59 protein-coding genes and 1 tRNA gene (2 of these 60 running past the window's edge) are annotated in these 55580 nt (G+C 57.5%); 41 read left to right on the top strand and 19 right to left on the bottom strand.

All coding sequences use genetic code 11. The features are described 5' to 3' along the window. From flgN to flgA, 3 genes are all read right to left on the bottom strand, one after another. Window positions 1-428: the 5' portion of a flagellar export chaperone FlgN gene (gene flgN / locus ACZ3HG_RS13695; protein WP_465333045.1), read on the bottom strand. 4 nt of this gene lie to the left of the window's left edge; the window shows 428 of its 432 coding nt (coding positions 1-428); its start codon is at window positions 426-428; its stop codon lies beyond the left edge, outside the window. Continuing rightward, window positions 425-688 carry a flagellar biosynthesis anti-sigma factor FlgM gene (gene flgM, locus ACZ3HG_RS13690; protein ID WP_465333044.1) on the bottom strand — a complete coding sequence of 88 codons (264 nt, stop codon included), beginning with the start codon at window positions 686-688 and terminating at the stop codon, window positions 425-427. Before flgM ends, flgN begins: the two co-directional genes overlap by 4 nt. Before the next feature lie 135 nt (window positions 689-823). Continuing rightward, a complete protein-coding gene (flgA, locus tag ACZ3HG_RS13685; protein WP_465333043.1) occupies window positions 824-1576 on the bottom strand; it encodes a flagellar basal body P-ring formation chaperone FlgA in 753 nt (250 codons plus the stop codon). Window positions 1577-1661: 85 nt separating this feature from the next. Between flgA and ACZ3HG_RS13680 the strand changes: the two genes are divergently transcribed. The 23 genes from ACZ3HG_RS13680 to ACZ3HG_RS13570 all read left to right on the top strand — a co-directional run bounded on the left by ACZ3HG_RS13680 (window position 1662) and on the right by ACZ3HG_RS13570 (window position 19889). After that, window positions 1662-2012 (top strand): flagellar basal body protein, encoded by a 351-nt coding sequence (locus tag ACZ3HG_RS13680; RefSeq protein ID WP_465333042.1) that lies wholly within the window; start codon window positions 1662-1664, stop codon window positions 2010-2012. A gap of 2 nt (window positions 2013-2014) precedes the next feature. Continuing rightward, window positions 2015-2440, top strand: a complete 426-nt coding sequence (flgC, locus tag ACZ3HG_RS13675) for a flagellar basal body rod protein FlgC (protein ID WP_465333041.1) — start codon at window positions 2015-2017, stop codon at window positions 2438-2440. Beyond that, on the top strand, window positions 2440-3114 hold the full coding sequence (flgD, locus tag ACZ3HG_RS13670) for a flagellar hook assembly protein FlgD (RefSeq protein WP_465333040.1): 675 nt from the start codon (window positions 2440-2442) through the stop codon (window positions 3112-3114). Before flgC ends, flgD begins: the two co-directional genes overlap by 1 nt. Window positions 3115-3125: 11 nt before the next feature. Beyond that, entirely contained in the window at window positions 3126-4319 is a 1194-nt protein-coding gene (gene flgE / locus ACZ3HG_RS13665) for a flagellar hook protein FlgE (RefSeq protein ID WP_465333039.1), read from the top strand. A 2-nt stretch (window positions 4320-4321) separates the two neighbouring features. Next, window positions 4322-5053 carry a flagellar basal body rod protein FlgF gene (locus tag ACZ3HG_RS13660; protein WP_465333038.1) on the top strand — a complete coding sequence of 244 codons (732 nt, stop codon included), beginning with the start codon at window positions 4322-4324 and terminating at the stop codon, window positions 5051-5053. Between the two features lie 21 nt (window positions 5054-5074). Beyond that, window positions 5075-5860: a flagellar basal-body rod protein FlgG gene (flgG, locus tag ACZ3HG_RS13655; RefSeq protein ID WP_465333037.1), complete on the top strand. Its 786-nt coding sequence runs from the start codon at window positions 5075-5077 to the stop codon at window positions 5858-5860. Between the two features lie 73 nt (window positions 5861-5933). Further along, window positions 5934-6599 carry a flagellar basal body L-ring protein FlgH gene (gene flgH, locus ACZ3HG_RS13650; protein ID WP_465333036.1) on the top strand — a complete coding sequence of 222 codons (666 nt, stop codon included), beginning with the start codon at window positions 5934-5936 and terminating at the stop codon, window positions 6597-6599. Window positions 6600-6658: 59 nt separating this feature from the next. Further along, entirely contained in the window at window positions 6659-7714 is a 1056-nt protein-coding gene (locus ACZ3HG_RS13645; protein ID WP_465333231.1) for a flagellar basal body P-ring protein FlgI, read from the top strand. Continuing rightward, a complete protein-coding gene (locus tag ACZ3HG_RS13640; protein WP_465333035.1) occupies window positions 7714-8019 on the top strand; it encodes a rod-binding protein in 306 nt (101 codons plus the stop codon). Before ACZ3HG_RS13645 ends, ACZ3HG_RS13640 begins: the two co-directional genes overlap by 1 nt. A 2-nt stretch (window positions 8020-8021) precedes the next feature. Next, window positions 8022-9392 (top strand): flagellar hook-associated protein FlgK, encoded by a 1371-nt coding sequence (gene flgK, locus ACZ3HG_RS13635; protein ID WP_465333034.1) that lies wholly within the window; start codon window positions 8022-8024, stop codon window positions 9390-9392. A gap of 17 nt (window positions 9393-9409) precedes the next feature. Continuing rightward, the gene (locus ACZ3HG_RS13630; protein WP_465333033.1) at window positions 9410-10318 is read left to right on the top strand and encodes a flagellin N-terminal helical domain-containing protein; all 909 of its coding nucleotides are present in this window, start codon (window positions 9410-9412) and stop codon (window positions 10316-10318) included. Window positions 10319-10327: 9 nt separating this feature from the next. Beyond that, a complete protein-coding gene (locus ACZ3HG_RS13625; protein ID WP_465333032.1) occupies window positions 10328-11359 on the top strand; it encodes a hypothetical protein in 1032 nt (343 codons plus the stop codon). Window positions 11360-11524: 165 nt separating this feature from the next. Further along, entirely contained in the window at window positions 11525-12379 is an 855-nt protein-coding gene (locus ACZ3HG_RS13620; protein ID WP_465333031.1) for a flagellin N-terminal helical domain-containing protein, read from the top strand. A gap of 221 nt (window positions 12380-12600) precedes the next feature. Then, window positions 12601-13920, top strand: coding sequence for a flagellar filament capping protein FliD (gene fliD / locus ACZ3HG_RS13615; protein WP_465333030.1), 1320 nt, complete (start codon window positions 12601-12603; stop codon window positions 13918-13920). A 16-nt stretch (window positions 13921-13936) separates the two neighbouring features. Next, window positions 13937-14320: a flagellar export chaperone FliS gene (fliS, locus tag ACZ3HG_RS13610; RefSeq protein ID WP_465333029.1), complete on the top strand. Its 384-nt coding sequence runs from the start codon at window positions 13937-13939 to the stop codon at window positions 14318-14320. Further along, entirely contained in the window at window positions 14317-14622 is a 306-nt protein-coding gene (locus ACZ3HG_RS13605; protein ID WP_465333028.1) for a hypothetical protein, read from the top strand. Before fliS ends, ACZ3HG_RS13605 begins: the two co-directional genes overlap by 4 nt. Further along, complete coding sequence (locus tag ACZ3HG_RS13600; protein ID WP_465333027.1) at window positions 14619-15683, top strand: flagellar hook-length control protein FliK; 1065 nt, start codon at window positions 14619-14621, stop codon at window positions 15681-15683. The genes ACZ3HG_RS13605 and ACZ3HG_RS13600 overlap by 4 nt, the downstream gene beginning before the upstream one ends. A 2-nt stretch (window positions 15684-15685) precedes the next feature. Then, window positions 15686-16159 (top strand): flagellar basal body-associated FliL family protein, encoded by a 474-nt coding sequence (locus tag ACZ3HG_RS13595; protein WP_465333026.1) that lies wholly within the window; start codon window positions 15686-15688, stop codon window positions 16157-16159. A gap of 9 nt (window positions 16160-16168) precedes the next feature. Next, window positions 16169-16864: a FliA/WhiG family RNA polymerase sigma factor gene (locus ACZ3HG_RS13590; RefSeq protein WP_465333025.1), complete on the top strand. Its 696-nt coding sequence runs from the start codon at window positions 16169-16171 to the stop codon at window positions 16862-16864. Window positions 16865-16875: 11 nt separating this feature from the next. After that, on the top strand, window positions 16876-17742 hold the full coding sequence (gene motA / locus ACZ3HG_RS13585; RefSeq protein ID WP_465333024.1) for a flagellar motor stator protein MotA: 867 nt from the start codon (window positions 16876-16878) through the stop codon (window positions 17740-17742). Then, complete coding sequence (gene lafU / locus ACZ3HG_RS13580) at window positions 17739-18641, top strand: putative lateral flagellar export/assembly protein LafU (protein WP_465333023.1); 903 nt, start codon at window positions 17739-17741, stop codon at window positions 18639-18641. Before motA ends, lafU begins: the two co-directional genes overlap by 4 nt. Before the next feature lie 148 nt (window positions 18642-18789). Further along, window positions 18790-19509, top strand: coding sequence for a YoaK family protein (locus ACZ3HG_RS13575; protein WP_191933560.1), 720 nt, complete (start codon window positions 18790-18792; stop codon window positions 19507-19509). 83 nt (window positions 19510-19592) lie between these two features. After that, on the top strand, window positions 19593-19889 hold the full coding sequence (locus tag ACZ3HG_RS13570) for a hypothetical protein (RefSeq protein ID WP_191933559.1): 297 nt from the start codon (window positions 19593-19595) through the stop codon (window positions 19887-19889). Between the two features lie 42 nt (window positions 19890-19931). Here the strand turns inward: ACZ3HG_RS13570 and ACZ3HG_RS13565 are convergent, their stop codons facing one another. From ACZ3HG_RS13565 to ACZ3HG_RS13545, 5 genes are all read right to left on the bottom strand, one after another. Continuing rightward, the gene (locus ACZ3HG_RS13565) at window positions 19932-21842 is read right to left on the bottom strand and encodes a flagellin N-terminal helical domain-containing protein (protein WP_465333022.1); all 1911 of its coding nucleotides are present in this window, start codon (window positions 21840-21842) and stop codon (window positions 19932-19934) included. 107 nt (window positions 21843-21949) lie between these two features. Then, window positions 21950-22023: transfer RNA gene (locus ACZ3HG_RS13560), tRNA-Gly, on the bottom strand. Between the two features lie 69 nt (window positions 22024-22092). Further along, window positions 22093-22899, bottom strand: a complete 807-nt coding sequence (locus ACZ3HG_RS13555) for a hypothetical protein (protein ID WP_465333021.1) — start codon at window positions 22897-22899, stop codon at window positions 22093-22095. Further along, on the bottom strand, window positions 22862-24367 hold the full coding sequence (gene dgt / locus ACZ3HG_RS13550) for a dGTP triphosphohydrolase (RefSeq protein ID WP_465333020.1): 1506 nt from the start codon (window positions 24365-24367) through the stop codon (window positions 22862-22864). The genes ACZ3HG_RS13555 and dgt overlap by 38 nt, the downstream gene beginning before the upstream one ends. Window positions 24368-24757: 390 nt before the next feature. Beyond that, complete coding sequence (locus ACZ3HG_RS13545; RefSeq protein WP_191936360.1) at window positions 24758-25780, bottom strand: sensor domain-containing diguanylate cyclase; 1023 nt, start codon at window positions 25778-25780, stop codon at window positions 24758-24760. Window positions 25781-26097: 317 nt separating this feature from the next. On the opposite strand from ACZ3HG_RS13545, the gene ACZ3HG_RS13540 reads away from it, so the two are divergent. Further along, window positions 26098-26421, top strand: a complete 324-nt coding sequence (locus ACZ3HG_RS13540; protein WP_342354644.1) for a cupin domain-containing protein — start codon at window positions 26098-26100, stop codon at window positions 26419-26421. Here the strand turns inward: ACZ3HG_RS13540 and ACZ3HG_RS13535 are convergent. The 7 genes from ACZ3HG_RS13535 to ACZ3HG_RS13505 all read right to left on the bottom strand — a co-directional run bounded on the left by ACZ3HG_RS13535 (window position 26407) and on the right by ACZ3HG_RS13505 (window position 32976). Beyond that, complete coding sequence (locus ACZ3HG_RS13535) at window positions 26407-27081, bottom strand: SDR family oxidoreductase (protein ID WP_465333229.1); 675 nt, start codon at window positions 27079-27081, stop codon at window positions 26407-26409. The genes ACZ3HG_RS13540 and ACZ3HG_RS13535 overlap by 15 nt on opposite strands. 132 nt (window positions 27082-27213) lie before the next feature. Then, window positions 27214-27714, bottom strand: a complete 501-nt coding sequence (locus ACZ3HG_RS13530; protein WP_191933554.1) for a protein disulfide oxidoreductase — start codon at window positions 27712-27714, stop codon at window positions 27214-27216. Then, window positions 27711-28430 (bottom strand): DsbA family protein, encoded by a 720-nt coding sequence (locus ACZ3HG_RS13525; protein ID WP_191936362.1) that lies wholly within the window; start codon window positions 28428-28430, stop codon window positions 27711-27713. Before ACZ3HG_RS13525 ends, ACZ3HG_RS13530 begins: the two co-directional genes overlap by 4 nt. Next, complete coding sequence (locus ACZ3HG_RS13520; protein ID WP_465333019.1) at window positions 28427-30457, bottom strand: protein-disulfide reductase DsbD family protein; 2031 nt, start codon at window positions 30455-30457, stop codon at window positions 28427-28429. Before ACZ3HG_RS13520 ends, ACZ3HG_RS13525 begins: the two co-directional genes overlap by 4 nt. Window positions 30458-30504: 47 nt before the next feature. After that, complete coding sequence (locus ACZ3HG_RS13515; RefSeq protein WP_191933551.1) at window positions 30505-30864, bottom strand: copper resistance protein; 360 nt, start codon at window positions 30862-30864, stop codon at window positions 30505-30507. A gap of 89 nt (window positions 30865-30953) precedes the next feature. Then, entirely contained in the window at window positions 30954-32342 is a 1389-nt protein-coding gene (locus ACZ3HG_RS13510; protein ID WP_191936364.1) for an amidohydrolase family protein, read from the bottom strand. Then, window positions 32335-32976, bottom strand: a complete 642-nt coding sequence (locus ACZ3HG_RS13505) for an ankyrin repeat domain-containing protein (RefSeq protein ID WP_191933549.1) — start codon at window positions 32974-32976, stop codon at window positions 32335-32337. The genes ACZ3HG_RS13510 and ACZ3HG_RS13505 overlap by 8 nt, the downstream gene beginning before the upstream one ends. 144 nt (window positions 32977-33120) lie before the next feature. Here ACZ3HG_RS13505 and ACZ3HG_RS13500 point away from each other — a divergent pair, with 144 nt between their 5' ends. The 3 genes from ACZ3HG_RS13500 to ACZ3HG_RS13490 all read left to right on the top strand — a co-directional run bounded on the left by ACZ3HG_RS13500 (window position 33121) and on the right by ACZ3HG_RS13490 (window position 35006). Continuing rightward, on the top strand, window positions 33121-34062 hold the full coding sequence (locus tag ACZ3HG_RS13500) for a LysR substrate-binding domain-containing protein (protein WP_465333018.1): 942 nt from the start codon (window positions 33121-33123) through the stop codon (window positions 34060-34062). Window positions 34063-34067: 5 nt separating this feature from the next. Continuing rightward, on the top strand, window positions 34068-34280 hold the full coding sequence (gene ymcF / locus ACZ3HG_RS13495) for a cold shock small protein YmcF (protein WP_423244822.1): 213 nt from the start codon (window positions 34068-34070) through the stop codon (window positions 34278-34280). Between the two features lie 87 nt (window positions 34281-34367). After that, complete coding sequence (locus ACZ3HG_RS13490) at window positions 34368-35006, top strand: SMI1/KNR4 family protein (RefSeq protein WP_191933547.1); 639 nt, start codon at window positions 34368-34370, stop codon at window positions 35004-35006. 2 nt (window positions 35007-35008) lie between these two features. Here the strand turns inward: ACZ3HG_RS13490 and ACZ3HG_RS13485 are convergent, their stop codons facing one another. Continuing rightward, window positions 35009-35107, bottom strand: a complete 99-nt coding sequence (locus ACZ3HG_RS13485; protein WP_137268681.1) for a YoaK family small membrane protein — start codon at window positions 35105-35107, stop codon at window positions 35009-35011. Window positions 35108-35272: 165 nt separating this feature from the next. Between ACZ3HG_RS13485 and ACZ3HG_RS13480 the strand changes: the two genes are divergently transcribed. The 4 genes from ACZ3HG_RS13480 to ACZ3HG_RS13465 all read left to right on the top strand — a co-directional run bounded on the left by ACZ3HG_RS13480 (window position 35273) and on the right by ACZ3HG_RS13465 (window position 40516). Next, window positions 35273-36298 carry a LacI family DNA-binding transcriptional regulator gene (locus tag ACZ3HG_RS13480; RefSeq protein WP_465333017.1) on the top strand — a complete coding sequence of 342 codons (1026 nt, stop codon included), beginning with the start codon at window positions 35273-35275 and terminating at the stop codon, window positions 36296-36298. Window positions 36299-36652: 354 nt separating this feature from the next. Then, entirely contained in the window at window positions 36653-37378 is a 726-nt protein-coding gene (locus ACZ3HG_RS13475; RefSeq protein WP_062745205.1) for a gluconate 2-dehydrogenase subunit 3 family protein, read from the top strand. A 104-nt stretch (window positions 37379-37482) separates the two neighbouring features. After that, complete coding sequence (locus ACZ3HG_RS13470) at window positions 37483-39252, top strand: GMC family oxidoreductase (RefSeq protein ID WP_191933544.1); 1770 nt, start codon at window positions 37483-37485, stop codon at window positions 39250-39252. Window positions 39253-39256: 4 nt separating this feature from the next. Continuing rightward, a complete protein-coding gene (locus ACZ3HG_RS13465; protein WP_425459653.1) occupies window positions 39257-40516 on the top strand; it encodes a c-type cytochrome in 1260 nt (419 codons plus the stop codon). A 137-nt stretch (window positions 40517-40653) separates the two neighbouring features. Here ACZ3HG_RS13465 and ACZ3HG_RS13460 read toward each other — a convergent pair whose 3' ends face one another. After that, window positions 40654-40833: a DUF2158 domain-containing protein gene (locus ACZ3HG_RS13460; RefSeq protein ID WP_191936368.1), complete on the bottom strand. Its 180-nt coding sequence runs from the start codon at window positions 40831-40833 to the stop codon at window positions 40654-40656. A 129-nt stretch (window positions 40834-40962) separates the two neighbouring features. Here ACZ3HG_RS13460 and ACZ3HG_RS13455 point away from each other — a divergent pair, with 129 nt between their 5' ends. From ACZ3HG_RS13455 to ACZ3HG_RS13420, 8 genes are all read left to right on the top strand, one after another. After that, window positions 40963-41394, top strand: coding sequence for an OsmC family protein (locus ACZ3HG_RS13455; protein WP_062745214.1), 432 nt, complete (start codon window positions 40963-40965; stop codon window positions 41392-41394). A gap of 167 nt (window positions 41395-41561) precedes the next feature. Then, entirely contained in the window at window positions 41562-41978 is a 417-nt protein-coding gene (locus tag ACZ3HG_RS13450; RefSeq protein ID WP_465333016.1) for an RcnB family protein, read from the top strand. A 205-nt stretch (window positions 41979-42183) separates the two neighbouring features. Continuing rightward, a complete protein-coding gene (locus ACZ3HG_RS13445; protein ID WP_191933542.1) occupies window positions 42184-43086 on the top strand; it encodes a homocysteine S-methyltransferase family protein in 903 nt (300 codons plus the stop codon). Window positions 43087-43146: 60 nt separating this feature from the next. Next, complete coding sequence (locus ACZ3HG_RS13440) at window positions 43147-44691, top strand: ABC transporter substrate-binding protein (protein WP_191933541.1); 1545 nt, start codon at window positions 43147-43149, stop codon at window positions 44689-44691. A gap of 6 nt (window positions 44692-44697) precedes the next feature. Continuing rightward, window positions 44698-45687: an ABC transporter permease gene (locus ACZ3HG_RS13435; protein WP_062745227.1), complete on the top strand. Its 990-nt coding sequence runs from the start codon at window positions 44698-44700 to the stop codon at window positions 45685-45687. A gap of 70 nt (window positions 45688-45757) precedes the next feature. Further along, window positions 45758-46567, top strand: a complete 810-nt coding sequence (locus tag ACZ3HG_RS13430) for an ABC transporter permease (protein ID WP_465333015.1) — start codon at window positions 45758-45760, stop codon at window positions 46565-46567. A 4-nt stretch (window positions 46568-46571) separates the two neighbouring features. Beyond that, a complete protein-coding gene (locus tag ACZ3HG_RS13425) occupies window positions 46572-48158 on the top strand; it encodes an ABC transporter ATP-binding protein (protein WP_465333014.1) in 1587 nt (528 codons plus the stop codon). Window positions 48159-48283: 125 nt separating this feature from the next. Further along, window positions 48284-49939, top strand: coding sequence for a methyl-accepting chemotaxis protein (locus ACZ3HG_RS13420; protein WP_465333013.1), 1656 nt, complete (start codon window positions 48284-48286; stop codon window positions 49937-49939). 145 nt (window positions 49940-50084) lie between these two features. Here ACZ3HG_RS13420 and ACZ3HG_RS13415 read toward each other — a convergent pair whose 3' ends face one another. Beyond that, window positions 50085-51227: an iron-containing alcohol dehydrogenase gene (locus tag ACZ3HG_RS13415; RefSeq protein ID WP_465333012.1), complete on the bottom strand. Its 1143-nt coding sequence runs from the start codon at window positions 51225-51227 to the stop codon at window positions 50085-50087. 19 nt (window positions 51228-51246) lie between these two features. After that, a complete protein-coding gene (locus tag ACZ3HG_RS13410; protein WP_244633656.1) occupies window positions 51247-51630 on the bottom strand; it encodes a hypothetical protein in 384 nt (127 codons plus the stop codon). Window positions 51631-52095: 465 nt separating this feature from the next. Here ACZ3HG_RS13410 and pqqU point away from each other — a divergent pair, with 465 nt between their 5' ends. After that, window positions 52096-54243, top strand: a complete 2148-nt coding sequence (pqqU, locus tag ACZ3HG_RS13405; RefSeq protein ID WP_465333011.1) for a TonB-dependent receptor PqqU — start codon at window positions 52096-52098, stop codon at window positions 54241-54243. Between the two features lie 140 nt (window positions 54244-54383). After that, window positions 54384-55580, top strand: the 5' portion of a protein-coding gene (locus ACZ3HG_RS13400) for a glucose/quinate/shikimate family membrane-bound PQQ-dependent dehydrogenase (protein WP_465333010.1). It continues 1185 nt past the right edge of the window; 1197 of the gene's 2382 nt are visible here — the first part of the coding sequence; the start codon lies at window positions 54384-54386; its stop codon lies off the right edge, out of view.

Raw genomic sequence — 55580 nt, 5'->3', positions numbered from 1 at the left:
CGGGAATAGAGGAAGTCTTGCGGATGTTGATGCAGCACGGAAGCCAGGATCTCCTGCTGACCGTTCAGCAGCAGACCATTACGCTGGTTAAGCTGCTGGCAGAGCCGGGCCTGATGTTCCAGCTGCCGCCATCCGGCGGTGGCCCGCTGGCAAAGGGCCACGGGCAGGCGGGAAAATAGCGCCTGCATGCCGCTGCCGTCCGGCATCAGGGTGAAGCCGGTCAGTGTCTCAGCCCGGCGGCGCGCGCTGGCGTGTAACAGCGAATACACCGACATCAGCTCATGGCCAATATCACGGCTGCGTTCTGTCTGGCAGGCCAGCAGGGCCTCACGCTGCTGTTTGAGCAGTAAAGTCAGCTGCTGATAGTGTCCGGCATCCTGTTGCAGGTCGCGCAGCAGGATTTTAACGCGTTCGGTCGGGCTACTCATCGGCGGTAGTAATCCATCATTGACCGGGACAGCGATCCTGCATCCAGATCCAGGGTTCCCTGACGGATAGCCGCTTTCAGCTCTGCAACGCGCTGGCTGTCCACGTCAGCCAGCGCGCGCAGCGTTTGCTGTGCCTGACTGACCGGCCCCAGCGGCGTGGAAGCGGGGGCCTGAGGGGTGTTCACGTTCGCTGCGGCAGAGGCTTTAAAGGCGGTCTGCATGGCACTGCCCGCGGCGGTGAGAGAAGAGGTAATTTTCATCGCGTGTTAATAACCTGAATAGTATTTTGAACGTCGTCTGACAGGATAAAGCGACGCACCCGGCAAAAACTTAAGCCCGGGAGGAAAAATATTTCCTCCTCAAGCGGGGCGAATGCCGGGGGGCTGGCTCACGGCTTACGGCAGGGATCCCTGCAGCATGTGAACCAGACCCTGCCCGGCGACAACGGCGCTGACAACGCGCTGGCTGCTCAGGTTTTTGACTTTAATGACGTCTCCCCTGCGGCCCTTTCTCATCGCCTCTCCCAGCATTCTGGCCTGCACACCATCCTGTTCTGCCAGCATCACCACCCGCTGATGGCGCTCCACCATCACCGGCTGCTCCAGCAGTGAGGGAGAGAGCGGTTGCAGATCGCGAATACTCTTTTTTACCGTCAGCCCGATCGCGTCATCCGGATCCGCCAGGATGCCGTCACGCAGCCCTGTGATATTTCGCTTCCTGATGGCCACATCGCTGGCGGTCAGCACTTTCCCCCGCGCCAGACGATGCTTCGCCACCAGCACGGGCAGATAGATTTCGGGCTTAACGGTGACGTTAACTTCCCAGCCGTTGGCATCTTCACAGCGAATATCATAGCGCAACCGGGATAAGTCTGGCTTTTCATGGACCGGCATAGCCACCGTCAGCGGGCGGGAGCAGCGAGTGAAGCGGCTGGCCTCCGTGGGGATAAATACATTTATTTTTGACTGATATCCCTGCCATTTATTCAGGGTGGCGGTACGGGTGATATCTGCCCCGGCGCTGGCCACCGCCTGCTGATAAATCTGCCTTCGTGCGTTTTGTCCATCGGCGGCGGCGGAAACAGCCGGAAGTGCCCAGAGCGGCAGGCAGAGGAAAAAAACTTTCCCTGCGGTCAATGTCTTTTTCATAAAAACCTCTTTAAATCAATGAATTATAAATTTGGCACGTCTTTTGCTATAGACGTGTGAATCATTGTTTAACTGAGGTTTTCACGTGGGAATAAGTTTTGATAAATCACTGGGCATACATCCTGCCGCGCTACAGCTTCGACTCTCCCGGGCTGAACTGTTGTCGGCAAATCTGGCCAATGTTGATACCCCAAACTTTCAGGCTAAAGATATTGATTTTGCCGGTGAGATGCAACGTTATCAGAGTAAAAATTCGCTTAACGGACTCCCGCTGGTGAAATATCGCGTTCCAGGTCAGCCTTCTGCGGATGGTAATACCGTGGCACTGGAGGTGGAACAGGCCGAATTTGCGAAAAACCAGCTGGATTATCAGACCAGTTTGCAATTTTTAAACTCGAAATTATTGGGCCTTAAGCAGGCCATTGAAGGGAAATAGCCATGTCATTTAACGACATCTACCGGGTGTCAGGTTCGGCCATGACAGCGCAGACCGTGCGCCTGAACACGATTGCCAGCAATCTGGCCAATGCGGAATCCCCCGCCGCCAGTGCGGAGGCGACGTACAAAGCGCGGCGCCCGGTCTTCGCCGCCATTTATCAGCGCAGCCCTCTGACGGACAGACCGGCCCTGGCCGGGGCGCGCGTACAGGTGCTGGACGTAGTGGAAACCGGTTCAGCCATCCGGCGCTATGAGCCGGGTAATCCGCTGGCCAATGCCCGGGGGGAGGTGTTCTATCCGGATATCAATACGGTCGAGGAAATGGCCGACATGATGTCAGCATCCCGCAATTTTGAAACCAACGTTGAGGTGTTAAACAGCGTGAAAAGCATGCAGCAAAGCCTGCTGAGGCTGGGGGAAGCCTGATGAGCGTCAGCAATGTAGCAAGAGAGTATCACAGCGACGACCTGACCGCCCCGAACGCGCCTGCGGGCAATGGCGGTAACGATCTGAACACCATGTTTATGAAACTGCTGGTAGCCCAGATCCAGAATCAGGATCCGTTAAACCCGACCGACGGCACGGAGTATGTCGGCCAGCTGGCGCAGATGACCCAGGTTCAGTCGATGCAGAACATGACGGGCATGATGCAGAACGCAGCCACGCTGGTCGACAACATACAGGTGCTGGCCGTCGGCAATCTGGTCGGCCAGAAAATAATGGTGCGCAGCGACAGGGTGAATCTGGATGAACAGCCGATTGAAGGCCGCCTGACGCTGGATCACCCCTCAGCGAACGTTACCGTGCATATCAAAGATGCCGCCGGTAGTGAAACGACACTGGCGCTGGGCGCGCAGGAAAAAGGGCTGGTGGACTTTACGCTGGATCCCGCGTCGCTCGGCCTGGCCAAAGGCGAGTACAGCCTTTCGGTTGTCACCGATGAGGGTGGCAGCACCGGACCCATTGAGATCGCCGGGATCGTCAACAGCGTGCGTATCGGCCCGGACGGCTCGCCGCTGCTTACCCTTCCCGGCCTCGGGGAAGTGCCCTTCTTTACTATCAGTCAGTTTGGCGGACAGTCCGCCGCGTCACCAGCGTAAGGATTTTATTGATGAGTTTTAATATTGCGACCTCCGGGTTGAATGCGATTACCCAGCAGATGAATGCAATCAGCAACAATATCGCCAACAGTGGTACCACCGGTTACAAATCCATGCGCGCTGAGTTTTCCGCCCTGTATGCCGGCAGTGCACCGCTGGGAGTCGGCGTCAGCAGCCTGTCGCAAAGCATCTCGACCGGCGGGGGCATTTCCGGCACCGGGCGGAACCTGGATCTGGCGATCAATGGCAATGGTTTCTTTGTGGTGCGCGATACCAATGGCAGTACCAGCTACACCCGTGCGGGCTATTTTGGTACTGATAATGACGGTTATCTGGTCAACAACCTCGGCAGTAAGCTGCAGGGATATCCGGTTAACGCGGAAGGAAAATTACAGAGCGGCACGGTAGGGGATCTGCAAATTAATGCCAGCGGCCTGCCGGCAAAAAGCTCCACGACGCTGGACTTTGTAGCCAATCTGGATGCCCGTGCGGAGGCTAAACCCGCCACCCCCGGCTTCGACCCGGATAACAACGATACCTTTAACAACAGCTATACCTCCCAGCTGTATGACTCTCTGGGGCGCGAACATACCCTGACCCAGTATTTTGTTAAAAACGCGGATAACCAGTGGACTGCGCACTATGTGGTGGACGGCGACAGGGCGAACGCCACCTCCTCTCCACTTGAGTTTGATACTAACGGCTTGTTGACCCAACCAACGGGACCGGTCAGCGTCACGGCTGCCGTTGCCGGGGCGGAAGATCTGAATATTCAACTCAGCTACAGCGGCACCAGCCAGTATGGTTCTGATTTCTCCGTCAGTAAAAATAAGGCCGACGGCTATAAGTCCGGTGAAAAAACGGGTCAGCAGATTGATGATGACGGCATGGTGTATGCCACCTTCAGCAACGGTCAGCGCCTGTTACAGGGGCAGATGGTGCTGGCTAACTTCACCAACCCGGACGGGCTGGCGGCCACCGATGGTACCACCTGGCAGCAGACCAATGGCTCAGGGGCTCCGCTGCTGGGGGCTCCGAAATCAGGCATGTACGGCACGATAAAATCCGCTGCGCTGGAGTCATCCAACGTTGACCTGACGGCGGAGCTGGTCGGGCTGATGTCGGCACAGCGTAATTATCAGGCCAACACCAAGGTCATCTCGACCAACGATCAGATGATGAACGCACTGTTCCAGGCGCTGTAAGCATGGACCGGCTTATTTATACCGCAGTCAGCGGCGCTAACCGCAGCCTGAATCAGCAGATGATCCACGCCAATAATCTGGCGAACGCCAGTACCGAAGGCTTTCGCGCCGATCTGGAGCGGGCCAGCAGCCAGCAGGTGGCGGGCTATGGCTATCACAGCCGCTACCAGGTGAACAGCCAGAACGGCGGCATCAATATGGCCAGCGCTGCGCTGCAGGAGACCGGCCGGGCGCTGGATATTGGTATTCGCGGAGAGGGGCTGATCGCCCTGCGCGAAGGGCGGCGAGAGGTCTACACCCGTAACGGCCATATCGACGTTGATGAGAGGGGCAATCTGACAATCAGCGGCAGACCCCTGCTGGGCGAAGCGGGGCCGATCCAGCTGCCCCCTTACTCAGAGGTGGCCATCGGTGAGGACGGTACCATCACGGTGATCCCGGAAAGTGGCGATCTGAACGCGGCAATGGATGTGGATCGCATCAGGCTGGTCGACGTTGCTGCAAACCGCCTGCGTAAAAATGACGATGGACTGCTGGTCAGTACCCGCCTGACGGAACCGCGCAGCGAAAGCGTCCGGCTCGCCAGCGAGCATCTGGAAACCAGCAATGTCTCTGCAATCAATGAAATGGTGGCAACGGTGTCTCTCAGCCGCCAGTTTGAAGCGCAGATAAAAATGATGAAAGCGGCTGAAACACTGGCACAGGCGGGCAACCGGCTGATCCGTGGCAGCTAAGACAGAAAGGAAAGGACAACGATGAATCCCGCATTATGGGTTAGTAAAACCGGGCTGGCGGCACAGGACGCCAAAATGGGAGCCATTTCTAACAATCTGGCCAATGTTAACACCACCGGTTTTAAGCGTGACCGCGTGGTATTTGAAGATCTGTTCTACCAGACCCAGCGTGCGCCCGGCGTGGCGCTGGATCAGAACAACAACACGCCCGGCGGTATTCAGTTCGGTAGCGGAGTCAGGATCCTCGGCACGGAGAAATCCTTTACCACCGGTTCGGTTCAGGTCACCTCCAAAGAGCTGGATGTGGCGATCACCGGACAGGGTTTTTTCCAGATAGAAACCGCTGATGGTGATATCGCCTATACCCGTGCCGGTAATCTGAGGATCAGCGCTGATGGCGTTCTGACTAACGCTCAGGGGCTGCCGCTGATCCCCGGTATTGAATTGCCCCAGGGCACCAAAAGTATCGGCATTGCCAGAGACGGAACGGTGACCGCGCAGGTCGGTGGCGAAAGCGAACCGGCTGAACTCGGGCAGATTACCCTGGTGAACTTTATTAATCCGGCCGGTCTGGAGGCGACGGGAGGCAACCTTTACCGTGAAACCACCGCCAGCGGCGAAGCCTTTGAAGGCGTACCGGGCGAGGAAGCCTTCGGCGAACTGGAACAGGGGGCGCTGGAAGGTTCCAACGTGCAGGTGGTGGAAGAGATGGTGGACATGATCACCGTGCAGCGCGCCTACGAGATGAACGCGAAAATGGTCTCGGCGGCGGATGACATGCTGAAGTTCCTTAATCAGCAGGTCTAACCGTACGTCCGGCGAGAAGCACGCGGTCCGCGCGGACTGCGCACTTAGCCCACTGCACTGACAGGTGAAAAAAATGAAAAAAAGCCTTCTGCTGCTGGCCGCCTCAGGGCTGTTAAGCGGCTGTGAAAGCCTGCCTTACCGGATCCAGAAAGACGATGCCGAATTTGCGCCGCCTGCCAGCCTCAGCCAGCCGGCGGCGGCGGTGCGTGGCGGCGGGCTTTATCAGGGGAGCTATAACTGGTCGCTGACCCAGGATCGCCGGGCCTATCGCGTGGGCGATATTCTGACGATTTTGTTGGATGAATCGACGCAGTCCAGTAAGCAGGCCAAAACCAACTTTGGCAAAAAGAACGATGTTGAACTGGGGGTGCCTTCCGTAGCGGGCAAGTCGCTGGATTCGCTAAGCGGTTCCGTGTCCGGCAACCGTCACTTCAACGGTAATGCTACCTCTGCCCAGCAAAACATGCTGCGCGGGTCGATCTCCGTGGCGGTTCACCAGGTGCTTTCTAACGGGGTGCTGGTCATCCGTGGTGAAAAGTGGCTGACCCTGAACCAGGGGGATGAGTATATGCGGGTATCCGGCCTGGTTCGCGCGGATGATATTGCGCGGGATAACACCATTTCCTCTCAGCGTATTGCTAACGCCCGCATCTCTTATGCCGGGCGCGGCGCCCTGAGCGATGCCAATTCTGCCGGGTGGCTGACGCGTTTCTTTAACCATCCTCTTTTCCCGATTTAAGGTTTTTTAATATGTATCGTTATTTTATCCCGCTGCTGATCGCCGGGATTGTTGCCCATATGACCCCGCTGCACGCTCAACCGTTAAGCGCGCTGGTAGACGTACAGGGGATCCGTGGTAACCAGCTGGTTGGCTACAGCCTGGTCGTGGGCCTGGATGGCTCGGGCGATCGTAATCAGGTCAAATTTACCAACCAGTCAGTCACTAATATGCTGCGTCAGTTTGGCGTACAGATGCCGGCCAAAATTGATCCGAAGGTGAAAAACGTCGCCGCCGTGGCGTTAAGCGCCACGCTGCCGCCAATGTACGCGCGCGGTCAGACCATTAACGTGACCGTCTCATCGATGGGCGATGCCAAAAGCCTGCGCGGCGGCACGCTGCTGCTGACGCAGCTGCGCGGAGCCGATGGCGAAGTCTATGCGCTGGCGCAGGGGAATGTGATGGTCGGCGGGGTGACGGCCAGCGGTGACAGCGGTGCCAGCGTGACGGTCAATACCCCGACTGTGGGCACGGTACCTAACGGCGCGACGGTGGAACGTGAGATACCCAGTGATTTCGCGGAAAGTCATGATGTTATCCTCAATCTCAAACGGCCGAGCTTTAAAACCGCAAACAATATTGTGCTGGCGCTGAATCAGCAGTTTGGTGACGGTGTCGCCCGGGCGAAAAGCGCCACGAATGTGTCGGTCAGCGCCCCGAAAGATCCCGGCGCACGGGTGGCTTTTATGTCTGCCCTGGAGGACGTGCAGGTCACTGCCGGTCATCAGCCTGCGCGCGTGGTCTTTAATGCGCGAACCGGCACGGTGGTGATGGGCGAAGGGATTGTGGTACGTGCCGCAGCGGTCTCCCACGGTTCCCTCACCGTGACCATCAGTGAAACAAAAAATGTCAGCCAGCCCGCCCCGCTTAGTGAGGGAAAAACGGCGGTGACCCCGCAAAGTGATGTCAGCATCGATCGCGGTGCAGGGCAGATGGTCATGGTGCCAGCGGGCACCAGCCTGCGCACTATTGTCAATACCATCAATAGCCTGGGCGCTTCTCCTGACGACACGATGGCCATTTTACAGGCGCTGCATGAAGCGGGCGCACTGGATGCCGAACTGGTGGTGATCTGATGATCGCGTCGGTTCATACCCCGCTGTCGCCGGGAGCGACAGACTTTAGCGGCCGGTTAACACCGCGCAATCTGGATGAGGCTGCCGGACAGTTTGAAGCCATGTTTTTACGCCAGATGCTGCAGGAGATGCGTAAAAGTGTGGATGCCCTTGCCGGCGATAACGGTCTGTTCAGCAGTCGCGAAGCCCGGACGCTGAGGGACTTCTACGACGATGCGCTGGCCCACGAGCTCGCCAGCCAGCGGACGACCGGCATTGCCGGACTGCTCATCCGGCAGCTTTCAGAAAACACCACCAGGAGATAACGATGAACTCTCTTTTTAGCATTGGTTACAGCGGGATGCGGGCGGCACAAACGCAGCTCAACGTATCTGCGCTGAACACGGCAAATCTTGCTACGCCCGGCTACACCCGCCAGCGCGTAGAGCAGATGGCCATAGGTCCGATGGGGCAGTCGCGTTTTGACAGCGGCAGTGGCGTGGCGGTCACCGGCATTCGTCGTATGGCGGATCAGTTTCTCACCGGTCAGGTCTGGCGTGCCCACACCGAAGGAAATTTTTTTGCCACTTCCCAGAGCTATCTGGGCCAGCTGGAAACCCTGATCGGCTCCGACACTTCCGGGCTGGGCGACGGACTGGACAATCTGTTCGGCGCGTTAAGCGGTGCCACGGAAAGGCCGGAAAGTCAGGCGATGCGGCAGGATGTCCTGTCCAATGCACAGATGCTGGCGACGCGTTTCAACCAGCTACAGGCATTTATCAGTAAACAGCACAGTGACATACGCAGCCAGCAGCAAAGCAGTATCGGCAGCATTAATGTGCTGAGCAGCACGATTGCGGACTACAACAAGAAAATTGCGGAGTCAGAGGCCCTGGGGGGCGATACCAGTATTTTACGCGACCAGCGGGACGAGCGGGTAAAAGAGCTCAGTGGCTTTGTGGATGTCCGTATCAATGAAACTGCGGACGGCAGTTATACGGTCGCGCTGAACAGCGGGCAGCCGTTAGTCAGCGGTAGCACGTCGGGCACACTGGTCATGAAGGAGAGCGGCGGAAACAGCAGCCTGTCGCTGGCCTTTTCCAACACCACGTTTCCGGTAGATATGGCCTGTGGTGGCGCACTGGGGGGGCTGCATCAGTATGAAAACGACACGCTGAATAAGATGGAAGCCTCGGTACAGGGCATGGCGGCTTCGCTGGCGGAGGCGTTTAATACTCAGCTGGCGGCGGGCTTTGACAGCCACGGACAGCCCGGTAAGCCGCTGTTCAGCTTCGATCTTTCAAATCCGAACGGCATGCTACAGCTGACGGATCTCGGCTGGGATGAGCTGGCCTTCTCTGCGATGCCCGATGCGGATGGGAATAACGATAACCTGAAAAAGCTGATTGGGATTGGCACGATGGCGATGGCTATCCCGGGGATGGGGACCACCACGCTGTCGAATGCCAGCGCCACGCTGATCGGGACAGTGGCCACACAGAGCCGTGACAACCAGGCGGCACTGGAGGCGGCGTCGGCGCTGTTAACCCAGGCGGAAAACGATCGCAGTAATTACAGCGGGGTGCTGGAAGACGAAGAGGCCATCAATCTTATCGTCTATACCAAAGCCTATCAGTCAAATATGAAAGTGATTTCAACCGGCGATCGTATCTTCAGCGATCTGCTGGCACTGTTCTGAACATAACAGGAGCGGGCATGCGTATCAGCAGCCAGAGTTTTTCTCACAATATCGTGCTTAATTTTAACCGCAATAACGCGCGGCTGTTTGCCGTGCAGAATAAAATCTCCTTACAAACACGCCTGCTTAAGCCGTCTGACGACTCGATAGCCAGCGCCCGGCTGGCTCAACTGCGCCGTGAACAGTCAGCGATTGGCCAGTATCAGACCAATATTCAGCGGCTTTCAGGTCATCTGGCCACCCAGGAGAGCAGCATCCGGGGCTGTGAACAGCAGCTTCTGGCGATGAAAGATAAGCTGGAAGAGTCGATGGGCGGCACGCTGTCGGCTGAAGAGATTAGCGGTTACGGTAAGGAACTGGCCTCCATGCTGGAGTCCACCATTACCCTTATCAACACCCGCGATGAAGAGGGGCGCTATCTTTTTTCGGGCACCCAAACCAGCCAGCAGCCAGTGGTATTTGATGAGAACAGCCAGCGCTGGACTTACCGGGGTAATGACGACACTGCCCGCACCCTGGTTTCCAGCGGGCAGGAAATTCAGCTGACAACGGCGCTGGCTCCGGCCTTTGGCGACGGGATGGAAACGCTCAATCTGCTGCAGGCGGTGGTGACAAAAATGCAAAATCCCGCCAGCGATCCGGCCGACTACTTTGGCGAGATGCAGGCGGCCTTTAATGCCCTCGAGCAAACCCACGGCGGCGTCGGAGCACTCTATACCGAACTGGGAGGACGGCAGAACAGTCTGACACTGCTTAAAGATATCCACGATGACAATGGGGTGGTCACCGATACGGTGATCAGCAGCCTGACGGCGCTAAATATGGCAGAAGCCACGATTGAACTGACCGGGCTCTATAACGCCACGGTGGGCGCACAGAAAAGCTACACCAAAATCCAGCAGCTTTCGCTGTTTTCACTGATTTAAGACACTGACATGATATCTGTTCATCATCACGCCGGGGCGACCTCCCCGGCAACGGTCAGCCCCGCTCCCGTCAACACGGCACTCGCTGCGCGTTCACGGGCGGCGAGTGCCGTTAACACCGGGGCGGAGGAGGGGCAGAAAGCCGGAACGGCTTTTCCAGACAGGCCGCGTATTTCCTCTGAACCGCTGCGCTACAACGTCCAGCTTAATCAGCAACTGACAGCGGTGCAGCAGGCCGGGGACTTTCTGCTGGAGACAGAAAAACAGGTGTTGCAGCTGACCCATCTGATCACCCGACGGGCGGCGGGCGGTGAGGTGGTCAGGCAGGCAGAGGCGCTGCAACAGCTGCTGGCAAAACGCGGGGAGCGCTCTGCCGGAACGGTGGATCGGCAGTTACAGCTCAGTCTGCAACATCAGCCAACGGTCACGTTCAGCCTGCAGGATGGGGCTGAACTGCTGAACAATACTCAACCGGAGCTGCTGACATTTTCGCTGGTGGGTCGCCAGCGTTCGCTGAGTGCAGCAGATCTCGACGGCAGCTCCCCACAGCAGAACCTGTTACGCCTTAACCAGGCGCTGGGTAAGTGGGGCATCTACGGTCAGCTGAGTGCAGGACAGCTGAATTTTCAGGTGAGTGAACGGCGCTGGCCTGAGGTCAGCCAGCATCTGAGCGTGCAGGGCAGCGGTGAACGTTACCCGCAAGGGCAATTTTATCCGCTCAAACTGCAGCCGGCAGCGAGCCTTGACGAAACAGTGGAGCAGGTGATCCGTACTCCGGCGAGCGCAGGCTCACTGCTGGGCCACCTTGATACGGCGCTTGAGACAGTGACCCGTCAGCGGCGGGCGCTGCAGGTCACCCGCAGCCGGGTTCAGCAGCGTATAGACAGTATGGCCACCTTCAGCAGTCTCCCCTCGGCACGCCAGGCCGCAGAGGACCTGGCAGCCCGACTGCACCAGGCGGATTTTAGCCTGGTATCCCAGGCGCTGGGCGGACAGGCCAACGTCCGTGGCCCACGGGTACGTAACGTTCTGGCCGTCTGATAACCGATCCGGGGCAGGTAAACGCCCCGGGTTTTTGCAGGATTTTTGACCGCCTTCAGTTATTTTCAGTTTTTTTTCTCAGGTGCTTAATTATTGCCGCCGGCCTGTCGCTTTTGTCTGGTACTGGAAACGGAATCACGGTGATTCCTCAAGGAGCAAAAAATCATGGCACTATCCATTTTCACCAACGCAGCATCAATGAGCTCAACCAACGCAATGAACAAAGCGACAGGCAGCCTGAATGTCGCCATGCAGCGTCTGGGTACCGGCAAGCGCATTAACACGGCGGCGGATGATGCAGCAGGTCTGCAAATCGCCACCCGTTTACAGGCGCAGTCTAACGGTATGGGCGTGGCGAAACAGAACATCTCCAAAGCAACCGCCATGATGCAGACCGCCGAAGGCGCGTTTGATGAAGTGAATAATATCCTGTATCGCATGAAAGATTTGGCGACGCAGGCAGCGGATGACACCAACAGTGATGACGACCGCGCCGCGATCACCTCTGAGTATGGTGAGCTGAACTCAGAGCTGGAAAACATTATGAGCAACACCTCCTACGGCACAGAGAAGCTGCTGTCATCCGTCAGCGGCAATGTTTCCGGCAAGCTGACCAAAGAGCTGCAGTTCCAGATTGGTGCCAGCACCGATGAAACGCTGAAGGTGAACTTCGGGGCTGATATGACCAAAGTCACTGACTCGCTGAAAACGCTGCTCTCTTCCGATCTGACCTCCGCCAGCGGCGGTAACACGGCAATTGATGAACTGAACACCGCTATCAAAGAAGTGGGTTCAATGCGTTCTTCTCTCGGGGCCAACATTAACCGTCTGGGCCATACCGGCGCGAACCTGGCCAACATGCAGGACAACACCAACGTCAACCTGGGCATTATCCGCGACGCTGACTTCGCGACAGAAGCAACCAGCATGACGCGTAACCAGATGCTGACTCAGTCAAGCCAGGCAATGCTGAAGCAGGCTAACGGCATGAGCCAGATGGTGCTGGGCATGCTGGGGTAATCCCTTCCTGATGCAAAAAAACACCGCTCATGTAGCGGTGTTTTTGTTTCCGCCTGTCGCGTAAAAATTTCCCCTTCAGCCGGAAATAAAGCTTCCATCCTTGTGTTAACTCATTAATAAATAACACTATTAAAAGTTGGCACGCAGTTTGCTATATATCTGAAGTATGGATCATAAAACAGTGTCTTCGCGCCTGTCCGCGCGCAGGCAAATGAGAGGTAATGATGAGTTGGCTGGATAGTTTTGATCCCCAGACAGTGTCTCAACAGCTGGCAATGGCCAGCATCAGCGCACAGCAGTCCCAGCTGAAAAACCAGCAGGACCGGGTCTCTGCACAGCAAAAAGCCCTGACCACGCTGAAGACCGCGCTGACCGATTTTCAGTCGGCGCTGAAAGGACTGACGGTGAGTGGCAGCAGTGGTGGCATGGTGAAAAACAGCGCCACTGCCAGCCAGGAAGGGTACGTCACGTTGAGTGCCAGCAGCAGCGCGAAAAAAGGGTTGTACAACATCAACGTGAAGGAGACGGCCAGCGCCGATCAGAAGGCGTTTGAATCCCTGCAGGATGCCGATATTGCTGCGGCCAGTGGCAACCTGCGATTAAGCGTCGGGGATAAAGAGGTAGACATCGATCTGTCGGACGTCACCACCCTGGCGGAACTGCGCGACAAAATCAACGCGGAGGGCAGTGCCTCGGGCGCAACGGCGTCGCTGGTGAAGCAGAACGGTCAGAACATTCTGATGATCAGCAGCGATAAAACCGGGGCGGCAAATGCCGTCACCCTCACCGCTGATGACGCAGCGCTTCACAACCAGCTGAACACCCAGGCGACGACGATTTCACAGGCCAAAGATGCGGTGATCACCATGGGGGAGGGGAGTATGACCTTTACCAGCAGCACTAACCGCTTTAAGGACACCATACCCGGAGTTGAGCTGACGGTGATCCGCAAAACGGCCGAGGGTGAGCCGCTGATTATTAACGTTGATAACGACGCAGCCGGCACCCGCGAACAGGCGAATACGTTTGTTGATGCGTACAACAAACTGCGCGGGCAGCTGGATGACCTGACCAAAAGTGGCAACAGTGATGGTTCAGTGGCTCGCGGCGCTCTGGCGGGGGATTCCGGCATTACCTCGCTGGAAAGCAAGCTTAACGCCCTGCTGCGCACGGAGTTTAACGGCGCGAAGCTGACGGACTTTGGCATTACGCCGGATAAAACGGGTCAGCTCAAACTGGACGGGAAAAAATTTGAAGCTGCGATGAAAGAGAAGCCGGACGCTTTTAATAGCCTGTTTGACGGCAACAGTGGCCTGCTGAAACGAATAGAGAAGGAGGCACTGGACACCTTCCTCAGCGGGACGAAAGGCACGTTAAAGCAGCGCCAGGAAAGCCTGGACAGAAAAAGTGAGCAGCTCACCCGCAAGAATTCGCAGATTCAGACGCGTTACGAAACGTCGTTCAATCGCTATGTGAAAGAGTTCACCAATATGAAAACCATCATCGCGCAAATGAACCAGACGATGGGGCAATTCTTCTAGGAACAGACAGACCATTATGTACGGAAATTCTAACGACTTTACGCGCTATCAGGAGGCGGATCTGGCGATCCGCACTGCCGCAGCCACGCCCCACCAGCTGGTGGTGATGTTATTTAACGGTCTGCTTGATGAACTGACCCGCGTCAAAGGCCATATCCAGGCTCGACGTTACGAACGTAAAGCGGACAGCATTACCCGGTGCATTGATATCCTCAATGCGCTAACCAGCGCGCTGGACTACGAGCGGGGCGGTGAGCTGACGCTGAGGCTCGCGGAGCTTTACGACTACTGCGTTTATCGTCTGTACGATGCCAGCCACCATCTGTCCGTAGAACAGATCGGCGAAGTCGAAAGCATTCTGCGCACCCTGCAGGAAGGCTGGGAAGGAATGGCGGCGTGATGGACCGGCGCATTCTTCAATTGGGGCGCGCACTGGAACAGGCCGCAGCCGATGAAAGCTGGGATGAGATCCGCCGTATTGATACCCGCATCAGCCAGCTGCTTGCGGCCATTCGCGAACAGGACCTGCAGGAGGTACTGCGGGACGAGCTGGCCCAGCTGCGCCGCAGCCATCTGCGGGTGGCAAAAGTGTGCAGTGAACAGCATGACGTCCTGCAAATGAAAATTCAGCAGTACCAGCAAAACCGGGAAAGACTGCGGGCCTACGCGCTGTTTTCCGGCAGTGATGAGGAGAGTGAATGACCGTCACGATTTTGCCCGGCACGGGCACGCCTGTGCTGACCGGTCTCTCGTTTCCCGCTATCACGCCACCGCCCGTGTCTGCTGCAGGGGATACCGTGACTGAACCGCTGCTGTTAAGCCTGTTGCCCGTCCGGGTGGCTCCGTCTACAGAACCGCCCTGTATGGATGTCGTGCAGCAGGACAGCACTGAGCGGCCGACAGCAGAAAATGATCCACAGCTGCTGATGGCGATGCTGTTAGCGGCACCGGTCAGTCTGCCACCGGCCGGTACGCTCTCTCCGGCCCCTGTACCGCGTGGGGAAGAGGCCACAGTGGTTGCGCAAAACAGGGCACCGACAGAAGCGGCCGGTCTGCTCAGAACTCACCTGCTGGCAACGGGGGGGGCTCCAGGGGGAGCCCCCGGACCACTGCAGCCGCAATGCAGCGAAGAGGGCCAGCCGCCGCCCGCCCGGCTGCCGCTGGCAGGCGGACAGGACGTGCTGGCAAAACCGGTCCCCCCCGGCGCGGGGCGACCAGACCCGACGGCCAGACCGGAGCGGCAGAATCTGCACCTCCCGCAGGCGGCCGAAGGATCGGTGTTCCATCCTGCACCGGCGCTGGCCCAGGCCTTAATGAAAAGTGAGGCCGCCGCCGGGAAATTACCGGCCATCGTGCTGCCTGACGCACCCGCGCAGCAGGCGGAGGCGCTGCAGAAAGCGCTGGCCGGGCGACTGACGCTGCAGATCGAACGGCACGAGCAAAAAGCCACCATCCGTCTCGACCCACCCCATCTGGGGAAGGTCGATATTTCGATTCATTTTGAGTCGGGAAAACTTCAGGTTCAGATTCAGGCGGCAACGCCTGAAGTCACACGCTTGCTGCAGCAGGTCAGCAATGAGATGCGCGCCAGCCTCAGTGAGCAGAACAACGTTCAGGTGAACGTTCAGGTGTCGACCCAGAGCGGCGACAGCCGCCAGCAACCGCGACACCGTCCGCAGCCGGAAACGGCAATAGCAAATAATAACGAAGAGGTGACCGCGCAGCAGCGCGGCACCGACGGCACAATACTGACCATGGTGTAATAATGAATATGAAGACCTTATTACTGAATTTTATTCTGATGCTGGTGACCGCAGCGGTGACATCGTTACTGGTATTAGTGGGTTCTCAATATCTGAATAAATCGGACAGCGAAAGTGCTGCCGGGACTTTTTTTTCGACATCCACTTCGGAAGAAAAGAAAAACCTGCAATTTGTTGAGATTAAAAATCTGGTGATCACGCTGAAAAGCAATACGGTCAAAGAGCGTTATTTGCTGCTTGACCTGGCGCTGACCACGCACGATGAAACCCAGTCTCAGCGGGCAGAAAATCTGCTGCCGAAAATTAAAGGAATTGCGGTAGATGTGCTGACTTCAATGGAGTACAGCGAAGTGCGCAGTATGTCAGTGATGGAACTGCGGGCCCTGATGATGGAGCGCTATCAGTCTGCCTTCCATAATATTAGTGTCACTATCCCTTTTGACGATGTGACCATTTCTAAAATGGTCTTCCAGTGATGTTTCGCCATGAGCACTTTTACTGATATTACGGCGCTGTCGCCCGTTGAGGAGAGCCGCTTTATGCAGCAGTGGCTGCCCCTGGTGAAAAAAGTGGTGCGCCAGCTCACACCGCAGGCTGACGGCGTGATGGGGCGCGATGACATTGAACAGGTAGCGCTGATGGGATTGCTGGAGTCGCTGCGGCGCTATGGCAAACCTGACGATCGGTTTGCAAGCTATGCCATGCAGCGTGTGCGCGGGGCCGTACTGGATCAGTTTCGCCAGCACGACTGGCGGCCGCGCACCCTGCGGCAGAAGAACCACAAAATCAACGATGCTGTCCGCGAAATGGCCCGCCGCCTGGGGCGTGAGCCGACCGAAGAGGAGGCCTGCCAGCAGTTGGGTCTGCGTCATGACGAGTGGCAGGAGTACCTGCTGCTGGATGCCGCCTGTGCAATGGAGAGCCTCGATGTCCTGCTTGCCGTTGATGGCGGGGGACACAATATGGCCCTCGCCGGACGCGACCTGGAAGAGGAAGTGGATATTCAGCGTACGCTGGCGCGTGCCATCAACAGCCTGGATGAACGTGAACGCATCATTCTTAATCTGTATTACCAGCAGGGCATCAGCCTGAAAGAAATTGCCCTGGTACTGGAATTAACAGAAGCGCGAGTCTGCCAGCTGAATAAGAAGATCAGCGAAAAAATTAAAGTCTTTTTTTAAACGGAAAGAAAATGCAGAAACTTATTGGATTAATCGTTGTGCTCGGCTGCGTGGTCGGCGGATATATGATGTCTGGCGGCCATATTGCGTCTTTCTGGCAGCCGGGGGAGCTGGTTATTATTCTTGGTGCCGGCGCGGGGGCAATGATTATTGCCAACCCTAAGCATGTGTTAAAAGCCATGTGGTTACAGAGTAAAGCGGCCGTCAGTAAAGATGAACAGAATGCCGAATTTCAGCGTCAGTTACTGATGCTGATGTATGAGCTGCTGGAGCTGGTTCAGGACGGCGGTCTGAAGGCGCTGGATGAACATATTGATATCCCGGAAAATAGCGGGCTGTTTCAAAAATATCCGCTGATCTTAAAAGATAAAGGCTTTATCACCTTTATTTCGGACAATTTCCGTCTGATGGCGATGGGGAAAATTAACGAGCATGAAATGGAGGGACTGCTCGAAGCGGAAATAGAAGCGGTGGAAGAAGAGCTACTGGTCCCTTCCCGGTCGCTGCAGCGTACGGCGGAAGCGATGCCTGGATTTGGCATTTGTGCGGCGGTACTGGGGATTATTATCACCATGCAATCGATAGACGGCTCCATTGCCCTGATTGGGCTGAAAGTGGCGGCGGCGCTGATCGGGACGTTTCTCGGGGTGTTTCTCTGCTACTGCCTGATGGATCCGCTGGCTAATGCGATGGAACAGTGTATGCGCAAACGGATGACCGTTTTTTTCTGTATCCGTACCGTTCTGGTCAGCCATGTGGCGGGTAAGCCGACGCTGCTGGCGGTGGATGCAGGCAGGAAGCTGCTGTCGCTGGAGTCTAAGCCGACGTTTGCCACCCTGGATGGCTGGGTGAACGCCGTGACCGAGAGCGTGGAATGAAGAAGAGCACGCATACCACCATTATAAAACGCGGCGGTAAAAAGGCTCATCATGGTGTGCATACCGGGGCATGGAAAGTGGCCTTCGCGGACTTTACCCTGGCGATGATGGCGCTGTTTATGGTGCTGTGGATCGTGGGCTCGGTATCGAAAGAGGAACGTGAGGAGATCGTAGCTCACCTCAACGGGACGTCGATTTTTCAGGGAACCCTGTTCAGCCCGGTGAGCGATCCGGCGATCCCCGGTCCTGCACCGGTCTTTCGCGAGATGCCGGCAGAGAGCGATCCGGAGGAGGGGGAGGTCACGTCGCCCTCACCGCCGGAGACGCTGGAAAACGTGCTGTCACGCTCCGATCGGGAGCTGGATGCGCTGAGCGAGGCGATTACCCGCATCACGGCAGACTTAAACGCGCAGGGAAATCTCTCGCTGGAAAAAGTGCCCCAGGGGCTGCGCATCCTGCTGCAGGACGACGACGATCGGGTGATGTTCCCACGCGGTAGCGCGCAGATGACGCCGTTTTTTTCACGCCTGCTGGGCGAGCTGGCACCGGTCTTTAACCGCATTGATAACCAGGTGGTGATCAACGGCCATACCGATGCCGCGCACTATCGCCAAAGTGCGGGCTATAACAATTGGAATTTATCCGGCGATCGCGCCCTGGCAGCCAGAACCGTACTGGAAAACGGCGGACTGGACGTTCAGCGCATCATCCAGGTCAGTGCCATGGCCGACAGGATGTTACTCGACCCGGCCAATCCGCTGTCTGCCCGTAACCGGCGCATTGAAATTATGGTCCTGACCCAGGCGGCATCAGACACGTTGTACCAGTTTTACGGGCGGCACGGCGTGAAGGTCATCAAGCCGATTATTGACCGCCTTGACTCACCCTTAGTGCCTTGAGCCAGCGTTTTTTTTGGCTTCCCCGGCGGTGTTCTGCCGCCGGTTTTTTTCTTTTCAGGTTTTTGAAGCGATCGCTGCCTTCGTCTGTTGCCAGTCGGCGTAAACAGGGGGATCATGGCGTATTGTGCGTTTTTGTTGAGTTAGCAACATGTTGATCAGTACCGATGCGGCAAGGACCTTCAATACGGATAGCCGCCTGGCCTGTACGCTGGCCGCCGTTGCCGGGGCGCTGAATACGGCAGCCTTTGAAAGTGTCGGTTTTTTTTCGGCCAATATGACGGGCAATATCTCTTCGCTCTCGGACCATCTGGCTAAGGCCAATCTGACGGCAGGCATTTTCTTTCTGGCCATTGTTTTGCTGTTTATTGCCGGCTCGGCGCTGTCCACCCTGATTATTAATGCGGGTCGCAGAAGAGCCATCAGCACGATTTATGCCGTGAATATATTTATAGAGGGGCTGGCGCTGGTGGTGCTGGGCGCGGTGGCAAGCTGGCTGCCGCTGGCGTCGCCGGGGGCTCTGCTGATCCTCAGTCTGAGCTTTCTGATGGGGCTGCAAAATGCGGTAGTCACCCGGATCTCCAATGCGCGGGTCAGAACCACCCATGTCTCCGGTACGGCAACCGATATTGGCATTGAGCTGGCCATGCTGTTTGACGTGCTGCGCCGTAAAGAGTCGCCGCAAAATGCCCCGCAGTATCTGGAACGCCTGCGGTTGCACTTTTATACCATCCTGGCGTTTTTACTGGGCGGTGTGGCGGGGATCTGGCTGTATCACTGGCTGGGATATCTGTTTCTGATGGTTGTTGGCGCGGGGCTGCTCACGCTGGCGCTCAATACCATGTTCAGCAAACGCATCGTGATGCCCTGAGTCAGTTAAAATGGCGGCACCCTTAACGGGATTTATGCTGTAGTTTAAGCAGCAGAATAATCATAACGGCAGAGGAGCCAGCCATGAATAAAAAAATAATCGGGTGCCTGATGCTGGCGCTGCTGACCGGATGCACCGCATCCGTGGGGAACAATTTCGATGATGCTCAGCTGGCCAGTATCCATCATGATGTCACCACAAAGCAGGATCTGATCGCGCTGTTTGGTGAGCCTTCTTCAGACACGCCCTTTCCGCAGGGGCAGTCGATACTGATGTGGACGTGGAGCCAGGCGAAAACCGGCAGTACCACCGAAGGCAGAACCCTGACGGTTCGCCTGCAAAACGATAAAGTCAAAACCTGGACGGTGAGTAAAACCTGAGAAGGGCGCGGGGAACCCCTTTCTCCGCGCCGGTAGCCCGAATTACCCCTCCAGTAACGACATAATCATCTGCGGCGTCATTGTCATCACTTTCGACATCAGCGATGCGCTCGATTGCTGCAGGATCTGCGCGCGGGTCAGCGCGGAAACCTCGGCGGCATAATCGGCATCCTCAATGCGTGAACGTGAGGTGGCGAGATGGGTGGTGGTGGTGGCCTGCACGTTCTGTACCGACATCAGGCGGTTAGCGGCGGCCCCGAGCAGCGATCGCTGGCTGTCCACGCGACTGATAGCGCGGTCCAGGGTGGCCAGCGGATCGTCCGGGTTACGCAGGCGGATCTCCGCCCCGACCTCCGCAATGCTCATCTGGGTATTGTTGGTGGAGGCATCCGTGACGGCGGCCAGGGTGGTAGCGAAGTAAATCTGGACGTCACCCACGCCCTGTAGGGTTTTCAGCAGCAGCGTATTGCTGCCGTCATCCTGACTAACCAACGTGGCCGTTTTATCGACAGTCGCGCCGTGCACGTCCATATAATAGTTACCGCTGGCGTCCAGGCGCAGCACATCGCTGAATGTGTTGCCACTGGCATCACTGTAGCGGGTTTCCACATTGGCCGGGTCGAGGGTCACGATGGAGGTTCCCGTGACGGTCGATACGGCCGTAAAGCTGTTCTGGCTGGTGCTGCTGCTGGCCGTCACGCTGACGGTGTTGTTCGTCCCGTCACTGCTGGCGCTGACACTGGCATTGTAATACTGATAGTTACCGCTGCCATCCGCTACTTCCATCAGGTATTGCCCCCCGGACTGGACCAGACGGGCATCACTGCCTGCGACGGGACTGCCGCTGGCATCGGTAAAGATCACCGTCGCCGCGCTGATATCGATGGCCGGTGTCTGCGTGACCTGGGCCGGCAGGGGGGAAAAATCGGTGTCCGGCTGACCGGTGGCCTGAGTTATCTGCGCCGTGACATTCCCGCTGGTGCTAAAGCGGATCCCGGCAGCGTAATAGACATCGTTCTGCTCAATATAATACTGACCGTTACTTTCCGTGAGAGTGGGCGGCGGGCTGGTGGCCAGGGCGTTGCCGCTGTCGTCCAGGAAGTTAACCGACGGCAGCGGGCGGGCGGCAACGTCATTCACGGCGCTGAAGAGGGGCGTCATGCTGGTGGTGCCGACAGTCACTGTGCCGCTGGCCGTCGCGGTTGTCCAGGTGGCGGCGTAGGAGGCCGGATAAAAAGCCGCCGTGCCGTCAGCAGCCGTTCCCTGTATGTAGAGCTGATTGCTGACGTTGCTTCTGACCAGCTGCGGTGAGGTCAGTGTTCCGTTGGTGGAATAGCTGACCGACACAGCCCCGCTGTTCAGCGCAATATTATTGGCAATGCCAGTGAGGGTATTGACCGGTGAGACCGCCCCGCTGATACCGCGAATAATCAGGTCTTTTAACCCGAGTTGTTCAACGCTGAACCCGCGCGTTAAGTCGAGGTCGATTTTATTATTATCGTACGCCCCTACCTGTAAGCCCACTTTTCCCGCGCTACCGTTCAACAGGCTGATGCCGTTAAAGCTGGCGCTGCTGTTCAGCCGGTCTATCTCTTTCAGGTTGAGATTAATCTCGGCCTGAATCGCATCACTGTCGGTCTGAGAATAGGTTTCACTCACCCCCTGAACGGTCAGTTCGCGGATGCGCTGTAAACGATCGTTAATTTCACTCAGTGCGCCTTCAGCGGTTTCAGCAAGTGACAGGCCGTCGGCAGCGTTACGCTGCGCCTGGGCGAGGCCTTTCTGCTGGCTGGTCAGGCGGTTAGCAATTGCCTGTCCCGCCGAGTCGTCGCGGGCGCTGTTGATGCGCATCCCGGAGGAGAGGCGACGGATAGACTCATCAAGGGCAGAGCTGGTTTTCAGAGAATGCTGCTGCACGACAAGCGCTGACATATTGGTTTTTAGACTTAGCATGATCCTGCCCGACCCTCATTTTTCCTGATAACGGTTATCGGCATCGGATCAAAAAGTTTTACGGGAAATTTTGCTTAAGGAAGGAAACGGGACTGAGAGAGAGGGGCTGGAGCGGCCAACGGGAATCGAACCCGTGTCATCAGCTTGGGAAGCTGAGGTAATACCATTATACGATGGCCGCAGAGCGGAAAGGATATTAGCACAACTCTGACAGGAAATGTTGAGTCATATCAAAGATAATCCGCACATCTCATCCTTTGCCTTGCTGATCGTTAAATTGAAACGCCAGCTGACATTCTCTTTGATTGATGTTGATCTTGAGATCGCACGTCGGGCTGGCCCGATCCAGATAGCGCATCAGCTCGGTAATCTGGTCGGCGCTGAAAGAGTTTGTGCGGTAATGCGTCATTTCATAGCGCCACAGCAGCTCGAACTCAACCTGCCCAAGTCGTTGTGCGAGATACTGACAAAGCCCAGGCCCCAGCACTTCCACGCGCTTATTGTAGATAGTCCGAAGGATCTTAATCAGTGAGCCGGTTTCATTAGGCGTTTGGCCAAAAACCAGTTCCAGACGCCGGTCGTTCAGATCGTCCAGATAGTTGTCCGGGCTGATCACCTGACGTTTGTTAACGTCATAGAGGATCGCATCCCACGTCATCAGCGTTGTTTTGAACAGGCTGTTCGCATTTTCCAGCGGGATCAGATTTTCTCTAAAAGCCCAGGTGTCGGACAGGCACCAGATATCAAAGTCCATCGCGTGATAGCGAAAACGGATGCCACCAAAACGGGTCAGTGCTGGCTGGGAAACCCCCAGGGCAGAGAGAAGCTGTAATAAGTTCTCGTGGTTGCTGTCGACCACGATATCAATATCAGAAGTAAATCCTTTGCGACCAAAAAGCCCGATATCGCGGATCATCCCGCCGAAAATCCATGCGCGGCTGTGCGCTGCCAGCGCGTCGATTAACACCCTGGCAGCCTGACCTTCACTGCGACAAAGGAAAAAGCGTTCGATACGGCGTTTAAGATGCTTCTGGCTTTTGACCACATTCGTATTCATAGAGCGATTTTAACTCATCATGAAGGTCCATCAAATAGCTGTCCGTCATCCCTGCCACCGCATCGGTGAGCAGCTGTGCTTCTTTGTACAGCCGGGGCAGGGGGTTATGGGGATCTTCAAAAATACGCCGGTAATTTTCTGAGATGCGCCCATAAGCGTAACGGCCAAAAGGGGTGTCTGAGCGATACGTAGGCAGTGGGGTAAAGCCGGCTTCGCACTGGGCACGCTTATTATCTTCTTTTTTTTCTGTCGGTGTTTTATGCCCGTGAATGCCGAGCCACAGCATATCCATCAGTCCCTGAATATAGTTCGAACCCTTCAGCTCCAGTTCCAGAACGGAACGATGCCGATAGCCCCGCGTTCTGTCGAACTCTTTCAGCGCTTCACATAGCTGATGGCCCCGGCTGACCCTCATTAAGTCCTCAAAGGTACAACAAGGCTGCATCAGCACGTGGTGATAATCCCGGAAAGCGTCAACGGTCGCATTGATCAGGGTACTGACGGCATAGACCCGGAACATTTGCATACTCATATCGTTAAGCTCAGCGGGAGAGAGCCCATTGGTATGGGTGTCCCATTGGCGATTTTTTAATTCCGTCTGGCTAATCAGCGCGTCGATAACCTCATCACCGTTATGCCAGCACTGAAGAAAGCTGATGAGATCGTGATAGGAGGCAAGTCCTTTCTTGACGGTATCTTCAGCATCCAGCACGGAATAGGCGATATCGTCACAGGCCTCCATCAGGTAGGTCAGTGGATGACGCACCCCTTCTTTTAGCCCGGTTTTTTCCCAGACCTCTTCAACCACCTTGGCTTCAGAATAAAAAAAGCCGTGTTTTTTCCACGGGGTTTGATTCGTGGTGTAGGAGGAACGGGGGTATTTGATCAGGGCAGCCAGCGTTGCGTAGGTCAGATTCAGTCCGAACTGATCGTTGAGGATCTGTAGTTTTGTCACCAGACGAAAGGTTTGTGAGTTGCCGTCAAAATGAAAGAAATCGTTGTAGAAGGCATCTTGCTTGTTGACCAGTGGAGCAAGGTGGCGGATAAACCAGGTCCGCATTGCGGCCTCACCCTGATGACCATAGGGCGGATTGCCTAAGTCATGGGCTAAACCGATAGCTGCCAGAAGGGCCGGAATATCGCGCTCGACGCAGATATTATCCAGGGGACCAAAAATTTCCTCTTTCAGATCAAATGCCAGCCGCATACCTATGCCACGGGCAAAATTGGCTACTTCGTGTGAATGGGTTAAGCGAGTCCGTATGCTGTCATTGCGGTCAAGGGGAAATACCTGGGTTTTGTCGGCCAGGCGGCGCGTGGGGGCAGAAAAGAGCAGGCGATCATAGTCACGCTCGATCTCCTGGCGTCCCTGGCGAGTCGAATGACGCGCGGAATCGGTCTCAGGCGGGGTGATCTTTTCTTTATCTTTACGGCGGGCACTACAGAGGAGCTGTTGCCATTGCATCATCGTATCCTTGATATTTGCAAAAAAGTAACGCTACCAAATTTCAGTTAGGCAATCTATTTCTTTGGCTTAAAGGAATAATTATCGGAATAAGGGTCGCATTTATTTCGTATTCTGCGAGGTTTATATTCGTAAAACAGCCATAAAAAAACCGACGCAGGGGTCGGTTACGTTTTGCCGGGGCTGAAGCATTATGCCATCAGGTTAGCGGGGGCCTCATCCATTGAGCGCTAGAACCAGAGGTAGGTAGCCAGACAGTATGCCAGGGTTATTGACAGCAGAATCAGCTCTGCGGGTTTAATCAGGTACATAGTAGGTCCGAACGGTTCAGGATGAATGCTACTTACATCGGTCCTTTTGCCTGAAACTTTAGGCAGGTCACCACCTATGTCACTAAAGCCCCTGACCGCAGGCCAGATTCTGTTTGCGTCGGTCTTTGTCCTGATACATGGCGGCATCGGCATCCCGCACCGCACTGTCCGGCGTACTCAGGGCCGGGTCCACGCTGACCAGGCCAATGCTGGCACCGGCATACTCTATTTTCGCGGCAGAAAGCTGATAACTACCGCTCAGGATCGCCGAGATACGCTGCTTCAGCGTGGCGGCAGCGGTGTCATCCTGCGAGGCAACAGCCGTGGCAAGGATAAATTCGTCGCCGCCCAGACGCCCCAGCACGTCGTCATGCCGGGTCACTTCTTTCAGCCGCCGGCCGATAGCCCGCAGGAATTCATCCCCGGTCTGGTGGCCGTAGCGGTCATTAATTCCCTTAAACCCGTCCAGGTCGATAAACGCGACCAGCAGGTGATGGGTGTCATTGCGCGCATGGCTAAACAGCGCGGGCAGACGGGCAAACACCGCGCGGCGATTAGGCAGCCCGGTGAGTTCGTCGGTGAAGCTGGCTGCGGTCAGCGTGGCGTTGGCGTCCTGCAACTCTTCCAGCAGCTGCTCTTTGCGAAGATACTGTGAAATAAGCTCGGCAAACAGCTGAAGAACCTGCTCGCCGCGCTGAGACAGTGGCTGCCTGCGGGCGCTGGCCGCGCACAGCGTTCCGAACAGTGTGCCGTCGCCCATAACAACCGGGGTACTGACGTACGTGGTGATCCCCAGCGCTCTGGCCGCGTCAGAATCCCCCCAGATATCAGGCACCTCACAGGTGTAACGCCGTCCCTCATCCAGGGCGCGTTTACACAGCGTATCCTGCCACGGTACCGTCAGTCCTTCAGGGATCTGCATTTTTCTGCTGTTACGCGCATACAGGATATGCTGTTCGTTACCCTCTTCGTCGATCCGCGTGAGATAGGTGGACTCCATCTCGGTCACCAGCTCCAGCATTTCCAGCAGCTGACGCACAAATCCTTCGAGGGTTTTTTCCGATCCCAGCGCGGTCGAGATGCGCTCAATCAAATTTTCCTTCATAGGTCAGAGTTCCCGGGTCGTAAAGTGGAGGATAAATCGTGCAAAGGCTGTCATGTCAGAGAGCGCTAACGCGTTGTTATTATTTTTTATCGGTGTGATTCGTGGGGCGCATTCCCCTCTGTACCGCGTTGCTGATTCTATCACCGGTGGGCAGAGGAAAACATTGAGAAACCGGGCAAAAAGAAAAGAGTTTGCCATAAATCTGTCCTGGCAGATAACAGCCTGCTGCAAAAGCTTAGCGGATTATCTTACATCCCCTGATGCCGTCTTTCAGGTATCAATAGCGCTTATTATAAAGGCACTAAAAAGGAGGGGCTGTGCTGAAGGCAACATCATTATTAACCGGAGCAGCGGCGCTACCGCAGGCGTGGCAGTCGGTCATCCTCAGTCGGATCGGACAGGCGAATGTGAAGCTGATCCGCATGGGGAAAGAGGGGATACCTGAGGAAGTGCATGAGCATTTTGCCGAGTTGCTGGTGGTGATCGAGGGGCAGATGACGCTGGAAATAGACAGGCAGGCCGTGGTGCTGAAAAGCGGGGACTATGTTGTGATACCGCCGGGCAGCCCGCATCGGGTGCTGCCCGGCAGCAGCGGAACGCTGCTGCTGGTTGATGCTGAAGCGCCGTTACCAGGCCAGTAACTTACCGCTGTAATCAATATAGTGATGGCCGCCCTTACCGCGCCATGCTTCCAGCTGGTCGGCAATGCCGCCCGCGCTCTGTGCCACCGTCAGGGGGGCGCTTTTGCCGCCCATATCGGTCTGGACCCAGCCGGGGTGTACGCAGAGCAGCGTTTTATCCTGGGCTTCGGGCTGCACCGACAGGCCGCGTGCCAGCATATTCAGTGCCCCTTTACTGGCGGCATACAGCGGGTAGGTGGCATCCGGGTTTTCATTCAGGCTGGCCAGCTGCGAGGTCATCAGCGCCAGGATGCCGCTGCGTGGCTTAACCAGTGGCAACAGTATTTCCGCGCAGCGCACCGGCGAAAAAGTGTTGGTTTGAAACAGTGCCAGCATTTCGTCGTCGCTGGTGCGCGACAGCGTCTGGTGATCCGGGCCATAAACGCCCGCATTAATAAAAATCACGTCAAACTGCTGGTCTGCCAGTTCGCCCTTCAGCGCATCGCGCTGTTCCGGCAGGTTAATGTCCAGCGTCAGCCAGCGGAGAGCGGCGGTGCTGGCGGGGATCTCGTTACGCGTGGTCGCGGTCACGTGCCAGCCGCGATCGGCCAGAGTGGTTGCCAGTCCTGAACCGATGCCGCGTGAAGCGCCAATAATTAAAGCCTGTGGAGATGTCATGATGGGGTCTGCCTTATGTCAGCGGGGGTCAGTAGGATGATCTTACGCAAAAGCATAGCAAAAAGAGGGCACCGCGCCCGATCGCCCGGTGCCTGATGGGGAGAGGAGGGAGGATCTCTCCCTCCACTCTGAGGGTTATCGGCCTGCCCACCACAGCCTGAGCTTCATGCCCCAGCCGCTGGTAAAGCCGGTGGTGGTGCTCACCACCCGGCCTTTATCAATGATCACCAGGGTTGGCGTGACGTTCACCTGCCAGTGAGCCGACAGGCGGCCTTCCGGGTCGTTAACCAGCGGCATCTGATACTGCTTCACCTGCAAATATCGCTGGACGTTTTCATCATCCCCGGAGCGGAGCGCAATGCCGATCACGTTGCTGCCGTCCTGCGCCATCCCGGCCACTACCGGCGTGGTAAAGCGGCAGATACCGCACCAGCTGGCCCAGAAATAGACCAGCAAAGGGCGATCCTGACTCAGAGTGTTCAGCGTAACCTCCTGCCCGTCAAGGGTATGGAGTGGCTGATCAGCAAAGGCCAGCGGGGCCTGTGGCGCGCGCCACTGGTCCATCACCCACATCAGCCCGGCCATCAGCAGCGCCAGCAGCAGCAGATCGCGCGTCCAGCGCTTCATACGGCTCATGGCGTCTGCGCCAGCTGCTGTTTCACCAGACTTTCCAGCTGCTCATAGGAGACCGCACCGGGCAGCAGGCGGTTGCCAATCAGCGTGGCCGGTGTACCCTCAATGCCCAGGTGCTGCGCCAGTTTAAGATTGGTGTTGACTGTCTCCAGGCTCTGCCTGTCCGGCTGCGCCAGAGTGATGTTCAGCTTCTGTTCCGCTGCTTTGATGCTGGCGTCGTCGTGGTAGCCTTTTTTCGCCATCAGCCGCTGATGGAGTGCCAGCCAGCGATCCGGCTGCTGCCGCCACAGCGTCAGTACCTCACGGGCGGCGGTCAGCGAGCTTTCCGAACGGTACGGCAGGGGTTTAATCACCACGGCAACGTCCGGGTACTGTTGCACAAGCTTTTCCAGCAGCCCATCGAACTGCTTACAGTACGGGCAGTTGTAATCAGTGAACGCCACCAGCGTCAGCTTCGCGTCTTTTGCCCCCAGGCGGGGCGAACCGGCATCTTCATACAGTGCGGCGCGGTTCTGTGCGATCACCTGGCCGGTGACGTCGGCCTGCTGTTTCTGCGCCTGCTTATCGTAAGCATCGGCGGCTTCCGCCAGGATCTGCGGATTTTGCACCAGCGTTTCGCGGATCATCTGCTGAATACGCGCCTCCTGTTCCGGGGTGAAGGGCGCGGCGGCCCACAGCGGGGTGGCAACCAGTAGCAGAGCGATCAGGGATTTTTTCATTGTTCAGTTCCTTTGGCATCATTCAGGGTTTTCAGCAGGGTAGTCCGGTCAAGCAGCGGCGAGAGCACCACGCCCCGGGGAGCACCCGGTCCATAAATTTGATTAAACGGCACGGCCACGCTGCCGCGCTGTTGCAGAAAATGGGTGATGGTTTCGGAAGGCCGGCTCCAGTCACCGCGCAGGGGCACCACATCGTCAGCCAGCAGCGCCTGCTGCACATCTTCCCGCAGCAGTACGTTGTATTTGTTGGCTTTACAGGTCACACACCAGTCGGCAGTAACGTCGATAAATACCCGCTTATTGGCGTCCAGCGCCTGGCGGATGGCCTGTTCTGACAAGGGTTGCCAGTTAACGCGATCCTGCAACGCCCTTTTACCCGGAGTGTTACTCAGGACACCGGTCAGCAGTACGCCGCCCGCACACACCAGCAGGAGTGCGGTGACCATCGCTGCGAGTTTGATACCACACTGTTTTACCAGGCTGGCCAGCAGTATCAGCGCGATAACGGCAGCCACAGTCAGCGCGGCGGTAGCACCAATATGACTGACCAGCAGGCTAACCAGCCAGAAACAGGAGGCCAGCATCAGTAAGCCCAGCAGGATGCGCAGCACGTTCATCCAGCGGCCGGGGCGCGGTAACTTCAGTGCCAGTGCGGGCCAGGCTGCGATCAGCAGCCAGGGCAGGCTCATGCCAGTGCCAAGCGCAACAAACATCACCCACAGCAGCGGCAGCGGGGCTGCCAGCGCAAAGGCCACCGCCGTGCCAAGAAGCGGGGCAGAGCAGGGCGTGGCCAGCAGAGTGGCAAATGCGCCCTGCCAGAAATGTCCACTCAGTCCGTGCCCTGACCGGGTGGCCAGTCGGGTATTGAACGCGGAGGGCAGACGCAGGTGGAACAGGCCGAACAGGCTGGCGCTGAACAGCAGCGTCACCAGCACCATAAAGCCGATAAACCACGGGTTCTGGAACTGGATGCCCCAGCCGAGGGCGCGATCCGTCAGGCGCAGCGCCGTCATCAGCAGCGCCAGCGCCATGAATGAGGCGACAATGCCGGCGCTGGAGGCGAGGAACTGTAGCCGCACGCTGCGGCGGTCGCGCTGAGTGGCGGTGATAATACTGCCCAGCTTCATGCCCAGTACCGGCAGCACACAGGGCATCAGGTTGAGAATAAAGCCCCCGGCCAGCGCCATCAGCAGCATCTGCCACAGCGGCAGGGTTGCCGCAGGTGGCGTTGTACTGGTTTCCACCGGCAGGCTGACTTGCTGCGCCAGACCGCCGTCCGCCAGCACCAGCGACAGGATTTTACCCCTGAGGTCCGGCGCGCTGTCGCCCCACTCATCGCTGACCGGCACGCGGGCGACCAGCTGAGATCCGTTCAGGGTAAAACGTGGTTCGCCGAAACTGCTGCCGGCAAGCCCGTCAAGGAACAGCGCCGGCTGCTGCCAGCCATTCTGACGGTCGGCCACAATCTGCAGTTCACCCTGCCGGTAACCGGCGGTAATACGATCCGTCAGGCCGTGTTCAATCGGCACTGTGCCCATGGCCCGGGCATAGTCATGGTCGAATGCCGGGTCTGCGGATGCAGACATCTTCAGGCTGAACGGGTAATCCGTGAGGATGCAGACGTGACTGCAGGTCGATAGTGTCAGCGTCCCGGCAAGGTAAGCGGGGGCCGGGGCAGGCAGTTCAATCGGCAGGGATACCTGCTGATGATAGCCCTGAGTGCTGATCCCGGCGACGTTAAAGCGTTGTGGAACCGGCCAGAACCAGTGTGCTCCGGTGATGCCGTCCTGCCAGCGAATGGCGGGAGCGATGCCCCCTTCGCCCGGCGAACGCCAGTAGGTTTTCCAGCCGTCCTGCAGGCGAATATCCAGCAGCAGTCGTGTGCGGTCGGGCTGTGAGGCATCGGTACGCAGGCGCACCTCCGCGTGACTGTTTTGAGGGTTTTGCAGCCAGCCGCTGTCGGCCGCCTGAAGCGCAGGCAGCCAGAACAGCAGCAGGAAGACAAGGCCCCTGATAAGCGTAAACATGGTATTTCTCCGTAAATGAAAAAGTCAGAACCGGGGGAAGCGGTCTGTCATTCGCGGAAATTGCAGTTGATCAGATGGATGCGTAACAGCGGTGCGCGACGGGCACGTACCGGGGGAAACCTGAATGGCAGCGTGCACAGCAGCGCTAATACCGCCAGCAGGAGACTGGGCGCAGGAACGGCACCGTCGAACAGCAGGGGAGGGACCACCAGCAGGGTTTTGGCGCTTACCTCACAGGGGGTCAGCGGGGCGCTTTCATCGCTGTCCGGGGAGATAACGCTGAGACTGGCCGTCACGGATGGCGGGGACAGGACGTGCAGGCTCGCCACGCGCTGTGCCATACAGATCAGTATGACCAGACAGGCGAGGATCAGAAAGCCCGTTGCTTTGCGTTGCCGAGTTGTCATCACCCGCCCCATTCATTAAGTGCGACTATCTTAACCAGACAGCCGCGTTTGACAATGGTTACGCGTGTAAACTTTTGTCTGCCAGCGGATTACGCCCTGTTAAGCGCACCCCAGACGAGGTTTCCGCGATGGAAGGTGGCGGTGCGCGGCGAGATACGCGCCACGGCCTCCGCCGAGCAGGAGGCATCAACCAGCACAAAGCTGGCTTCATCCTGCTCCATGGGCCAGACGCGCTCGCCGCGCTCGTTAAGCGGCAGGCGGTTACCGGTGGCGATAGCCAGCGCCCGCGACAGCGGAAGTTCCCCCGGACGCGCATACAGCTGAGCGTACAGGTTGGCTTTCTCCAGCATATCGCCGAGGCCATACGGCGACCAGTGGTCAATGACGCTGTCGGTGCCGGTCATCACCATAACCCCGTTATCCTGAAGCTGCTTCAGGGGCATATGCAGCGTGCCAATCGGCACCGTCGAGGCGATGCTGATCTGCTGTGCCGCCATGCGCTGCGCGGTTTCTGCCACCTGCTGCGGAGTGAGCGTGGCCAGAGCAAACGCATGGCTGATAGTGAGTTTTCCCTTCAGCTGCGGGGTCTGCTCCACCCGGTCAATCATATAATCGATAGCAGCGACGCCCGCCGGGGTGGTTTCGTGCAGATGGATATCCACGCCCTTGTTATAGTCAACGGCGATCTGGAACATCGTATCGAGGGATTTTTCCATATTGCCGTCCACGCTGGTGGGATCGAGCCCGCCGACGTAGTGGGCACCCGCCTGCATGGCTTCACGCATCAGCGGTTCAGATTTTGACAGCAGCAGGCCATGCTGCGGGAAGGCGACGATCTCACAGCTGAAGCCACTGCGGCGCTGCTCCAGCACCGCCATCAGATTTTCCAGATTCTTCAGACCGGAAACGGGTTCAATATTGCAGTGGCTGCGGGCCACGCTGGAGCCTTTCGACTGTACCAGATCGATTAGCTTATTGGCCCGCTCCCGGGTATGCGGTGCCAGCTCTGGCAGTAGCTGATGTTCCAGCGCGATCATCTGCTTAATGGTGGTGCCCGCCGGGCGGGACTGCACGCGCCACGGGCCACCGTAGAAAGTCTTATCCAGATGAATGTGCATGTCACGCATGGCGGGCAGCAGCAGTTTTCCTCCGGCATCAGCGTGCGGCAAGCTGCTATCCGGCCGCTGGTTGCCGGCGCGCAGGGCGACGATTTTGCCGTCGTTGATCTCCAGACAGTGCAGTGCCGTCCGGGTCGCAACGGCAACCCCGTCCTGATAGTCAAAGCCGGTTTCCAGCAGCACGTTATCCAGATAGTAATGGCGGGCGCTGAGGGTCGATATCGTCTTTTCCTGCCTGAAAGGGGAGTGACTGCCTGCGGCCACGGCCAGCGGGCTGCCAGCGCCCAGCAGGACGCAGGCACCGAGCAGTTTGCTGCCGTGGCTGAGGAAGGTACGGCGTTGCGGGTCGGAATTAGTCATCGCGGGCTCCTGCGTGAATAAGCTGTGTGGCAATCGCGTCATAGCCGAGCGAACGCGCCAGCTGTAACGGGGTTTTACCGTATTTATCGGTCAGATGCGGGCTGGCACCGTTATCCAGCAACAGCTGAACAATCACCTGCTGGTCGCGGCCGCCGTCGTTAAGCACGATGGCTTCGAGCAGCGGCGTCCAGCCGAGAAAATTGGTGTGATTCACGTTGATAGCGGTGTGGGTCAGCAGTTCGCGGACGATTTCCACATGGCCTTTCTCACTGGCTGGCGTCAGGCCGACGCCGCCAAAGCGGGTCAGGCAGTTCAGGTCGGGCGAGGCGGGCAGCAGCAGCCGTAGCAGCCGGAGATCGTTATTCAGACAGGCGATAAGAAACGGGTTCAGGCAGGTATTATCCTGCTGATTTATATCTGCTCCGGCGCGCATTAGCCAGGCCACACAGTCATAGTGCTGAAGCTGTGCCGCCAGTGTTATCGCGCTGGTGCGCTGCACGGTCATGGTGTTGAGGTCGACGCCCTGGGCATGGCATGCCTGCAGGGCAGCCAGGTCACCCTGACGGGCGGCATCAAGAAAGTGTTCCTGCAGCGCGCGGGCGGCAGAGGGCGAATAAGCGTGAGCAGAGGGCATAAATTTTCCCTGACAGGCGAGTGATAATCCATCGTAAGACAATAACAGCCTGTAAAACCCGGAGGTATCCGTTTAAAAATAATTCACACCAGATGGGGTTATTGTTGAATAATAATCAACGCAGAGTGAAGGAGGAAACGCCGCGTGAACTCGATATTTAACGAAGAAAATTTGCAGGTATTCACGGCGGTTGTGCGCTGCCACAGTTTCAGCCAGGCCGCTATTGAGCTGGGCGTGACCACCTCTGCCATCAGCTACGCCATTAAGCGCATGGAGTCCGGTCTGGCGGTGTCGCTTTTTATACGCCACGCCCGCCGCGTTGAGCTGACGGAGTCAGGCCACTATTTTCACCAAAAAGCGCTGGCGCTGCTGGCGGATTTTGGGGCAATAAAACAGGGAGTGGATGCCATTGCCCGGGGCGTGGAGTCGCGGGTACGTATCTGCATCAATCATCTGCTGTTTACGCCCCGCCACACTGCGCGCCTGCTACAGCTGTTGAAAAAGGCCTTTCCCACCTGTCAGGTGACCGTCACTCATGAGGTTTACAATGGCGTCTGGGATGCTTTTATCCATCACCAGGCGACCATCGCTATCGGCGCGCCGGACAGCCCGCCGCAGGGTGGCGGCATTACGTGTGCCGACATAGGCAGCGTACACTGGCAGTTCGCGATTGCGCCCGATCATCCACTGGCGGTGCTGCCGCAGCCGATTGGCGAAAACGCACTGCGGCGCTTTACCAATATTATGGTCGCGGACACGGCCCTTACCCTGAATCAGCGTATTGGCTGGCTGCTCCACGGGCAGGAGGTTATTCTGGTGCCGGACTTCCAGACGAAATGTCAGTGTCAGATTCTGGGGGAAGGGATCGGATTTTTGCCGGACTACCTTGTCAGGGAAGCGGGCGACGCGCTGGTAACGCGGGAGGTCAGGAATCCCCGACCGGCATCCCGGCTGCTGCTGGTCACCCGGGAACCGGCCAGCGGTCAGGTCACGCAGTGGATCAGGCAGCAGTTTTTGGTGGGGGGAGCCTTAAGCACGCTGTATCAGGATTTGCTGCATCGCGAAGATAAAACAGACGGAATGTAAAAACTGTGTTAACTTCAACGCTCATTACCAAATTTTCTCTTAAAATAAAAATATGTAGGTCTATTATCCAAAATATTAAATATCAGTGTCCGTCTTGTCACGGCTGCCAGTTCCGCTTTTCGCCTTTCAGTATCACCGCTAAAAATCCCCATGGTGCCAACTGCATTTTCTGTAAAGCCCAGATGGTTTGTCGTCCCGCGAGCACAGCACAAAACTAAACCCGTCGAGCGTTTTCCCCAGGCCTGTTGTTGATGTTAACCTTAGCGGCTAATCCCCGTTAACCGTCAATATCCCAGGGCCGTATGATGACCACCTCAACTGAAAAACTCCTCTCCCTCTGTAGTGACAGCCTGGCTGCCACCCCGCAGGATATGCCCATCATCACGACGGCAGATCCCGCGCTGGTCGGAGAGCTTCGCCAACTGCTGACCGCGAAAAACGGCTGCTATGGTTTTGTCTCTGCCCTGCATATCTTTCCGTGGCAGGCGGTGGAAAATGAACCCGGCCTGCAGCAGTGGAACCAGCCTGAGCTGTGGATAGAGGCTTTCCAGGATCTGGCGCGTGACGCGCTGTTCTTTGCGGAAGATATCTTTGGCGTGCAGTTTTGCCTGCGGCAGGGCGGCGTGTTCAGCTTCGAACCGGAAACCGGCGAGTTTAGCTGGATGGCCGAAAGCCTTGAGCACTGGAGTGCCCTGATCCTTGAAGACTATTCAGTATTAACCGGTTATCCGCTGGCGCAGGACTGGCAGGATCAGCACGGGGCACTGCCTGCGGGTTACCGTTTGTTGCCGAAAATCCCGTTTATTCTGGGTGGGGAATTTGTGCCGGATAACCTTCATGCGGTACGCAGTGTGGATGCCATGCGCACCCGTGCGCTGTTTGCCGTACAGATGCGCGACCGGCCGGACGGCTCACAGGTTGCCCTGGATCCTTCCGCGTCCTGATCTCAGCTACCCGGCATCGCTGCGCCAGAGGCAATAAACCACACCAGAAATGCCATCGCGGCAATAAAAATCAGGGTAGGGGCAATCGCTCTTTTATTCATGGCATTTCACACTCAGTGGGGTAAGGGAAAGCGGGAAGTCAGCTTCCCGTGCGCGGCTGAGTGTAACATATTCATCGTGCTGCCCGACACGGCCACCGATCCCTGTTTCACCGCAGGGTTTTATGCGAAAATGATAGCGCAAACATTTTAGCCGCCGGGAAGCCGATGCAAAATCATGATGAGGGACGTGGGGCCGCCGTCAGTAAAAATCCAACGCTGGAGGATGTCGCGCGGGTGGCCGGGCTCTCTCCGATGACCGTCAGCCGGGCAATTAATAAGCCGCAGGTGGTGCGCCCGGCAACCGTGGCCCGGGTGATGGAGGCCATACAGGCCACCGGCTATATCCCGAATATGCTGGCGGGGGGGCTGGCATCAAAGCGCAGCCGCCTGATCGCCGTAGTGGTGCCGCAGATTAATAACAGTATGTTCGTCGACACCGTGCAGGCGCTGGGGGATCGGCTGGCGCAGCGTGGCTACCATATGCTGCTCTGCATCACCGGCTATTCTGCCGATAATGAAGCCTCCATTGTCGCGACTATCCTCTCGCGCCGCCCCGATGGCATAGTGCTGACCGGCATTCATCACAGCCCCGAGCTGAGAAAAACCATTTTGAATATTGGCCTGCCAGTGGTGGAGATATGGGATCTGACCCCGACACCGCTGGATATGCTGGTGGGCTTCTCTCATGAGAAGATTGGCACGCAGCTGGGGCACTACTGCCTGCAAAAAGGTTATCTCAATCTCGGGCTGGTCTGGGCGAGCGATCGGCGTGCCCTGCAGCGGCGTAAGGGACTCTCTGATGTGATGCAGGGACAGCCGGGTTGCCGCATACGCGGCGTCAATGCGCCGGTGCCGACCTCACTTGATGCCGGAAGGCAGGGCATGCGCCAGCTGCTGGCGCGGGGAGAACGGTTTGACGCCATTATCTGCAGCTCAGATACCCTGGCCCAGGGGGTGATCATGGAAGCGGAGGCGTGCGGACTGGCCGTCCCCGCGAGGCTGGCCGTCATTGGTTTTGGTGACCTTGCTTTCGCGGCGGCGAACCGGCCGTCGATCACCACCGTGGCGATTGACCGGGTGAAGATGGGCGAAGAGGCGGCGACCCTGCTGGCCGATAAAATTGAGGGCCAGGCACCGGCCGAATTGGTGATCGATCTCGGCTTTACCCTCAAAGTAAGGGACTCCGGTTAGGGCCAGTGACCGTCAAACCCGGCGGGATGAATCAAGAATTATATGACTTTATTTCTTGTGGTTATTATTTCTGATAAAAACTAATTATGCGGGATTTCCCTGCATTTTTTACCATCCCGTGCGCGAATTTCTGCTAAATCCCCGCCTTTAACCCCTGCACTTCATGATGGCATTGTTATGAAATGTTAGGAGAAATACCTGCTCTTAACTTTAAACATTATCACTCCAATTTTTACATTTTGACATCTTTGTATGGTTAAGATTGCGGCAATGTAAACAGATAAAAACAGTTCTTTAACCTTAATGACATCCGCTGCGCGGATGCCATTTTCTCAGTGTGTGAGAGTCGTAAAAATGCTCCTTCAAAAAGAAACCACCCGCCGTAAGTTCTTACTCGGGTCGCTGTTGGCATTGCCGTTGGGTGAGATGGTCTTTAAGGGACTGACTGCCGCCCAGGCTGCCGAAATGGCCGCCCCGGAACTGGCAGACTACCAGCCGATCTTCTTCAGCAGCGATGAATGGCAGTTTATTCTGGCCGCCTGTGACAGCCTGATCCCCGCCGGAGGGAAAGGCAAAGCTCCAGGGGCACTGGAAACCAATGTGCCGATCTTTATCGACCAGCAGATGCATACCGATCTGGGTGATGAGATCTATATGAAAGGGCCGTTTAATCCCCAGGCACCGGCCACCATGGGGTATCAGATCCCCTTCCGTCCGCAGCAAATCTACAAGACCGGCATCAAACTGACTCATCAGTGGTGCCTGCAGCACCATCAGAAGCCTTTCCATCAGCTTAACCAGCAGGATAAAGACAGCGTCCTGACCCAGCTGCAAAAAAACGATATCCACTTCGCCGATCTTGGCGAGCCTGACCTGAAAGCCTCCCAGTTCTTCAGCGGTCTGCTCTCCGATGCCAAGCATGGTTATCTCTCTGACCCGATGTACGGCGGCAATAAAGGGATGAAAGCCTGGATTGCCATTGGCTTCCCCGGCGCGCGTGCCAGCTATCTGGAATGGGTGAAGCAGCACAACATCCCGTATCCCTTAGGCCCGGTCAGCATTAAGGGCGAACGCGCCTGAGTTTGCTGAGTGTCTGTTCGTTTTTTTGTCAATGACACCCCCACGACTTTGCGCTGGCGCTAAGACGCCTGCACGCGAAACGATAAGGGTTGATAGGGTTAAATATGTCTCAAATTAATAAAGAAGAAGTCGACGTCGTTGTTGTCGGGCTGGGATGGGCTGGCTCGCTGATGAGTATTGAGCTGGCGATGGCCGGGCTGAAAGTCCGCGCGCTGGAGCGCGGTGCCGATCGGGGTTATGAAGAGTTCGCCTACCCGAAACCGGCCGATGAATACGCCTATGCGGTGCGAAACAAAGTGATGGCCACCCCGGCCGAAGCGGCGGTGACCGTGCGTTACAATATGAGTCAGACCGCGCTGCCGACCCGTAAATGGGGCGCATTCTGCCCGGGTAACGGCGTGGGCGGTTCCGGCCTGCACTGGACGGCGGTGCTGATCCGTCCAACGCCAACCGATCTCAAGCTGAAAACTTACGCTGACCAGGCCTACGGCCCGGGTGTGCTGCAGGACGACATGCGCATTATGGACTTCCCGTTCAGCTGGGAAGAGATCGAACCCTATTACGAGAAGTTTGAGATGATCTGCGGGCAGTCCGGCCTGACCGGCAACCTGCGCGGCCAGATCCTCGAAGGTGGCGATCCGTTTGAGGGGCCGCGCGCGAATCCGTTCCCGCTGCCACCGCTGGACGATACGCTGAATAATACGATGTTTGTGAAGGCGGCGAAAAAACTGGGTTATCACCCGTTCCCGAACCCGTCAGCCTGTGTATCCCGCGCCTGGACTAACCCGTACGGCAACCAGATTGCCCCGTGCAATTACTGCGGCTACTGCAGTAAGTATCCCTGCCTGAACTACTCCAAAGCCTCACCACAGACGGCGGTTATGGATGCCCTGAAGCGGATGGATAACTTCTCCTATGAAGTCCACGCCAACGTGATGAAGGTGGTACTGCATGACGATAAGAAAACCGCGAAAGGGGTGATCTACATCGACAAAGACGGTAACGAGTGCTTCCAGCCGGCGAAAATCGTCATTCTGAGCAGCTTCCAGTTCTGCAACGTGCGGCTGATGCTGCTGTCCGGCATTGGCAAACCGTATAATCCGATCACGGAAGACGGGGTGATTGGCCGTAACTACGCTTTCCTCAGCAACGGCGGTGCCACGCTGTTCTTTAAAGATAAAAACTTTAACCCGTTTGCCACCGCCGGGGCGACCGGACAGATGTTTAACGATATCTCGCCGGGTAACTTTGACGGCCCGGGGCTGGGCTTTATTGGTGGTGCCAAGATCCACAGTTCACAGGCCACCGGGACGCCGATCAGCACCGCACTGCCAAAAGGCACACCCGCCTGGGGAACCGGCTGGAAAGAGGGGATGGAAGAGTGGTACGGCCATTCAATGAAGATCAGCATTACCACCACCTGCATGTCGTATCGTGATATTTATCTCGACCTTGATCCGAACTACACCGATGACTACGGCTACCCGCTGCTGCGCATGACCTTCGACTGGAAACAGAACGAACTGAAATTACAGCAACACCTGAAAGGCATCGTCAGCGATATCACCAAAGAGCTGAATCCGGACAGCTACAGTGAAAGTTTCCTGCCGATGGACGCCCACTTTGACCTGACCAAATACGTGTCAACGCACAACGTCGGTGGCGCGGTGATGGGTGACAACCCGCAGACCTCGGCGCTGAATAAATACCTGCAAAGCTGGGATGTGCATAACGTCTTTGTGCCGGGTGGTAACGCCTTCCCGCAGAACTTCCAGGCGAACCCGACCGATACCATCGGTGCGATCACCCTGATGGCCGCGCAGGCGATCAAAGAGATCTACCTGAAAAACCCCGGCCCGATGGTGCAGGCATAAGGAGATGACGATGATGAACTTTAAACGCCTGCTGCTTGCCAACGCCGTGCTGCTGGCGGGGGCCTTTGCTGCCTCGGTACAGGCTGACGACAGCCTGGTCAGGCAGGGTGAATATATTTCGCGCCTGGGCGACTGCGGCGCCTGCCATACGGTAGCGGGGAAACCGGCGTTCTCCGGCGGGCTGGCGATCGAATCCAGTCTGGGCACGATTTACTCCACAAATATTACCCCGGATAAACAGCACGGTATCGGTGACTATACCGAGCAGCAGTTCTCCGATGCGGTACGCAAAGGTGTGCTGCCGGATGGTACCCGCCTGTATCCGGCAATGCCGTATCCGGCTTACGCTAAAATCACCGATGCGGATATGCACGCGCTGTACGCCTACTTTATGCAGGGCGTGAAGCCGAGCGCCGAACAGCCGCCGGAGACCGATCTCAGCTTCCCGTTCAGCCAGCGCTGGGGCATGCGCTTCTGGAACTGGGCATTTGCCAGCGATGAGCCGTTCCGGCCAATTGGCGGGGCCACGGCAGAGGTGAATCGCGGGGCCTATCTGGTGGAAAGCCTCGGCCACTGCGGCAGCTGCCACACGCCGCGCGGCATTGGCATGAACGAGAAAGCACTCGACAGCAGCGACAGCAGGTTCCTCTCCGGCGGTAACCTGAACGGCTGGGAAGTTCCGTCGCTGCGGGGCCTGCCAAAATGGACCGAACAGGAAACCGTGGATTATCTGGCAACCGGGCGTAATGACAAGGCCGCTGTGGGTGGGGAGATGACCTCGGTAATCGAACACAGTACCTCGTGGATGACGGAGGCGGATTTGAACGCGATCGCTGCTTACCTGAAGTTTACCGGCGGTCATCCTGCGGTACCGGCCTCCCCTGACCGGACGGTGAGTGCCACCGAAGCGAAGCTGACAGCGGCAAAAAACCTGACCACTGGCGAGCGTCTCTACCTGGATAACTGTGGGGCCTGCCACTTTGTCACCGGTAAGGGCGCGCCGCGTATCTTCCCGGAGCTGGACCAGGGCACACTGGTTAATGCCGGTGATCCGACCGGCCTGATCCACACCATTCTCGCCGGGGCGCAGCAGCCCTCTACGGCGAAAGCACCGTCCACATTGGTGATGCCGGGCTTCGCCAGCCGTCTGAGCGATGATGAGGTGGCACAGCTGGCGACCTTTATTCGTCAGGGCTGGAGTAACAAGGCGGATGCGGTGAGCGCAGGGCAGGTGAAAGAGGTGAGGGAGAGTCTGAAGAAATAACCCGTACCGGTTATTTTATTGCCCCCCTCTTCTGAAAACAGTGGCTGTTAACCCCGCGATAAGCTGCGGGTTAGTGTTCTGAGTCTTTATCAGCGGGCGACCTTTTGACGGTCGCCCCTTTTGATTAATGAACGATCTCAGCAGACGCCGAAATCGCCCTCTTCATGATAAAGATTGACCGAATCAGCGGCTACCGCCACCTCTTTTTTCTCCGCATCATTCACCCTGGCGCAGTACAACGTTGCGCCGTCGACACGCAGCACCTGCATTTTGGGTCCGCCGGTTTTTGACTGTACAAAATCGTCTGGTTTAAACATGATCTTCTCCTGACAGGGGGACTGACAGTGTCTGTCAGCCCGGAATATTCTGCAAGTGGGCTATTTTTCCGCAGTCTCTGGCACGGTGGCTATACTGGTAGCTGATGTTAAATAACCGGAGAATAAACAATGACCATTCATAAGAAAGGACAGGCGCACTGGGAAGGCAATATCAAGCAGGGTAAAGGCACCATCTCAACCGAGAGTGGGGCATTAAGCCAGCAGCCTTATGGTTTTAACACGCGCTTTGAAGGTAAAGCAGGAACCAACCCGGAAGAACTGATTGGGGCTGCGCACGCTGCCTGTTTCTCCATGGCGCTCTCACTGATGCTGGGCGATGCCGGCCATACGGCGGAAAGCATTGATACCACCGCCGATGTGTCACTGGATAAGGTAGATGGCGGATTTGCCATCACCAAAGTGGCGCTGCAAAGTAAGGTGAAACTGCCAGGCATTGAGAAAGCTGCGTTTGACACGATTATTCAGCAGGCGAAAGCCGGTTGCCCGGTGTCAAAACTGCTCAGCGCTGAGATCACCCTCGACTATCAGCTGGAAAACTAAGCCTGACCGGGCGGGCTCAGCGGGCAGGGTAAGGATTGCGTTAAGACGGTGAAAAAAAAGCGCTAACCAGCGGGTTTTAGGAGTTCGTGAGATAGGGAAGTGTTGCAGTATCCCCGATATTTGTTGTGCGGCAGTGAGCAGGCCGTGAGCAACCTGAGGATACGAATATGAAAAAAACAACACTGACTTTACCGATTAGCCTTTTCACAGCAAGCACTCTTTTTTCCACCCTCTCCTTTGCCGATGGCCCGGGTCGCGGTCCTGAGCCCCAGTGGCAGCAGGATCGCGGACAGGAGCACCGCGGTCACAGTGACCGTCATGACGATCGTGACGATCGCCGTCGCGGTGGTCCGCAGGAGCGTGACCACTTTGCCTGGAACGGTCATGACTTCCGTCGCGGTCACCCGGCCCCGGAACGCTTCCGTGGAGACGATTACCGCGTTGATGACTGGCGCGATCGCGGGCTGTATGAACCGCCCCACGGCGTGCACTGGGCCTATGTTGATGGCAACTACGTGCTGATTGCCGCCGCGACGGGGGTGATCACCGCGATCCTGTTGGGCAATTTATCAGGTCTCCATTAATGCACTCCCGCCGGTGGCATCCCGCCACCGGCAATCTGCCTTACCCTGTTTCTTTCTGAGCGCAGTTCCCCCCAACCTATCGTCTGCAATGATTATCCTCTGCCAATATTAACTATCCCGTATTTCGCCTTATAGACGTCTGGACATATAGCCATCGATTTGTGTAGCATGGAGGCAGTAGACAAATCTGAACAGGAACAGGCCGATGACGCAGCATATTAAGATCCTCGATGGCGGAATGGGACGCGAACTGGCCCGTGTGGGAGCGCCTTTCCGTCAGCCTGAATGGTCGGCGCTGGCGCTGTATGAGGCGCCGGAGCGCGTGCGTGAGGTCCATGACAGCTATGTGGCTGCCGGGTCAGAAACGCTCACCACTAACAGTTATGCTGTTGTGCCCTTCCATATTGGTGACGAACGCTTTGCCGCCGATGGTCAACGTCTTGCCGCTCTGGCAGGACAGCTGGCGCGGCAGGCGGCCGATGCCGCTGCCCATCCGGTTCAGGTCGCGGGCAGCCTGCCACCGGCTCTGGGGTCTTACCGTCCCGATCTTTTTGACGCCGGGCGCGCACTGGAAATCCATCGCGTGCTGGTGGAGGCCCAGACCCCGTATGTGGATGTCTGGCTGGGGGAAACCATCAGCTCCATTGCAGAAGCCGACGCCATACAGCAGGCCGTGGCGGCCCAGCCTCAGCCTCTGTGGCTGTCATTTAGCTTACATGATGACCCTGATCATCCCCGTCCAGCCAGCACTCTGCGGTCCGGGGAGAGCATCGACGCTGCCGTATCCAGTGCGGTGGCGTTGGGGGCAGAAAACATCCTGTTTAACTGCAGCCACCCGGAAGTGATGCTGTCAGCGATAGAGCAGGCGGCAGCAGCCCTGCAGCGACTGGGGTCGCCAGCGGGTATTGGTGTCTATGCTAATGCGTTCGAGCACGGCAGTAACGGCGGTGGCGCGAATGAAGGCCTGAGTGGTTTGCGTAAAGATACTCACCCGGAAGGTTATCTGCACTGGGCACAGGAGTGGGTGGCTGCGGGAGCGACGCTGGTCGGCGGCTGCTGCGGTATTGGCCCGGAGCATATTCAACGCCTGGCATCAGCACTGAAGTAAACACCCGATCTTCTACCGCTGTGGCGGAAAACAACAATAAAAATCAGGAAACACACCATTATGAATCGTCGCGACTTTATCAAAACTACCGGGGCTCTCTCTGTCGCCGCAGCCTGTTCCAGCCTGCCGCTGCACTCTCTCTGGGCGGCGGAAACCGTGCCCGCCACGCCAAAAAAAGGCGGCCACCTGATTGTGGGCATGGATAACGGCTCCAGTACCGACCGTCTTGACCCGGCGTTCTGGTTTGAATCCTATATGTACTTTGTTGGTTCCCAGTTGTTCAACTGCCTGGCTGAAGTCGATGAAAACGGCAAAATCACCCCGTCGCTGGCCGAGCGCTGGGAGACCAGCGACGGCAGCAAGACCTGGGTGCTGACGATTCGCCAGGGCGTACAGTTTCATGATGGCCGCAGCCTGACGGCAAAAGATGTGGTCTATTCGCTTAACCATCATCGTGATGAAAAATCCAGCTCTTCAGTGAAAGGCTATCTGGAACCGGTGGTATCCCTGGAAGCTACGGCACCCCATCAGGTGACGATTAAGCTGAAAGAGCCGAACGTCGAATTTATTGCGCTGCTGAGTGATGTCCACTTTGCCATCACTGCAGAGAATGAGAGTTTTGATAAAGGGATCGGCACCGGGGCGTTTATTCTGGAAAGCTTTAAGCCCGGTGTGCGTGCGCTGGTGAAGCGCAACCCGAACCACTGGAACCCGGCCCGTGGGCACGTGGATTCGGTTGAAACGCTGGCGATGAGTGACTCCACGGCGCGTGTCGCGGCCCTTGCCAGCGGCTCTGCGCATCTGATTAACCGTGTGAATCCGCGTATTGTTGACCGCCTGAAAAATATGCCGTCTATCCAGCTGCTGCGCTCGCGCGACAGCCAGATTTTCACCTTCCCGGGCCTGGCAACCGCCGCACCTTTTAACTCCCTGGATGGTCGTCTGGCGCTGAAATATGCCATCGATCGCGAACAGATGATCAAAACCGTGCTCGGCGGTTATGGCACGGTGGCAAACGATAACCCGATCTTCCCTTCCAGTCCGTACTTTGCCAAAGATATTCCACAGCGTCCGTATGACCCGGAAAAAGCCAAATATCACTGGCAGAAAGCCGGCTTCAGTGGCCCTCTGGTGTTATCTGTCGCTGAGGCGGGCTTCCCGGGGGCCGTGGATGCCGGACAGCTCTATCAGAATTCCGCTGAGCGGGCGGGCATTCCATTGAAGGTCGAACGCGTGCCGGACGATGCGTTCTGGGATAATGTCTGGATGAAAAAGCCGTTTGTCTCGTCCAACTGGTCGCTGCGCCCGACGGCAGATGCGCTCCTGTCGCTGGTCTTCACCAGTAACGCTCCTTGGAATGAGTCACAGTGGAAGGAGCCGGCGTTTGATCAGCTGGTGACGGCCGCACGCGGCGAACAGGACGAACAGAAACGCCGCCAGATCTACCATGATATCCAGGTCATGCTGGTGGAGAAGGGCAGCGAAATCATTCCGCTGTATGCCGATGCACTGGATGCCGCCAGCAGTAAAATTCAGGGCTTTGTGGCCATTCCGGGCTTTACCATGAGCGGTAATCGCGCGGCAGAAAAAGTGTGGTTTGCATAAGCGCTGATGAGTGAACTCCGTGAACGTCGGGGGAAGGGCCACTTTCCTCTGTTAAAACTGACCGGGCAGCGTCTGCTGGCGGGCGTGGTGATGCTGTGGCTGGTGTCGATACTGATTTTTGCCGGTATTCAGCTGCTGCCGGGTAATGCGGCGACGGCCATCCTCGGCCAGTCCGCGACGCCGCAGGCGGTGGCGGCACTGAATCAGCAGCTGGGGCTGGATCAGCCTGCGGTAAGCCGCTATCTCAGCTGGCTGGGCGGGGTACTGCGCGGCGATTTCGGCCACAGCTTTACCAGCCGGGAAGCGATAGCGCCGGTGCTGCTGGATCGTCTGGCCAATACGCTGTCGCTGGCCTTTTTCACCGCCATCGTCGCGGTGCCGCTGGCGCTAACGATTGGCTTTGTCTCGGCGCGCTATCAGGGAAGCTGGATTGACCGTCTGCTGAACCTGTTTACCCGCGCGGCGGTGTCGCTGCCGGAATTCTTTTCGGGGTATCTGCTGATCCTGGTTTTCTCCATTACCCTGTTCTGGCTGCCCAGCAACAGCAGCGTTGCCGACGGTATGTCGCCCGGCGACAGGCTGCTGGCGATAGCCCTGCCGTGTATGACGCTGATCTTTGCCATTCTCGGCCATATGAGCAATATGACGCGGGCCGCGCTGGTCAGCGCGCAGAATGCGGCCTATGTCGACACTGCACTGATGAAAGGGCTGTCGCCCTCTGCCATTCTGTTCCGCCATGTCCTGCCCAACGCCTGGGGGCCGATTATCAACGTCATCGTGCTAAATCTCGCCTGGCTGATGGTGGGCGTGGTGATCGTCGAAAACGTCTTTGTTTATCCCGGCCTCGGCCAGTACATGGTGGACAGCATCAGCAAGCGCGATATTCCGGTGATCCAGGACTGCGCACTGCTGCTGGCCGGTATTTATATTCTGCTGAATCTGCTGGCCGACCTGGTCACTCTGCTGGCCAATCCGCGCCTGCGCCACAGCCGCTAACCGATAGCGATGCTTTATCCTCTGCGGGTGCTGAACCAGGCCGGTGGGGTTTTACAAGGAACTGATGTGGATGTTTAGGCTGAAACTTGCTGTGCTCCCCGGTGCCACCGCGCTGGTGTTGTTTGTTCTGGTCGCGCTGCTGGCACCGTGGCTGGCCCCCTATGCGCCCGGCGAGGTGGTAGGCAGTGCCTGGAGCGGCGTGACCCCCGAAAACTGGCTGGGGACGGATAATCTCGGGCGCGATCTGCTGTCCCGCCTGATCTGGGGCACGCGGACCTCACTCAGCGTCAGCGCGGTGGCTACGCTGCTGGCGTTTGCCATCGGTACGTCGCTGGGTTTCCTGGCCGGTTATTACCGGGGCTGGGTTGACCAGGTCATCTCCCGACTCAACGATATTCTGATGGCCATCCCCACGCTGATCCTGGCGCTGGTCGTGCTGGCAATGCTGCCAAAGACCATCCCGGTGATCGTTGCCGTACTGGGGATTCTGGAGTCGACCCGCGTGCTGCGCGTGGCGCGATCCCTGGCGCTGGATATTGCCGCTCAGGAGTTTATTGAAGTTGCCCGCCTGCGCGGTGAGCGCCCTGGCTGGGTGCTGTGGCGTGAAATTTTGCCGAATGCCTTTACCACCCTGGTGGCCGAATTTGCCCTGCGCTTTATCTTTATCCTGCTGTTTCTGTCTGCGCTGTCATTCCTCGGGCTGGGCATTCAGCCACCGACCGCCGACTGGGGCGGGCTGGCGCGTGATAATAAAGACGGCATCCTGTTTGGTGTATGGGCGGCCCTGATCCCCGGCGCGGCCATTGCCGTGCTGGCGCTGGCGTTAAACAGCGTTGCTGACTGGCTGTTAAGCCAGCATACCCGTAGCTGGCAGGAGTAGAACTATGAATGAACAGCCGCTGTTAAGCGTGGAAAAATTGCGTGTCACCGCCGGTCATGCCGTGCTGGTAGACGATATCTCCTTTACCCTGCGCAAAGGTGAGGTACTGGGGCTGATCGGAGAATCAGGGGCCGGCAAGTCGACGATCGGTCAGGCGGTGCTCGGCCACTTTCGTCATGGCATGACCCTGAGCGGCGGGCAGATCCACTTTGCCGGGCAGGCCCTCACCGGACTGTCTGAGCGCCAGTGGCGCAGGATCCGCGGGGCAAAAATTGCTTATGTGGCGCAGTCGGCCAGCGCCGCGTTTAACCCGGCGAAAAAAATCGGCGAACAGGTGATTGAAAGTGCCCTCCGTCACCGCGTCTTTAACCGGCAGAACGCTATCCGCCGCGCCGTGGAGATCTTTGCCCAGCTGCAGCTGCCGCAGCCAGAGGCCTTTTTCCATCGTTATCCTCACCAGGTGTCCGGCGGTCAGCTTCAGCGGGCGATGATCGCGATGGCCATCTGCGCCGGGCCGGAGCTGATTGTTTTTGATGAGCCCACCACCGCGCTGGATGTCACCACCCAGCTGGAAGTACTGAAGGCCATCCAGCAGGTTATTCGGTTAACCGGCGTGGCCGCGCTGTATATCAGCCACGATCTGGCGGTGGTCGCCCAGCTCAGTCAGCGCATTATGGTGCTGCGGCACGGCCGTGAGGTGGAAAGCGGTGAGACGGCGACCCTGCTGGCAGAGCCTGCCGAAGCCTACACCCGAGATCTGTTACACAGCCACGGTGAGCCGCATGAGCCACGCAGTGCGACACTGCCGCTGCTCAGCGCGCGCGATATCAGTATCCACTATCACGATGACCCGGTGATCCACGCGGTAACGCTGGCGATCGGGCGCGGACGCACGCTGGCGCTGATCGGCGAGTCCGGGGCGGGCAAGTCCACGCTTGGCCGGGCGGTCTGCGGGCTGGTGTCTCCGTCTGAGGGCGAGATCACCTTTAACGGCCAGCGATTGCCGCCGCAGTTACGCCAGCGTTCGCGGCAGCAGATGCAGCAGGTGCAGATGATCCATCAGCACCCTGATACGGCACTGAATCCGCGTCTGACCATCGGGCTGCAGATCGAGCGGGCTATGGTCTGCCTGACGGGACTCTCCGCGCCGCAGCGCGAAGCCAGGGTGACAGAGCTGCTGGAAAAAGTCGGGCTGTCACCGCTGTTCGCCGGGCGCTATCCGCATGCGCTTTCCGGGGGGCAAAAACAGCGCGTCTGCATCGCCCGCGCGCTGGCGGTAGAACCATCGCTTATCGTCTGCGATGAACCGACCTCGGCCCTCGATCCGCTGGTCGGACGCGACGTGCTGGTACTGCTGAAAAAGTTGCAGGCAGAGACCGGGGTGTCGCTGTTGTTTATCACTCACGATCTGCACGTGGTCAGGGCGGTGGCGGATGAGGTCATGGTGCTGCGTCACGGTCGGGTGGTACGGCAGGGGCGGCTGGAGCAGGTGTTCACTGACCCACTGGATGATTACACCGCCCGACTGCTGCGCTCCGTACCGGAAATGCGGCCGGGATGGTTAGCGGAGGCCAGCGCCCCCGTCACCTGACGGCAGAAAATAAACACGAAAGAAACCGGGAATGGATAAAGTTACGTCGCTGAATGACCGATAACCCTGCTTTGATGGCCGACACAGATCGGCCAGAAAATCTGCATATCTTCAGGGGATTCAGCATGACCATTACCAAAAGGCTGTTCGTCATTTTCATCTTACTGGCGCTGTCGTTAATCGCGCTGTCGGCGTATTCCCTCTCGGCATTAAGCGGCTTCCAGTCGCGCTTTGAGTTTGTGCAGGTTAACGCCATTCCCAGCATTAAAGATCTGGATAAAACCATCGGTGCCGCCAGTGAGCTGCGTCTGGCGCTGTATGAACATCAGAGTGAAAACGACAGCAGCAAACAGCCTGCGGTTGAGACTAAAATTGAGCAGATTATCGGTCAGTTAAAAACCCTGACCGATTACTATCTGGCCAATGATATTTCCAGCGATACGGACCGTGCCATGACCCAGGATGCGCTGAACAGCATTACGCTGATTCAGGCTGCTCTGCCAGAGTTTATCACTGCGTCTCGTTCACATGACGACGCCCGGTCGCTGCCGCTGCTGCAGGGTGAAAGTGGAGTGGGGGCAGCCGTCCGTAAGTTATCAGCAGGCCTGCAGGCTCAGATCCAACTGAATATCGATGCCAGTAATGAGCTGCGCCGGGAGAATACGGAGATCTACGGCAACGCGTTCTGGGGGGTAATGATTTTCTCCGGTACGGCGATTATCGTGCTGGGTCTGCTGGCGATCAAAACCATTTTCAGCGTGCGTAACAGCCTGAACGGTATGCAGAACCTGATGGTGCTGGTCAGCGAGTCGCTCGATCTCAGCAAGCAGGCAGATGCCACGCGCAACGACGAAATTGGTAAAACGGCCGCCGCGTTTAACAGCCTGATGGCTCGCGTCTCCGGCGTACTGGGGTCGGTGACTTCTTCCGCCCAGTCGGTCAGTTCTGCCTCAACCCAGATTGCTGCGGGTAATGAAGATCTTTCGGCGCGTACTGAAGAGCAGGCGGCCTCTCTGGAGCAGACCTCAGCCAGTATCAGTACCCTTAACGATACGGTGAAACAGAGCGCTGAAAATGCCCGCCAGGCCAGTTCGCTCGCCAGCACCGCTAACGACCTGTCTGTCCACAGCGGCAATGCTGTCGCGGCGATGGTCGGAACAATGGAAAAAATTAAAACCAGCTCCAGCAAAATCTCTGATATCACCGGGCTGATCGAAGGCATCGCCTTCCAGACCAATATTCTGGCGCTGAACGCGGCGGTAGAAGCTGCCCGTGCCGGGGAGCAGGGGCGCGGTTTTGCGGTGGTCGCCAGCGAAGTGCGCAACCTGGCGCAGCGTTCCTCTACGGCGGCGCGCGAAATTAAAGATCTGATTGCCACCTCGGCGCAGCTGGTGGAAAGCGGTTCGGTGCAGGCGGCAGACGTGGGCGAGAATATGGCGAAAGTGCAGGGGTCAATTCGTCAGGTTGCCGATATTGTCGGGGAAATGGCGGCTGCCACCACGGAACAGAGCCAGGGTATTGAGCAGGTGCATCTGGCGATTGGTCAGATGGATACCGTGACTCAGCAGAATGCCGCGCTGGTGGAAGAAGCCTCAGCGGCCTCGCAGTCGTTGCAGGAGCAGGCATCCACACTGAACCAGCTGGTCTCGGCATTCCGCCTTCAGGCCGACCGCCGCGTTCCGGTGGAGCTGGCAGCGAAGAAAGTTCCGGCCATTGCACCGGCAGCCCGGCTGGCAAAACCCGCCGCCGCTGCAGTAGATGATAACTGGAGTTCCTTCTAAACCGGACGGGCTGACCGGCGCAGCAGGAAACACAGGAGGCCGATCGCGGTAGCGGTCAGCCCTTTTGCCTTACCTGCTGACGGCCACTCTGTCCGCATACTGACGCCGTGGCTGCGGGATGTTTCAGACCCGCATCACCCGACGCTTATGCTTCCACGCAGAAGGCGTGTTCCAGCAGCCAGCGCTGTTGATCTCTGCTCCAGGTCACCAGGCTGTTTTTGCTGTTAGATCGCGCCAGGATCCAGTCGGTATCTCCGGCGCTCAGGGCGGGGGGCGACTGCCAGAAGGGCATGATCGCATTGGCGGTCAGCCAGCTGGCGAGCCGTAACGCCGGGGAGCCATCTGGCCGGGAAAACAGTGCGGCATCCAGCTGTTGCATCAGCACGACCTGCTGCGGGTGATCGCTTTCACTCAGCATCTGCAGGAACGGCAGCAGCAGGCGGCCACACACTTCCCCATGATGGTAATCCCGGATAGCACCCAGCTCGCCGGCAATGCCGTGGATCACCCCCAGCCCGGCCATACTCAGGCTCTGGCCACCAAGCCATGACGCCATCATCATCTGTTCCCGCGCCTCATCTCCCGCTGCGTCATCCCGGTTAAAGGCCGCCCAGCCGCGCATAAAGGCCTGCATTCCGCTGATGGCCGTCTGACGGGTAAAGGCATTACCGCTGTTGGAGAGATAGGCTTCGAACAGATGGGTAAAGGCGTCGATCCCGCAGCAGGCCAGCACGCGGTCAGAGGCCCCGCGCAGCAGGTCCGGGTCGAGTACGGCAACCGGTGGCACAAAGTTCGCATGACGCAGCGAAGCCTTCACATTCAGCGTGGTTTTATCGGTGATCACCGCATTTTGCGTGACTTCGCTACCGGTTCCGGCGGTGGTCGGGACGGCAATCAGCGGCAGCGTGGCCCCGCTGACGGCGGTATCACCCACTTTTTCCAGATAGCGCAGGGTAGGCAACGGATGCTGGCTCAGGGCGGCAACGGCTTTTGCTGCATCCAGTACGCTTCCGCCACCAATGGCCAGCACCCGCGCGGCCTTGCCCCGCCAGCGGGCCGCCCAGGCGTCAATCTCGTCCGGGGAAGCTTCATGGCTGACCCGCTCAATACCACACAGCAGCGGCTCCAGTTCTGCCTTCATCTGCCGCCAGGCACTGCCGTTAAGAAACGACTGCCCGCAAAACAGCACGGTTGGCAGCGCCGGATCCTTCAGCAGGGGGATCAGCTGTTGCACGCTCCCACGGCCAAAAAAGGTGTGTCGGTTGGTAATCAGTTGACGGATGGACATCAGCAGGAGCACTCGCAGGTTAAGGGCAGGTAAAGGTGATCGCCTGGTCGGTCGGGGCGTTTATCACCGCAAAACGGTGGTCGGAAATACGCTGTGCCAGCCAGCCATCCGCCGTGGTCGCGGAAGGAATATAGCGCTGGCGATCGCTGGACAGCAGCGGGCCGCTGTCCAGCTGGCGATCCGGCAGGGCAACCGAGAAGGAGTTGAAACGATCAATAATCAGTGCCTGAACGCTGCCACGAGGCTGGCCGCTGAGAGTCTGAATTTCGCCGCTGCATTCACGCCCCTGATAACCGGATGAACAGCCATTGAGTAGCAGCAGTAGCGCCGGGGCCAGCAGGGTACGCATCATCGTCTGCGGGGAGGGGAAATGCGGTAACGGCCAGCGTCCTGAAAATGGCATAGTACATCCTGTTGGTTGAGGTTCCACATAGGTTGTTATGCGAATGATTATAGCCCGGCGTCTCACCGGCGTCATGGTGTTGTCATGCCTTAACTGAGAGTTAGTATTCACTATCCCTGCAGGTCTGCGTTTTCAATAACCCCTCACTTTGTGACGTTAAAGTGAATCAATTTAGTTAAACCGTTAACAATAGTTCGCAAGCAAATTAATGAGTGCTACAATCGCCCGCGTTTTGTGACCTGGGTCACATTAGTGCCTGCCGTAACGCGCAGCGGGCAGAGAAAAAGAGTGGCAGCGCGTTACAGGGAGTTTTTGCTCATGCCGTAAGCAAAATGCTTCAGGGGTTATATACTTTTGAGGGTTGCCTGGCTGGGTAAGACAGTATTACGTCAGGGAATGTCGGACGCTTACCGGGCGGAGCCGGGTGAGACTTTTTGTATCTTTTATCCACATCGAATAATTCCCGTGATTAATAAAACTTCTGCTGTTGTTTTGACACCGCTATTTCTGCTGTCGCCCGTTGCTGTCAGCTATGCACAGCCCTCCGCCGTGACCGCGTCGGGCGAGGCACCGTCGCTGATGGTGATAAAGCAGCGCGAAGGGCTGTCCGAACTGGACACCCCGGCTGCCGTCAGCGTGGTGGACGGTGATGACCTGCGCGGCACCAGCGCCCGGGTGAACCTGTCTGAAAATCTTGGCAGCGTGCCGGGCCTGCAAATTCAGAACCGTCAGAACTATGCTCAGGATCTGCAACTCTCCGTGCGCGGCTTCGGCAGCCGATCTATGTACGGCGTTCGCGGCGTGCGGCTGTATGTGGATGGCATTCCGGCCACTATGCCGGACGGGCAGGGGCAGACGTCGAACATCGATATCAACTCGGTGGGCAAGGTAGAAGTGCTGCGCGGGCCCTACTCGGCACTGTATGGCAATGCCTCCGGTGGCGTGGTGAATATTGATACCGCCACCGGCAGCCAGCCGGCCACACTGGAAGCGGGCACCTACTTTGGCAGCTTTGGCTCCTGGCGCAACAGCGTAAAAGCCAGCGGTGCCACCGGTGATGGCACCCAGGCGGGGGACGTGAATTACACGATTTCCGGTTCGCGCTTTACCACCCACGGCTTCCGCGACCACAGCGGTACGCAGAAAAACCTCGGTAACGGTAAGTTCGGTGTGCGTCTTGATGATGTCAGTACCCTGACGCTGATGTTTAACAGCGTTTCCGTGGATGCTAACGATCCGGGTGGCCTTGACGCTGCCGAATATGAAGCTAATCCGCGTCAGTCGCCGCGTGGCGATCAGTACAATACGCGTAAGAGCCTCGATCAGACCCAGATTGGCCTGCGTTATCAGCGTGATATGAGTGACAACGACCAGCTGACGCTGACCACCTGGCACGGCGAGCGCCACACGACACAGTATCAGTCTATTCCTTATGCCACGCAGCAGCTTGCCACTTACCCCGGTGGGGTGATCGTACTGGAGCGTAAATATCAGGGGGTGGATACCCGCTGGAAGCACGACGGCCAACTGGGTTCTGTGCCGGTGACGCTGATTGGCGGTCTTGATTATGAAACCATGACCGAACGCCGTCAGGGCTTCCAGAACTACAACACCGTGAACGGCGTTGACCAGTTTGGCGAGAAGGGTGAGCAGCGCCGCAACGAAAAAAATACCATGTGGAACCTCGATCCCTATCTGCAAACCAGCTGGCAGCTGACACCGAAATGGACGCTGGACGCCGGTCTGCGTTACAGCACGGTGAACTTTGATTCTACCGACTATTATATAACCAGCGTGAACGGCGATGACAGCGGCAGCGCGCGCTACCACAAGCTGCTGCCGATGGGGTCGCTTAACTATGCGGTGACCGACGCGTGGAACCTTTATGCTTCGGCCGGTCGTGGCTTCGAAACCCCGACCATTAACGAGCTCTCGTACCGTTCTACCTCCGGATCACAGACGGGCCTGAATCTGGGCCTGAAGCCGGCCACCAGTGATACCGTTGAGCTGGGCAGCAAAACCCGCATCGGCTTCGGCCTGCTGACCGCCGCCGTGTTCCAGACCGATACCGACAATGAGCTGGTGGTGGATGACAGCCGCGGAGGCCGTGCGGTGTACAAAAATGCCGGAGAAACGCGTCGCCGTGGCCTGGAGCTGGGCTTTGATCAGCAGTTTGCCATGGACTGGCAGCTAAAGCTGGCGTGGACGCTGCTGGATGCCACCTACCGCAATGAGACCTGCAATGCGTCAGGAACCCGCTGTACGCCTGCGGGCAACCGCCTGCCGGGGATTGCCCGCAATATGGGTTATGCCTCCCTGGCCTATGCGCCGGAAAGCGGCTGGCACGCCGGGGCGGAGATCCGTTATATGAGCGACATCCAGGCTAATGACGCGAACGATGCGCAGGCACCGTCCTACGCGGTGACCAGCCTGAATACCGGCTACCGTTTCAACTGGAGCCAGTGGTCGCTCGATCTGTTTGGCCGCGTGGATAACCTGTTTGACCGCCAGTATGTCGGTTCGGTGATCGTTAACGAAGGCAATAATCGTTACTACGAACCGGCACCGGGACGTAACTGGGGCGGTGGGGCAACGCTGGCTTATCAGTTCTGAACAGAATCCAGTAACCGCCTGCTGTAGACAGCAGGTGAAAAACACCCGATGGATAGGCAACACAAAACGGGTATTTGAAAAGATCGGGCTGACGCAGTCACGCTCAATCGATGTCTTTAAATTTTGGTAAGGTTCAAACTATGCAAAGTAAAGCATCAAGAATACTGATCCTGTTAACAGCGATATTTGCCACCCTGAGTGGTCTGTATCTGTTAATTGGCGGTATCTGGCTGGCTAAACTGGGTGGCTCGCTCTACTACATCATCGCTGGTGTGGTTATGCTGATCACCGCTTTCCTGCTGTACCGCCGCCGTGGGGCAGCGCTGCTGCTCTATGCGCTGTTCCTGCTGGCCACCACCGTCTGGTCGCTGTGGGAAGTGGGGACGGACTTCTGGGCGCTGACGCCGCGTCTGGATATCACCTTCTTCCTTGGCCTGTGGCTGGTACTGCCGTTTATCTGGCGTGCGCTGAGTGCAGGCGGATCATTCCCGCGCGTGGCGCTGTCGGCCGTGCTGGTGTTTGTGGTTGCCGTCCTGGCTTACTCGGTGTTTAACGATCCGCAGGAAATTAACGGCACCCTGAGTCAGGATCAAACCGCTGCAGCCCCGGCTGACGACGGTATTCCTGCGGGTGACTGGCCTGCCTATGGTCGTACCCAGGGCGGGACGCGTTACTCTCCGCTCAAGCAGATTAACGCGACCAACGTCGGTCAACTGCAGGAAGCCTGGACTTTCCAGACGGGTGACCTGAAGACGGCCAGCGATCCGGGTGAGATCACCAATGAAGTGACCCCGATTAAGATCGGCGATGCCCTGTACCTGTGTACTGCGCACCAGAAGCTGTTTGCTCTGGACGCGGCAACCGGTAAGCAGAAATGGATGTTTGATCCGAAGATGAAGACGGACCCAACCTTCCAGCATGTGACCTGTCGCGGTGTTTCTTATGTGCAGACACCGGAAGCGTCGGCAACGCCTGCGGGCGACAAGCCTGCGCTGTGTTCACGCCGCATCCTGCTCCCGGTAAATGACGGCAGCATGTATGCGCTGGACGCGGAAACCGGTGCGCTGTGCCCGGAATTCGGCGACAACGGCAAGCTGAACCTGCAGAGCAACCTGCCTTATAACAAAGTGGGCTCTTACGAACCGACCTCACCGCCGATTGTGACCGCCACAACGATTGTGATGGCCGGTGCCGTTACCGATAACTATTCGACCAAAGAGCCGTCGGGCGTGATCCGTGGTTTTGACGTCAACACCGGTAAGCTGCTGTGGGCCTTTGACACGGGCGCGAAAGATCCGAACGTGATTGCGGAAGGCGAGCAGAACTATACGCCTAAC

Source organism: Erwinia sp. PME.40.26/001, assembly GCF_055556675.1.
This window is presented reverse-complemented; position numbering and strand designations above follow the sequence as displayed.

Coding starts and splice junctions, on each gene's coding strand:
- ACZ3HG_RS13600 (WP_465333027.1), top strand. CDS start 14,619: ATGACCGTCACGATTTTGCCCGGCACGGGCACGCCTGTGCTGACCGGT.
- ACZ3HG_RS13630 (WP_465333033.1), top strand. CDS start 9,410: ATGCGTATCAGCAGCCAGAGTTTTTCTCACAATATCGTGCTTAATTTT.
- ACZ3HG_RS13595 (WP_465333026.1), top strand. CDS start 15,686: ATGAATATGAAGACCTTATTACTGAATTTTATTCTGATGCTGGTGACC.
- ACZ3HG_RS13430 (WP_465333015.1), top strand. CDS start 45,758: ATGTTTAGGCTGAAACTTGCTGTGCTCCCCGGTGCCACCGCGCTGGTG.
- ACZ3HG_RS13410 (WP_244633656.1), bottom strand. CDS start 51,630: ATGCCATTTTCAGGACGCTGGCCGTTACCGCATTTCCCCTCCCCGCAG.
- ACZ3HG_RS13485 (WP_137268681.1), bottom strand. CDS start 35,107: ATGAATAAAAGAGCGATTGCCCCTACCCTGATTTTTATTGCCGCGATG.
- ACZ3HG_RS13435 (WP_062745227.1), top strand. CDS start 44,698: ATGAGTGAACTCCGTGAACGTCGGGGGAAGGGCCACTTTCCTCTGTTA.
- lafU (WP_465333023.1), top strand. CDS start 17,739: ATGAAGAAGAGCACGCATACCACCATTATAAAACGCGGCGGTAAAAAG.
- flgA (WP_465333043.1), bottom strand. CDS start 1,576: ATGAAAAAGACATTGACCGCAGGGAAAGTTTTTTTCCTCTGCCTGCCG.
- ACZ3HG_RS13455 (WP_062745214.1), top strand. CDS start 40,963: ATGACCATTCATAAGAAAGGACAGGCGCACTGGGAAGGCAATATCAAG.
- flgK (WP_465333034.1), top strand. CDS start 8,022: ATGAACTCTCTTTTTAGCATTGGTTACAGCGGGATGCGGGCGGCACAA.
- ACZ3HG_RS13590 (WP_465333025.1), top strand. CDS start 16,169: ATGAGCACTTTTACTGATATTACGGCGCTGTCGCCCGTTGAGGAGAGC.
- ACZ3HG_RS13640 (WP_465333035.1), top strand. CDS start 7,714: ATGATCGCGTCGGTTCATACCCCGCTGTCGCCGGGAGCGACAGACTTT.
- ACZ3HG_RS13520 (WP_465333019.1), bottom strand. CDS start 30,457: ATGTTTACGCTTATCAGGGGCCTTGTCTTCCTGCTGCTGTTCTGGCTG.
- ACZ3HG_RS13545 (WP_191936360.1), bottom strand. CDS start 25,780: ATGAAGGAAAATTTGATTGAGCGCATCTCGACCGCGCTGGGATCGGAA.
- ACZ3HG_RS13450 (WP_465333016.1), top strand. CDS start 41,562: ATGAAAAAAACAACACTGACTTTACCGATTAGCCTTTTCACAGCAAGC.
- flgG (WP_465333037.1), top strand. CDS start 5,075: ATGAATCCCGCATTATGGGTTAGTAAAACCGGGCTGGCGGCACAGGAC.
- ACZ3HG_RS13555 (WP_465333021.1), bottom strand. CDS start 22,899: ATGAATACGAATGTGGTCAAAAGCCAGAAGCATCTTAAACGCCGTATC.
- ACZ3HG_RS13445 (WP_191933542.1), top strand. CDS start 42,184: ATGACGCAGCATATTAAGATCCTCGATGGCGGAATGGGACGCGAACTG.
- ACZ3HG_RS13530 (WP_191933554.1), bottom strand. CDS start 27,714: ATGAGCCGTATGAAGCGCTGGACGCGCGATCTGCTGCTGCTGGCGCTG.
- flgM (WP_465333044.1), bottom strand. CDS start 688: ATGAAAATTACCTCTTCTCTCACCGCCGCGGGCAGTGCCATGCAGACC.
- ACZ3HG_RS13570 (WP_191933559.1), top strand. CDS start 19,593: ATGAATAAAAAAATAATCGGGTGCCTGATGCTGGCGCTGCTGACCGGA.
- ACZ3HG_RS13660 (WP_465333038.1), top strand. CDS start 4,322: ATGGACCGGCTTATTTATACCGCAGTCAGCGGCGCTAACCGCAGCCTG.
- ACZ3HG_RS13475 (WP_062745205.1), top strand. CDS start 36,653: ATGCTCCTTCAAAAAGAAACCACCCGCCGTAAGTTCTTACTCGGGTCG.
- ACZ3HG_RS13420 (WP_465333013.1), top strand. CDS start 48,284: ATGACCATTACCAAAAGGCTGTTCGTCATTTTCATCTTACTGGCGCTG.
- ACZ3HG_RS13645 (WP_465333231.1), top strand. CDS start 6,659: ATGACCCCGCTGCACGCTCAACCGTTAAGCGCGCTGGTAGACGTACAG.
- dgt (WP_465333020.1), bottom strand. CDS start 24,367: ATGATGCAATGGCAACAGCTCCTCTGTAGTGCCCGCCGTAAAGATAAA.
- flgC (WP_465333041.1), top strand. CDS start 2,015: ATGTCATTTAACGACATCTACCGGGTGTCAGGTTCGGCCATGACAGCG.
- ACZ3HG_RS13515 (WP_191933551.1), bottom strand. CDS start 30,864: ATGACAACTCGGCAACGCAAAGCAACGGGCTTTCTGATCCTCGCCTGT.
- ACZ3HG_RS13415 (WP_465333012.1), bottom strand. CDS start 51,227: ATGTCCATCCGTCAACTGATTACCAACCGACACACCTTTTTTGGCCGT.
- ACZ3HG_RS13470 (WP_191933544.1), top strand. CDS start 37,483: ATGTCTCAAATTAATAAAGAAGAAGTCGACGTCGTTGTTGTCGGGCTG.
- flgE (WP_465333039.1), top strand. CDS start 3,126: ATGAGTTTTAATATTGCGACCTCCGGGTTGAATGCGATTACCCAGCAG.
- motA (WP_465333024.1), top strand. CDS start 16,876: ATGCAGAAACTTATTGGATTAATCGTTGTGCTCGGCTGCGTGGTCGGC.
- ACZ3HG_RS13505 (WP_191933549.1), bottom strand. CDS start 32,976: ATGCCCTCTGCTCACGCTTATTCGCCCTCTGCCGCCCGCGCGCTGCAG.
- ACZ3HG_RS13620 (WP_465333031.1), top strand. CDS start 11,525: ATGGCACTATCCATTTTCACCAACGCAGCATCAATGAGCTCAACCAAC.
- ACZ3HG_RS13525 (WP_191936362.1), bottom strand. CDS start 28,430: ATGAAAAAATCCCTGATCGCTCTGCTACTGGTTGCCACCCCGCTGTGG.
- ACZ3HG_RS13465 (WP_425459653.1), top strand. CDS start 39,257: ATGACGATGATGAACTTTAAACGCCTGCTGCTTGCCAACGCCGTGCTG.
- ACZ3HG_RS13490 (WP_191933547.1), top strand. CDS start 34,368: ATGACCACCTCAACTGAAAAACTCCTCTCCCTCTGTAGTGACAGCCTG.
- ACZ3HG_RS13440 (WP_191933541.1), top strand. CDS start 43,147: ATGAATCGTCGCGACTTTATCAAAACTACCGGGGCTCTCTCTGTCGCC.
- ACZ3HG_RS13425 (WP_465333014.1), top strand. CDS start 46,572: ATGAATGAACAGCCGCTGTTAAGCGTGGAAAAATTGCGTGTCACCGCC.
- ACZ3HG_RS13575 (WP_191933560.1), top strand. CDS start 18,790: ATGTTGATCAGTACCGATGCGGCAAGGACCTTCAATACGGATAGCCGC.
- ACZ3HG_RS13460 (WP_191936368.1), bottom strand. CDS start 40,833: ATGTTTAAACCAGACGATTTTGTACAGTCAAAAACCGGCGGACCCAAA.
- fliS (WP_465333029.1), top strand. CDS start 13,937: ATGTACGGAAATTCTAACGACTTTACGCGCTATCAGGAGGCGGATCTG.
- ACZ3HG_RS13510 (WP_191936364.1), bottom strand. CDS start 32,342: ATGACTAATTCCGACCCGCAACGCCGTACCTTCCTCAGCCACGGCAGC.
- ACZ3HG_RS13480 (WP_465333017.1), top strand. CDS start 35,273: ATGCAAAATCATGATGAGGGACGTGGGGCCGCCGTCAGTAAAAATCCA.
- fliD (WP_465333030.1), top strand. CDS start 12,601: ATGATGAGTTGGCTGGATAGTTTTGATCCCCAGACAGTGTCTCAACAG.
- flgD (WP_465333040.1), top strand. CDS start 2,440: ATGAGCGTCAGCAATGTAGCAAGAGAGTATCACAGCGACGACCTGACC.
- ACZ3HG_RS13625 (WP_465333032.1), top strand. CDS start 10,328: ATGATATCTGTTCATCATCACGCCGGGGCGACCTCCCCGGCAACGGTC.
- ACZ3HG_RS13565 (WP_465333022.1), bottom strand. CDS start 21,842: ATGCTAAGTCTAAAAACCAATATGTCAGCGCTTGTCGTGCAGCAGCAT.
- flgH (WP_465333036.1), top strand. CDS start 5,934: ATGAAAAAAAGCCTTCTGCTGCTGGCCGCCTCAGGGCTGTTAAGCGGC.